This window comes from Sphingomonas sp., from assembly GCF_041661825.1.
Taxonomy (GTDB): Bacteria; Pseudomonadota; Alphaproteobacteria; order Sphingomonadales; family Sphingomonadaceae; genus Sphingomonas.
In genome coordinates this window covers 1,301,965-1,359,040 of the sequence record NZ_JBAZTU010000001.1, presented here as the reverse complement: position 1 = coordinate 1,359,040, position 57,076 = coordinate 1,301,965, and the positions used below count along the sequence as shown (strand labels likewise).

53 protein-coding genes (2 of these 53 running past the window's edge) are annotated in these 57,076 nt (G+C 65.0%); 19 read left to right on the top strand and 34 right to left on the bottom strand.

The features are described from left to right. Positions 1–748: the 5' portion of an aldose epimerase family protein gene (locus tag WC729_RS06280; protein ID WP_372850637.1), read on the bottom strand. 401 nt of this gene lie to the left of the window's left edge; only the first 748 of its 1,149 coding nucleotides appear in the window; its start codon is at positions 746–748; its stop codon lies beyond the left edge, outside the window. A gap of 199 nt (positions 749–947) precedes the next feature. Here WC729_RS06280 and WC729_RS06275 point away from each other — a divergent pair, with 199 nt between their 5' ends. From WC729_RS06275 to WC729_RS06260, 4 genes are read left to right on the top strand one after another with little or no spacing between them, the layout of a single operon-like run. Continuing rightward, complete coding sequence (locus tag WC729_RS06275) at positions 948–1,490, top strand: response regulator transcription factor (RefSeq protein ID WP_372850635.1); 543 nt, start codon at positions 948–950, stop codon at positions 1,488–1,490. 50 nt (positions 1,491–1,540) lie between these two features. Continuing rightward, positions 1,541–1,897, top strand: coding sequence for a hypothetical protein (locus tag WC729_RS06270; protein WP_372850633.1), 357 nt, complete (start codon positions 1,541–1,543; stop codon positions 1,895–1,897). Positions 1,898–1,939: 42 nt separating this feature from the next. Further along, positions 1,940–2,395, top strand: a complete 456-nt coding sequence (locus tag WC729_RS06265) for a hypothetical protein (protein WP_372850631.1) — start codon at positions 1,940–1,942, stop codon at positions 2,393–2,395. Then, positions 2,326–2,955 carry a RadC family protein gene (locus WC729_RS06260; RefSeq protein WP_372850629.1) on the top strand — a complete coding sequence of 210 codons (630 nt, stop codon included), beginning with the start codon at positions 2,326–2,328 and terminating at the stop codon, positions 2,953–2,955. Before WC729_RS06265 ends, WC729_RS06260 begins: the two co-directional genes overlap by 70 nt. 67 nt (positions 2,956–3,022) lie before the next feature. Here the strand turns inward: WC729_RS06260 and WC729_RS06255 are convergent, their stop codons facing one another. Then, positions 3,023–4,108 (bottom strand): acyltransferase family protein, encoded by a 1,086-nt coding sequence (locus WC729_RS06255; RefSeq protein ID WP_372850627.1) that lies wholly within the window; start codon positions 4,106–4,108, stop codon positions 3,023–3,025. A 296-nt stretch (positions 4,109–4,404) separates the two neighbouring features. Between WC729_RS06255 and WC729_RS06250 the strand changes: the two genes are divergently transcribed. Beyond that, positions 4,405–5,481, top strand: coding sequence for an acyltransferase family protein (locus tag WC729_RS06250; RefSeq protein ID WP_372850625.1), 1,077 nt, complete (start codon positions 4,405–4,407; stop codon positions 5,479–5,481). Between the two features lie 7 nt (positions 5,482–5,488). Here WC729_RS06250 and WC729_RS06245 read toward each other — a convergent pair whose 3' ends face one another. From WC729_RS06245 to WC729_RS06200, 10 genes are all read right to left on the bottom strand, one after another. Then, a complete protein-coding gene (locus WC729_RS06245; protein WP_372850623.1) occupies positions 5,489–6,193 on the bottom strand; it encodes a methyltransferase domain-containing protein in 705 nt (234 codons plus the stop codon). A 40-nt stretch (positions 6,194–6,233) separates the two neighbouring features. Further along, positions 6,234–7,040: an FkbM family methyltransferase gene (locus tag WC729_RS06240; RefSeq protein WP_372850621.1), complete on the bottom strand. Its 807-nt coding sequence runs from the start codon at positions 7,038–7,040 to the stop codon at positions 6,234–6,236. Positions 7,041–7,098: 58 nt separating this feature from the next. Further along, positions 7,099–7,293: a hypothetical protein gene (locus WC729_RS06235; protein ID WP_372850619.1), complete on the bottom strand. Its 195-nt coding sequence runs from the start codon at positions 7,291–7,293 to the stop codon at positions 7,099–7,101. A 28-nt stretch (positions 7,294–7,321) separates the two neighbouring features. Then, a complete protein-coding gene (locus WC729_RS06230; protein WP_372850617.1) occupies positions 7,322–7,687 on the bottom strand; it encodes a hypothetical protein in 366 nt (121 codons plus the stop codon). Further along, the gene (locus tag WC729_RS06225) at positions 7,684–7,965 is read right to left on the bottom strand and encodes a hypothetical protein (protein WP_372850615.1); all 282 of its coding nucleotides are present in this window, start codon (positions 7,963–7,965) and stop codon (positions 7,684–7,686) included. The genes WC729_RS06230 and WC729_RS06225 overlap by 4 nt, the downstream gene beginning before the upstream one ends. Further along, positions 7,965–8,270: a hypothetical protein gene (locus WC729_RS06220; RefSeq protein WP_372850613.1), complete on the bottom strand. Its 306-nt coding sequence runs from the start codon at positions 8,268–8,270 to the stop codon at positions 7,965–7,967. Before WC729_RS06220 ends, WC729_RS06225 begins: the two co-directional genes overlap by 1 nt. Before the next feature lie 49 nt (positions 8,271–8,319). Then, the gene (locus WC729_RS06215; protein ID WP_372850611.1) at positions 8,320–9,372 is read right to left on the bottom strand and encodes an acyltransferase family protein; all 1,053 of its coding nucleotides are present in this window, start codon (positions 9,370–9,372) and stop codon (positions 8,320–8,322) included. Between the two features lie 250 nt (positions 9,373–9,622). Beyond that, complete coding sequence (locus tag WC729_RS06210) at positions 9,623–12,712, bottom strand: hypothetical protein (protein ID WP_372850609.1); 3,090 nt, start codon at positions 12,710–12,712, stop codon at positions 9,623–9,625. 407 nt (positions 12,713–13,119) lie between these two features. After that, a complete protein-coding gene (locus WC729_RS06205; protein WP_372850607.1) occupies positions 13,120–13,635 on the bottom strand; it encodes a hypothetical protein in 516 nt (171 codons plus the stop codon). A gap of 68 nt (positions 13,636–13,703) precedes the next feature. Continuing rightward, positions 13,704–16,064, bottom strand: coding sequence for a peptidoglycan recognition family protein (locus WC729_RS06200; protein WP_372850605.1), 2,361 nt, complete (start codon positions 16,062–16,064; stop codon positions 13,704–13,706). A 277-nt stretch (positions 16,065–16,341) separates the two neighbouring features. Between WC729_RS06200 and WC729_RS06195 the strand changes: the two genes are divergently transcribed. Genes WC729_RS06195 through WC729_RS06180 form a run of 4 tightly spaced genes read left to right on the top strand, consistent with a single transcriptional unit; the run spans position 16,342 to position 21,771 of the window. After that, complete coding sequence (locus WC729_RS06195; RefSeq protein WP_372850603.1) at positions 16,342–17,979, top strand: hypothetical protein; 1,638 nt, start codon at positions 16,342–16,344, stop codon at positions 17,977–17,979. After that, the gene (locus tag WC729_RS06190; RefSeq protein WP_372850601.1) at positions 17,961–19,565 is read left to right on the top strand and encodes a Dyp-type peroxidase; all 1,605 of its coding nucleotides are present in this window, start codon (positions 17,961–17,963) and stop codon (positions 19,563–19,565) included. The genes WC729_RS06195 and WC729_RS06190 overlap by 19 nt, the downstream gene beginning before the upstream one ends. Continuing rightward, positions 19,562–20,791, top strand: coding sequence for a cytochrome P450 (locus WC729_RS06185; RefSeq protein ID WP_372850599.1), 1,230 nt, complete (start codon positions 19,562–19,564; stop codon positions 20,789–20,791). Before WC729_RS06190 ends, WC729_RS06185 begins: the two co-directional genes overlap by 4 nt. Before the next feature lie 41 nt (positions 20,792–20,832). Further along, positions 20,833–21,771, top strand: coding sequence for a glutaminase (locus WC729_RS06180; protein WP_372850597.1), 939 nt, complete (start codon positions 20,833–20,835; stop codon positions 21,769–21,771). 24 nt (positions 21,772–21,795) lie between these two features. Here the strand turns inward: WC729_RS06180 and WC729_RS06175 are convergent, their stop codons facing one another. From WC729_RS06175 to WC729_RS06155, 5 genes are read right to left on the bottom strand one after another with little or no spacing between them, the layout of a single operon-like run. After that, positions 21,796–22,314 carry a hypothetical protein gene (locus tag WC729_RS06175; protein ID WP_372850595.1) on the bottom strand — a complete coding sequence of 173 codons (519 nt, stop codon included), beginning with the start codon at positions 22,312–22,314 and terminating at the stop codon, positions 21,796–21,798. Further along, a complete protein-coding gene (locus tag WC729_RS06170; protein ID WP_372850593.1) occupies positions 22,307–22,711 on the bottom strand; it encodes a hypothetical protein in 405 nt (134 codons plus the stop codon). The genes WC729_RS06175 and WC729_RS06170 overlap by 8 nt, the downstream gene beginning before the upstream one ends. Before the next feature lie 55 nt (positions 22,712–22,766). Continuing rightward, positions 22,767–24,539 (bottom strand): hypothetical protein, encoded by a 1,773-nt coding sequence (locus WC729_RS06165; protein ID WP_372850591.1) that lies wholly within the window; start codon positions 24,537–24,539, stop codon positions 22,767–22,769. Beyond that, complete coding sequence (locus WC729_RS06160; protein ID WP_372850589.1) at positions 24,536–25,516, bottom strand: hypothetical protein; 981 nt, start codon at positions 25,514–25,516, stop codon at positions 24,536–24,538. The genes WC729_RS06165 and WC729_RS06160 overlap by 4 nt, the downstream gene beginning before the upstream one ends. Then, positions 25,516–26,160 (bottom strand): hypothetical protein, encoded by a 645-nt coding sequence (locus WC729_RS06155; RefSeq protein WP_372850587.1) that lies wholly within the window; start codon positions 26,158–26,160, stop codon positions 25,516–25,518. Before WC729_RS06155 ends, WC729_RS06160 begins: the two co-directional genes overlap by 1 nt. 150 nt (positions 26,161–26,310) lie before the next feature. Between WC729_RS06155 and WC729_RS06150 the strand changes: the two genes are divergently transcribed. The 3 genes from WC729_RS06150 to WC729_RS06140 all read left to right on the top strand — a co-directional run bounded on the left by WC729_RS06150 (position 26,311) and on the right by WC729_RS06140 (position 29,107). Beyond that, positions 26,311–27,057, top strand: a complete 747-nt coding sequence (locus WC729_RS06150) for a multiprotein-bridging factor 1 family protein (protein ID WP_372850585.1) — start codon at positions 26,311–26,313, stop codon at positions 27,055–27,057. A gap of 498 nt (positions 27,058–27,555) precedes the next feature. Beyond that, positions 27,556–27,909 (top strand): tetratricopeptide repeat protein, encoded by a 354-nt coding sequence (locus WC729_RS06145; protein WP_372850583.1) that lies wholly within the window; start codon positions 27,556–27,558, stop codon positions 27,907–27,909. A gap of 4 nt (positions 27,910–27,913) precedes the next feature. Then, positions 27,914–29,107 (top strand): FecR domain-containing protein, encoded by a 1,194-nt coding sequence (locus tag WC729_RS06140; protein WP_372850581.1) that lies wholly within the window; start codon positions 27,914–27,916, stop codon positions 29,105–29,107. A 26-nt stretch (positions 29,108–29,133) separates the two neighbouring features. Here the strand turns inward: WC729_RS06140 and WC729_RS06135 are convergent, their stop codons facing one another. From WC729_RS06135 to WC729_RS06120, 4 genes are read right to left on the bottom strand one after another with little or no spacing between them, the layout of a single operon-like run. Next, positions 29,134–30,222, bottom strand: a complete 1,089-nt coding sequence (locus WC729_RS06135; RefSeq protein WP_372850580.1) for a S41 family peptidase — start codon at positions 30,220–30,222, stop codon at positions 29,134–29,136. Between the two features lie 44 nt (positions 30,223–30,266). Continuing rightward, complete coding sequence (locus WC729_RS06130) at positions 30,267–31,766, bottom strand: M56 family metallopeptidase (protein WP_372850579.1); 1,500 nt, start codon at positions 31,764–31,766, stop codon at positions 30,267–30,269. Then, positions 31,763–32,155 carry a BlaI/MecI/CopY family transcriptional regulator gene (locus WC729_RS06125; RefSeq protein WP_372850578.1) on the bottom strand — a complete coding sequence of 131 codons (393 nt, stop codon included), beginning with the start codon at positions 32,153–32,155 and terminating at the stop codon, positions 31,763–31,765. Before WC729_RS06125 ends, WC729_RS06130 begins: the two co-directional genes overlap by 4 nt. A 49-nt stretch (positions 32,156–32,204) precedes the next feature. After that, on the bottom strand, positions 32,205–33,776 hold the full coding sequence (locus tag WC729_RS06120; protein ID WP_372850577.1) for a winged helix-turn-helix domain-containing protein: 1,572 nt from the start codon (positions 33,774–33,776) through the stop codon (positions 32,205–32,207). Positions 33,777–33,933: 157 nt separating this feature from the next. Between WC729_RS06120 and WC729_RS06115 the strand changes: the two genes are divergently transcribed. Beyond that, positions 33,934–34,239, top strand: a complete 306-nt coding sequence (locus WC729_RS06115; RefSeq protein WP_372850576.1) for a UrcA family protein — start codon at positions 33,934–33,936, stop codon at positions 34,237–34,239. Between the two features lie 44 nt (positions 34,240–34,283). Here WC729_RS06115 and WC729_RS06110 read toward each other — a convergent pair whose 3' ends face one another. From WC729_RS06110 to WC729_RS06095, 4 genes are all read right to left on the bottom strand, one after another. After that, the gene (locus WC729_RS06110) at positions 34,284–35,633 is read right to left on the bottom strand and encodes an alginate export family protein (protein WP_372850575.1); all 1,350 of its coding nucleotides are present in this window, start codon (positions 35,631–35,633) and stop codon (positions 34,284–34,286) included. Further along, complete coding sequence (gene chrA, locus WC729_RS06105; protein WP_372850574.1) at positions 35,630–37,021, bottom strand: chromate efflux transporter; 1,392 nt, start codon at positions 37,019–37,021, stop codon at positions 35,630–35,632. Before chrA ends, WC729_RS06110 begins: the two co-directional genes overlap by 4 nt. Then, entirely contained in the window at positions 37,018–37,857 is an 840-nt protein-coding gene (locus tag WC729_RS06100) for a chromate resistance protein ChrB domain-containing protein (RefSeq protein ID WP_372850573.1), read from the bottom strand. Before WC729_RS06100 ends, chrA begins: the two co-directional genes overlap by 4 nt. Before the next feature lie 115 nt (positions 37,858–37,972). After that, entirely contained in the window at positions 37,973–38,425 is a 453-nt protein-coding gene (locus tag WC729_RS06095) for a nuclear transport factor 2 family protein (RefSeq protein ID WP_372850571.1), read from the bottom strand. A 183-nt stretch (positions 38,426–38,608) separates the two neighbouring features. On the opposite strand from WC729_RS06095, the gene WC729_RS06090 reads away from it, so the two are divergent. Next, the gene (locus WC729_RS06090; protein WP_372851023.1) at positions 38,609–39,595 is read left to right on the top strand and encodes an aldo/keto reductase; all 987 of its coding nucleotides are present in this window, start codon (positions 38,609–38,611) and stop codon (positions 39,593–39,595) included. 78 nt (positions 39,596–39,673) lie between these two features. Here the strand turns inward: WC729_RS06090 and WC729_RS06085 are convergent, their stop codons facing one another. The 6 genes from WC729_RS06085 to WC729_RS06060 form a co-directional block, all read right to left on the bottom strand. Continuing rightward, a complete protein-coding gene (locus tag WC729_RS06085; RefSeq protein WP_372850569.1) occupies positions 39,674–39,829 on the bottom strand; it encodes a hypothetical protein in 156 nt (51 codons plus the stop codon). A 64-nt stretch (positions 39,830–39,893) separates the two neighbouring features. Beyond that, positions 39,894–40,313, bottom strand: a complete 420-nt coding sequence (locus WC729_RS06080) for a hypothetical protein (protein WP_372850567.1) — start codon at positions 40,311–40,313, stop codon at positions 39,894–39,896. Between the two features lie 91 nt (positions 40,314–40,404). Next, a complete protein-coding gene (locus tag WC729_RS06075; RefSeq protein ID WP_372850565.1) occupies positions 40,405–41,016 on the bottom strand; it encodes a peptidylprolyl isomerase in 612 nt (203 codons plus the stop codon). Between the two features lie 100 nt (positions 41,017–41,116). Beyond that, on the bottom strand, positions 41,117–44,131 hold the full coding sequence (locus tag WC729_RS06070) for a TonB-dependent receptor (protein ID WP_372850563.1): 3,015 nt from the start codon (positions 44,129–44,131) through the stop codon (positions 41,117–41,119). Positions 44,132–44,246: 115 nt separating this feature from the next. Beyond that, positions 44,247–45,176 (bottom strand): FecR family protein, encoded by a 930-nt coding sequence (locus WC729_RS06065; RefSeq protein WP_372850561.1) that lies wholly within the window; start codon positions 45,174–45,176, stop codon positions 44,247–44,249. Beyond that, the gene (locus tag WC729_RS06060) at positions 45,173–45,706 is read right to left on the bottom strand and encodes an RNA polymerase sigma factor (RefSeq protein WP_372850559.1); all 534 of its coding nucleotides are present in this window, start codon (positions 45,704–45,706) and stop codon (positions 45,173–45,175) included. Before WC729_RS06060 ends, WC729_RS06065 begins: the two co-directional genes overlap by 4 nt. A gap of 206 nt (positions 45,707–45,912) precedes the next feature. Here WC729_RS06060 and WC729_RS06055 point away from each other — a divergent pair, with 206 nt between their 5' ends. From WC729_RS06055 to WC729_RS06045, 3 genes are all read left to right on the top strand, one after another. Continuing rightward, entirely contained in the window at positions 45,913–46,800 is an 888-nt protein-coding gene (locus WC729_RS06055) for a metallophosphoesterase (RefSeq protein ID WP_372850557.1), read from the top strand. A 66-nt stretch (positions 46,801–46,866) separates the two neighbouring features. After that, positions 46,867–48,333: a carotenoid oxygenase family protein gene (locus WC729_RS06050; protein ID WP_372850555.1), complete on the top strand. Its 1,467-nt coding sequence runs from the start codon at positions 46,867–46,869 to the stop codon at positions 48,331–48,333. Positions 48,334–48,351: 18 nt separating this feature from the next. Further along, a complete protein-coding gene (locus WC729_RS06045) occupies positions 48,352–48,996 on the top strand; it encodes a hypothetical protein (protein WP_372850553.1) in 645 nt (214 codons plus the stop codon). Here WC729_RS06045 and WC729_RS06040 read toward each other — a convergent pair. Both WC729_RS06040 and WC729_RS06035 read right to left on the bottom strand, forming a co-directional pair. Next, a complete protein-coding gene (locus tag WC729_RS06040) occupies positions 48,993–49,784 on the bottom strand; it encodes a DUF1295 domain-containing protein (RefSeq protein ID WP_372850551.1) in 792 nt (263 codons plus the stop codon). The two genes, WC729_RS06045 and WC729_RS06040, sit on opposite strands and share 4 nt — an antisense overlap. Next, on the bottom strand, positions 49,781–51,007 hold the full coding sequence (locus WC729_RS06035; protein WP_372850549.1) for an acetyl-CoA acetyltransferase: 1,227 nt from the start codon (positions 51,005–51,007) through the stop codon (positions 49,781–49,783). The genes WC729_RS06040 and WC729_RS06035 overlap by 4 nt, the downstream gene beginning before the upstream one ends. Before the next feature lie 211 nt (positions 51,008–51,218). Here WC729_RS06035 and WC729_RS06030 point away from each other — a divergent pair, with 211 nt between their 5' ends. Both WC729_RS06030 and WC729_RS06025 read left to right on the top strand, forming a co-directional pair. Continuing rightward, entirely contained in the window at positions 51,219–53,639 is a 2,421-nt protein-coding gene (locus WC729_RS06030; RefSeq protein WP_372850547.1) for a hypothetical protein, read from the top strand. A gap of 601 nt (positions 53,640–54,240) precedes the next feature. Next, positions 54,241–54,510, top strand: a complete 270-nt coding sequence (locus WC729_RS06025; RefSeq protein WP_372850545.1) for a hypothetical protein — start codon at positions 54,241–54,243, stop codon at positions 54,508–54,510. Here the strand turns inward: WC729_RS06025 and WC729_RS06020 are convergent. After that, positions 54,483–57,076: the 3' portion of a TonB-dependent receptor gene (locus WC729_RS06020; protein WP_372850543.1), read on the bottom strand. 85 nt of this gene lie beyond the right edge of the window; 2,594 of the gene's 2,679 nt are visible here — the last part of the coding sequence; the start codon falls outside the window, past its right edge; the stop codon is at positions 54,483–54,485. The two genes, WC729_RS06025 and WC729_RS06020, sit on opposite strands and share 28 nt — an antisense overlap.

Genomic DNA, 57,076 nt, shown 5'->3' with positions numbered 1-57,076 from the left:
ACGGCGTGCCGGCGACCGGCACGATCTTCCCGGTCGGGATCAGATCCTTGTCGACCGGCGTATAACCGTCGGCGAACACGGTCAGCCGGTTGTCCGATCCGTGCCCGGCATCCTCGCCCGCCATGGTGAAATAGCTGTGGTTGGTCATGGAAACGATCGTCGGTTTGTCGGTCGTCGCGCGGTACTCGATCTGCAGCCGGTCCTGCTCGTCGAGCGAGAAGGTCGCATGGACCGTCAGCGTGCCGGGGAAGCCCTGGTCGCCATCGGGGCTGACATGGCTGAAGGTCACGCTCGCGCTCGGGCCGTCCTTCACCGATTCCACCTGCCAGACGATCTTGTCGAAACCGCGCGTGCCGCCATGCAGGTTCGCGACGCGTCCATTGACGCTGGGCAGGGTGTAGGTGCGCCCGTCCAGCACGAATCTGCCCCCGGCGATCCGGTTCGCGAACCGGCCCACCGTCACCCCGAAAAAGCTGTTGTTCCGCTCATAGGAGGCCATGTCGGCATAGCCGAGCACCACATCGGCGAGCCTGCCCTTGCGGTCGGGCGCGAGCAGCGACTGAAGCGTCGCGCCCCAGGTCAAGATGGTCGCCTTCACGCCGTGCCTGTTGGTCAGCGTGATTGCCTCGATGGTCGTGCCGTCCTGCAAGGTGCCGAAGGCGCGGCGCTCGGCTTGCGCGGCGGCACCCGGACTCGCCGCGGCCAAAAGGGCGAGGAGCGCAATGGCGATGGTTGGGATGCGGGACACGATCGGCTCTCTCCTGCGGAACGACGGCTTGCTGGTTCCTGATATCCTATAGGATTTGTGGGGAGATGCCATCGCCTTCTCTCGGCAAAGAGTCCATGGCGACGTTACGGCAGGCTCGATTTCCGGCATTGTCACCGGAAGACACGTTTCGGGCATGCGAATGCTTTCCAAGCGCTTACCATAAAGTAGATTGCTCCAAATGGGACCGAATCGACTCGACGGCCTGACCGCCCGCCAGCTGCAATGTCTTCGCGGCAAATGGGATCGGAAGATGGACAAGGAGATCGCGTTCGAGCTCGGGATTTCCCAGCGCGCGGTGGAGGGTCATCTGCGCGGCGCGCGCGAGAAGCTCGGCGTCGCTTCCACCCGCGCCGCCGTGCTGATGGTCGCCGCGCGGGAGGGCTGGGAGGGTTCGGTCGAACCATACTATGGTCCATCCGATCTCCCCGATGCAGCCGATTCCGGTGCAATCCCGTTTCCGGACGAGGAGGGGCCGGTTCAAGCCTCCGCTTCGGTTCGCGACAGTTGGCCCCGACCGGGCGCGCGACTGGCGCCGATCGGACCGGAGGCGCGCTGGCCCATCCCAACACGGGAAGGGCAACGCAATGACCTGAGCACGATGCAACGCCTGGCCTGGCCGTTCGCGATCGCGACGTCCGTGATGGCCATCTTGTTTCTGGGGTTCGGCGTGGTCAACGGGGCCGGCAAGTTCATCGGCACCATCCTGAACCGCGCTTTCTGACATCATTTTGTTGAGCGCCCGCGCGCCGCGCCGGCGCTTCGGGGGAATTTATGCTCAACGATCGTCTTTCCGCGGCGCGCAAGGTCGCGCAGATCCTGATCCCGGCCGAGCGCAATCTCGATGCTTCGTTGCGGAGCAATGCCGAGCTGACCCTGGCCATGCTGGCGGCGCGCGAGGAAGCGCGGCTGCCATTGTCGATCGCCAGCGATGCGCTCCGCCACAATGCCGACGCCAATGTCGCGCTCGCCCAGGCCTGGTCGAGCATCGCGCTGGTGCACGGGGCTCTGCGTACCGTGCAGCGCGACATCGGGCTCGATGGCTTCAAGGCCTGGTTCGGCGATCAGATCCCCTGTGAGGATGCGCCGACCGGTGCGTCCGTGGTGGTGCCGATCGGCACGGCCGCCTGATCGCGGTTGACGAGAGGCCCGGTTGAATGCTCCGCTCCGGCCATGTTGCGCATCATCCTCTACGAGATGATTCTGATCCTGTGCTGCGTCTACGCGCTGGCACGGGGGGGTGCGCCGGAACGCGCCGCGGCCGCCATGATGCTGGCGGCCTCGGTCGCCAGCTTCGCAACGCAGGCGCAGCCCTTCGCCGGCTCCTTTCTCAAGGTGCAGGTCTGGGTGTTCGTGATCGATCTGCTGCTGCTGGTCGGCCTGTTCGTGCTGGCGCTCGTCTCCACGCGGTTCTGGCCTTTATGGCTTACCGGTTTGCAGCTTCTCGCCGTCATCGGGCACCTGGTCCGGGCGATCGACGCGAGCACGCTGCCCAGGGGGTACCAGTTCCTGGTCTCGTTCGAGGCGTATCCGATGTTGCTGCTGGTGGCGCTCGGCGCGTGGCGGCACCGGAAGCGTCTTCAGCTCTACGGTGCCGACAGGTCCTGGAGGGATTCCTTCAGCCCGTAGCGGGCGCGGGCGCCGCCGGCCTGTCGGCGCGGCTGGTCGAGGAATTCGGCTCGCTGCCCGGGGTGCTGGCGGCGAGCGGGCACGCGCGCTTGCGCGTATTGGAGAATCGACCCGATCTCGACGCCCTGATCGCCGGCCTCGACACCGCCCTGACCCACATCGCGACCCTGCGCTTTTCCCGTGGGCCCGTGTTCGATACCTGGCCCGCCCTGCTCGATTATCTGCGCCTGACCCATGCCTTCAGCCCGGTCGAAATCGCCCGCGTGCTGCATCTCGACGGGCGAGGCCGGCTGATCCTGGACGAAGTGATCTCCCGCGGCACGATCGACGAAGCCACGATCCATGTGCGCGAGGTGATCCGCCGCGCGGTGGAGCTTCACGCGGTATCTATCCTGCTGGTGCACAACCACCCCAGCGGCGACCCGACGCCGAGCCGCGCCGACGTGGACCTGACGCGACGCATCGCCCGCGCCGGCCAGCCGCTGGGCATCGCGGTGCACGACCATCTGATCATGTCGACCAGCGGGCATGCGAGCATGCGGGAGCTGGGGCTGCTTTAGGGGATGGGGTGAGGCCCGTGAGGGCTGACGAGGCGGATCATCGTCCCGGCGACGGCGCCAGGGATTTCTATAGTTTGCGAATGGCCTGGCTCGCGGGGTGCTCGATGTTCAAATAGGATAGCCTCGCGATGGCGATGACCAAGACCAGGTACAGCGCCAGGAACCATGCGGTCGTTACAACCGATCGATCGCCAACGACACCATCCAGCAGCATCAGGAGTGCAAGCTGGATCGGGATATGCCACAAATATACGCCGTAGGTATTGTTAGCGATGAGTTCGGTCCACTGGGACGAGCGAACCCATCCCGCGGCTTCAACACCGCAGGCGAGCAGGAACAGCGCGGGAAGAATGATCGGCATCAAATGTTCAAACTGAATGCGCAAGGCGGCAAGGCTCGCCATTGCAAGAGATAACAGGCCGGTGAGGAAGAATACCCACGGGCTGCCCCGGAGGGTTGAAAAGACAACGTAAATCGCTGACCCGATGAAAAAATAGAAGCCGCATTGCCAGAATACGGTGCCGTGAAGATTGAATATGGAGCCTGTTGTGAACAGACAGGCCAGAGCCAACGGCCCCAGTACGCCGAGGCGGTAGAGGGGTTTTAGTGTTATCCAGAACACAGCGTAGATCGCCACTTCTACTGACACTGACCAGACCGGACCATTGAACGAAAGGCCGCGTTCAAGCCCCCAGCTCGATGCGAAAAACAGATTCAATACGAAATGGTAGAGATCGTTGAACTGGAATATCTGGAAATTGCCCAACCACCCCAGCCGCCAGAACTGGAGTACGGCGACAATCAACAGGGTGAGCAAATGCAGGGGATAGAGCCGCGCGATGCGGGCCAGGACGAATTTCCGCGTGGATATTCCGGTGTCCACATAGACGGCGGCGAAGACGAAGCCCGAGATTAGCCAAAAGAGCTGCACTGCCCAGAGGCCATATCCATATGCGGGCCAAAAAATGCTGCCAAGCGGCTCCAGCTCACGGAAATTCGCGACCGCCTGGTCTTGGCCGGGTGGTATGAAGAAGTTCAGATAATGGAAAAGCACGACCGCCAACGCCGCTATCCCGCGCAACAGATCCACCGCGTGAAAATGTTCTCTGGTGGCACGAGGCATAGAAAACAGATGGCCTATCGCTTCGCGCATTGGCCCCAGCTAGCAGACGGGATAGCTCGCCGGCAAACGGAATTGCCGATGTGAAGGCATCGTTCGAGCCGTTGCGCTAGCTTTTAGGCCCTCCAGTAGGTCGGAAGTGGTCTGTGCAGAGGTAAAACGATACGCGAATGGGAGAGGCCCGATGGGAGAGGCCCGAGCTTTCGTGGCTGCTATCAACGGCCGATGCATTACGTCCGGTTGCCGGGTGTAAACCGCCGATCCACTGGGTCGCCTGCCTGTTTGCAAAGAGGCTTGCATACCTTGCGGTCAGCACGCAAAGGCACCTCATGACCGCGTCGAAGCGCACCTATGAAACCATGAATGGGCTGAGGGGGGTCGCGGCGTTCGCAGTCGCGATATTTCACACATTCTCTTTTTTTTGGTCGGCGACCGCTGCAAGCGGATATTTGGCCGTCGATTTCTTCTTCGTGCTCAGCGGCTTTGTCGTGGCTGGCGCTTATCAAACCAAGCTGGCTTCGGGATCGCTGACCGTAAGAAGCTTTGCAATGAAGCGCCTCGTTCGCTTCTACCCGCTCTATCTGGTGGGCTTGGGCTTGGGGGTTGCTCAGGCCGTTGCGGAGAACCTGCTACATCTTGGCAGTACGATTCCGCTGCATTCGATCGGCTGGGCATTCGTGTGTGCCCTCATTTTCATGCCGGCATTCGGGAATTACAGCTACTTCATAACACCCCTCAATGGTCCATCATGGTCTCTATTATTTGAGTATTGGGTGAACGTCGCATGGGCGCCGATCGCCAAGCGCGCGTCTGGTTGGGTTTACCTAGCCATCCTCATCGCGGCGGGCGTGGCGTTTGTGTGGTGCGCTGCAGTAAAGGGGGATGCTGGGTTGGGAGTAACATGGGATACGTTGCCGGGCGGTATCGCCAAGACGGTCTTCTCGTTCTTAGGGGGGGTGTTGATCTATCGATATAGGGACGGCGCGCATGGCCGTGAGACCGGATGGGCGATCATTCTAATGGCTGTTCTGATGGCATTGTTGTTTTTCAAGCCGACAGATGCCTTCAGGTTGGCTTACGACCTCGTTTTCGCGCTCGCCCTCTCGCCCCTCATTGTCTTTTTGGCATCAACGATGGAGCCCCCACCCGCCTTTCGCCGCGCATTTGCTTTGCTAGGCGAGCTCTCTTTTCCACTGTACGCCATTCATATGCCAGTGATTGCCGCAGGAATTGTCGTGACCCGGTATTTGCATATCCCGCCTTTCGCAGCCGGGGTGATCGTGCTGGCGGCTGCGCTCACTGCGGCGTGGGTGGCGGGCAAGGTCGATTTTAGGATCAGAGTATACCTAGCGCGATCCGTGGCGCCTCCATCACTGCGGCCGCATCCCGAGCCTCGCACTGGCTGACGATCAACTATTCCGACCGCCTGGCTTCCACATATTGCGACAACAGCGGATCATGGTTGAACCGGTCGGCATGGCTGTCGAGGAACCCCAGCTCCGATGCAGGGTCCTTGTATGTCGAGTGCCTCGCATCGCTGAAACCCGCCAATGCCAAGGCGCTCAGCATCTCGGCGCGGGAATAAATATATCGATGCCCGTGTTCGTAGAAGGTCGAATTCACGAGATCGCACGGGATGATTCCGGCGCTCACGCTGGCGCCCAGCCAATCGAGATCGGGGGTGGCGATACGCAGGGCGCCGCCGGGTTTCAGCACGCGGTGGCACTCCCGCAGCATGATCGCGGCATCCGCCTTACTGATATGCTCGATGAATTCTTCAGTGAAGATGAGGTCGATCGACGCATCGGCGAAAGGAAGCGTCCTTGCGAGATTCATATAGGTATCGGCGCGGGGATCGAGGTCGGCCGTGAGCGCGCCTTCGATGATGTTGCCGCCGCCGCCGAGGTTGAGCAGCTTCACGCCCTCTTTCCGCTTCCATCGCTCCCGATATCCGCGGGTGACGGCGGGGCCGATCACTGGCCAGATCCCCGGCACCTTCGTCGCGGCGAACCGCGCCAGCGCGTGGACCGTGCCGTAACGCTGGCGATAGCGCGCCAGCTTGCCGAAAAGGCCCGCCGGTGGTGGGGCGGCGAAGACGAAGTCGCTGCGTGCGTTCATGTCGGGCATGCCTAATCGCTGCTCCTTGGGGATGCAATTGTCACCGGCTCAGGGCCGCGCGGTCTTCGGTCAGGTCGGCGCGAACGGCGATCCAGTTCGACTGGATGAAATTGTCCGCCGCGAAGTCGTACTCCGCGAACTCGACCCGGTTGGGAAGCAGCCGACCGATCGCCATTCCCGGTGCGAGCATGTCGTAGAAGTCCTTCAGGAAGGTCCGCGAATAGATCGACATGTAATTATATTCGAACTGGATGACGTCGATGCGTCCTTCCGCGATCATGCGCGCAAAGCCCTGCAGCACCCCCAGGTCGTGTCCTTCGGTATCCACCTTCAGGAAGCGAATGCGATCGATGCCGAGGTCGCGGCAAAGATCGTCCCCGGTGCGGCGCTCGACCTCGACCGAGCTGACCGCGATCGCGGAATCGCCTTCCATGCTCACCAGCGAGGAGAGATGGGGGTTGTCGGGCGTATAGTTGATGGTCACGCTGCCTGCCTCGTTCGACAAGGCGTAGCTCAGCACTTCCGCCGAGGTCCCCGCGAGCGATTTTTTCAGCTTCTCCCGCACCGGGGGAACGGGCTCGAAGGCAAGGAGGCGCGCCTGGGGAAGGTGCGGCACGACCATGGCGCTCCAGTCCCCGATATTCGCGCCGACGTCGAATATCACGGGTGCTTCCGTCCGGCGGGCGAGGATTGTCCGGAGGACCCATCCCTCACCATTGGCGCCGAGATCGTTCTCGATGTTGCTCCACGCCATGATGTAGCGCCGGCTGAAGCGGTACAGCATGTCGCTAAGGGGAGCCCGGGTGCCGGCGTGCCACGACATCAGGCGCTGGAACGAATCTCTCAACGTGCTTACCCCCTGGGTGGATGGGGGCTCTTAACCGGACTGGGCCTCATACGACCACTCAGAAAATCCCCAACAAGCGTGGTCGCGTCTTTTTTACCGCCGCGGCATCTCGTGCCTCGCAGCGGCTGACGATACCGATCGCCGCGCCATAGCGATCATTCGCGGTTTCCAGCCGGCCCGTCTGCTCGACAAAGCCCGATTGCCATGGCCGCGCATCGTCATGCCCATCGGGCAGTTTGGCGCTTTCGGGCATCACCGTCGGGGGGACGCCGCTGAGCCAGCTAGTCGGCAACAGGGCCGAGCAGGGCGACGCATTTGCCTGAATGACGGTATGAGCGCAGCCGGCAAGCAGCGCGATCGGCAGCATCGTTGCTGTTGCCGCCAGGCGCCTGGTTGATCGCATCGGTTCCCTCCTTCACGGTCGTGTGAATGGCTTCCTCAGCCGTTTGAGTATTGCCCAGGGTCTGGACGGCGTCATGACCGCTTGCGATCGCGGCGCCCTGCTGACCGGCCGCGAGACGCGCCTCGGCGCCGGCCGTGCGCGCGCTGTTGCACGATCGCAGCGCGAACAAGCCGGCCAACAAGGCGATCAGAGCCGCGGCCAGCGCGATCCTTACCCATGTGGCGGTGGGGAGTCCGGGCATCATGCGACCCCCTTGATCTTCTCGGCGAATTTGAAGCCGTAGACCGTGCCCGCCCAGGCCAGCGACATGCCCGCCGCGGTGATGTCGAACCGGCCGAACATCAGCGGCTGAAGGATCATCGTCCAGGCGACCGTCGCATTGGTGATCCAGTCGAGCGTGGGCCGCGCCAGCCGCACGAAAATCTGATACCAGGCCCGCTCGCGGATCCAGTGGTCGGGCATGTTGATCGCGCTGATCGGTGCGGCCTTCGCGGCCTCTGTGCCGGAATCGATTCCGTTCATCACAGCCTGCCTTTCGACAATGCCCAGAGCGCCACACCACCCGCCGCCAGCCATGCGATCACCGGAGACCGGATGAGCCAGCTGCCCAATCCGATCGCGCCGTCCCGCTTGTTCTTGTCCGCCTCCAGCATCATGATCCGGTCCTCGAGTCCCTTGACCTTCGCGGGCAGGCCGGCGGCGCCGGCCACCCGTTCGGTGAGGCTGTCGATCTTGGCCGACATGGTGTTGAGGTTGTGGATGAGTTCGCGGAGCTGGCCCTTCATCTCGCCCAGCATCATTCCGGTGGTGTCGAGTTGGTCGGTCATGGGGCCACATCCCCGTGGTCGAGGACGCAGGATCCTAAATTGGGAAGTGTCAGGCCAGAGGGGGGCGTCGCGCCGTGATGGGCTTCAACCGCTTTTGCAGCCAGCCGTCGATTAGGCTTCCCAACCAAGCGGTTGCCAGCAGGGCGATCAGCAGGGAAGCGCCGCCCAGTTGAGGCATGACGTGGGTTTTCCGCACCACGAATATCCCCATCGCAATAAGGGGGGCGTGGATCGCGTAAAGCGGGAACGATATCGCGCCCAGCCAGGCAAAGAGCGGTCGAAACGCTTCCGAAGGCTCGACGCGCGACGCTGCGAACACGATCACGGGCGATAGCATCAGGGCTGTCACAACGTCGTACGCCACACGCTGCGACGGTGACGGTGCCGCAAAGAGCAAGATGAAGACGACCAGCAGCGCCAGCATCGACCATGGCGCGCTCGAGCGCCCCACGGCCGCCCTCGTACGGTAGATCAGGAGTCCCATCGTGAACGAGAAGATCGTCCGAGCGATGCCTCCGACAATGCCGTCCCAACTCGGCCCAAGATTCGCGTTGCCAGCGCTGATCGCGAAGCCCGCAAACACCGCGCCAGCGATCAGCGCCGTTACCAGCTGCGCTGGCGCCGTGAAGCGCCGCGAGATCGTCGCCCAGACGACGTTCACCCAGAATTCGTACAGCAACGACCAGGCTGGCACATTGAGCGGCGCGATGTTCGTGAGCGACGTTCCGACCGCCGGCAAGAAGAGGAGCGCCGACGCAATCGCGCCGGGCACACTGGCGATCGGTAGCGCGTTCTCGCTGCCTGTTCCCTGCTGCGCCAAGACCTTCACAATCCCAAGCGCCAGACCCGCCAGATATAGCGGGTAGAACCGGATGAGGCGCATCGTCGCAAACCGCGCCGTGGACAAGGACCCCTCGGCGAACTTTGCTCCGTACGCGTCCGCCAGCACGAAGCCGCTCAGCACGAAGAAGATATCCACCGCGAGATAGCCGCTCAGGGCCTGCTCCGGCCAGAATGATGCATGCATGTGGAAGATCACGACGCAGATCGCAGCGGCGCCGCGAATGCCATTCAGCGTTTCGTATGTCGTGCGTTTGGTCAATCCCGCCCCCGCTCCAAAGCGGCGCATAGCGGACGACACCCATCACTTCCACCCCGGTTTGGAATGCCACGGTTGTCATTTCAGGCTCTCCGGGCACGTCGATGAGGCAGTCATGCTGGACCTCGGGCGCGGGTGGGGCTATTGGGGGTGAGTGACTCGCATCGTCCAATCAATCTGGCGCTGGCTTTCCGGACCGTGCCCCGACTGCAAGCCGGGCCAGCAATGCGACGCCCATTTCTGGTTCTGATCATCAGAGCCACCCGCGCTGTCGGATCATCCGGAACATGCGCAGTGCCCATAGCTTGTTGAAATAACTGTTGCCGTGGAGCTGATCACCGCCAGGCGGATTGACGCCGGCTCCGCTTGAATAACCGCCGCTGCGCATGCCGCGCGGAATAAAGCCTTTCAGTGTTTGGCTGGTAAAGGCCGCGATGGGGCTGGCGTAGCTGATCGTGTAGGTGCCCGCCCCGCCGATCGTACCGCCGGTCTGGTTGACGATGACCGCGGTCACGCCGAACACGTCAGGGTCGAGATACTTGCCCACCGTGATTGTACCGCTCGCCACGGCCGAGACCGTTAGCACGCCACCCGTGGCGCTGCCGCTGATCACAGCATCCATGTCGTACGTATCATCCGAGGTCGGCGAAAAACCGATCGTCGCCATTTCCTCCACCGTCGGCGCTGAGGTCAGATCGACGAAATAGGCGCCGAAACGCTTCTTCGTCGTCTGGTTCATATCGACCATGATGACAGCGCCGGCCGATGACACCTGGTTGCCCGCGTTGCACGACCCGACCAGATATCGCCTGTCGACCGGCAACATGCGCGTAATTTGCCGGTCGATCATGTCAGCCACGTCGGTTGCCTGCGTTACGCCACTGCCGGCGATGTTGTTTTCGAGGATGCCGGCAAATATTTGGTAGCGATTCCGGCTCGTTTCCGCTTGCGTCGGAATGAATGGTGTGCACGGGTTGATCTTGACCGCAGTGCCGCCGGCGTTGCGGGTGAAGGTCAGACCGGTGACCGCCGTACCTGCGCCACCGGGCCGCACCGAGGTGAGAACACCCGCGACGCCGCCCAAACTCCCGGCAAGCGGATCCGTGCCATTCGTCGAGTTGCAGGCGATCGTGATCGGCGAGTTGGTCGCGTTGAAGTTGCGGATCGCCACGGCCGTGGTCGTTGCCGGGATTTCATCGCCGATTAGCGAAAGCAGCACCGGAGAGCCGCCAGCGCGCATGAAGATTTGGCCTGCGGTCTGCGTTGCGACACCGTTGTTGGTGACCGCCACGCCTAGCAGGGTCTGTAGTTCAGCCGATACGCTCCCCGCGGCATGGTTATAGTCGATGAGACTGTTGCCCCAGATGTCGACCAGATTGAGCGGCTGACCGAGCACCGTCCCGGTCGCCGCTGCCAGCGCGGCCGTGATCTGAGCGGCAACATCGCGGGTGATCACCACGGGAGTTTCCGCCATTGGTGGTATAAAATTCCCCCGCGCCACCGTGACGTTGTCGACCGTCACCGGGTTTGTCGTCGCATTGTAGATGTTGATGACGATGCCCGTAAAATCGTAGGGCGTCCCAGACACTGTAGCACCGCTGGCAGGGAAGGTCGCTTGGTAGACGCCGCTCCCGTCGGCGAGCGTGTGGATCAGCATGGGGCGCACGCCTGGCGCATCGAACGCCTGCGTAAACGAGCCGTTTGCAAGCGCCTTCAACAGATAGAAGGAGGTCGACAGATTGGTCGCCCGGAAACGAATCGTGTAATTCTCGCCCTGCACTATGGGAGCGAAATAGTTTCGGATCAGACCCGTGCCGGTCGCAATGACGGTCAATATATTTGGGCTTGGGATCGTGGACGTGAAGGTCACCGGGGCAACCCGATTCATCACGCTATCCACATAGCCATTTGTCGATCGGGTGTCCTCGGTATTGTTGATCAGCGCCGGGATACCGCGCGCATATTCAGGGAAATGCACGCCAGTCATCGCGCCCCCGGCGCTATTGGCGGCCTTGATCTCGGTTTTGAAATTGTCGGTTGTCGCCTGCAGCACGACGTCCCGCTTGAAATAATTCGTGCCCTCAAGCGTCAGGTCATGCGTCGCCAGAACTGTGTTGCTGGCGTCCCGCTCCTGATATCGAACATAGGTGGGGAGGACCGAAGGAAGACCCGTCAGACGGGTGATGAGCGTGAAAGTGCCGCCCGCATCTCGCCGAGCGAGGTCGGCCGGGTTGAGGCGGACAACGGTTTGTGCGCTGCCATTTTGCGCGATCGAACCCGTGCCGGCCGTTGTCAGCGACGTATAAGCTAACAGTCCGTCCAAGCTATCGATGCGCATCCGCATCGGCGCAAACCGGTCATTGAAAATTGGCTGCACGGCAGCGACCGCAGCAGGCGCGGCAATGATAGCCGCAATATTCGTCGCGCAGGTGTTGACCGACGCGATGTTCGTTGCAACCGTTCCGACATTCGCGATGGCACTAGCGACCGTGTTGATGTTGGCTGCATTCCCCGCGACCAAGGTCACATTCGCGGCAATGCCGGCGACAGTGGTCACGTTGGCGGTGATACCCGCAACCGAGGTCACGTTCGCCGCAATGCCCGCCACGGTCGAGACGCTGGCCGAAACCCCCGCAACCGTCGTAACATTACCGCTGATGCCGGCCACGGTCGCGATATTCGCCGCTACGGGCGCGAGCGTGCTGACATTGGCCGCGATGCCCGCAACAGTCGCCACATTCGCCGAGATGCCGGACACCGTCGAAACCGCTGCCGCGACACCCGAGACCGTCGAGACCGCCGCATGAATGCCCGCGACGGTGTTGACGTTGGCGATCGACCCCGCGACCAGCCCGATATTCGTCAGCGCCCCTGCCACGCTCGGAATGTCGCTTCCGGCAATCAGGCTGTCGCCCACCGCAACGATCGAGGGGACGTCCGACAGCGGAATCTCCGGCCCCTCCGCGTCCTCGCCGCGCGGCACTTTCAGCGCGCGCGTGCCGAGATCATGGTTCACCAGCTCGCGGATCGCCGCGCGGCGGTTGATCGTGTTGACCGTCGAGAGGTTGTAGGCGCCCTGATCGGCGAACTCGCTCGCCTGGAGGTAATCCGGCTCGGAGATGAGCAGGATCACCGCCGCATTGGCCGGCGCCGAGGTGAAGGTCACCGTGCCGGAGACGTCGCCGAAGGTGACACTATAGTCGGCTGGGTGGGCCTTGCGGATCCCGTCGACATAGACGCCGATGTCCGTCGCGGCGACGATCGAGAAATTGAAGGCGAAATCGGTTTTCGAGCCGGTGCCCAGCTGGGGTTCGCTCGAAACGTTCGGACTGATTGCGGCCACGCGGCACCTCCTGTGATGAAGGTGGGATACGCGGTGGCGGGAAAGGTTTGAATCGATCGGCCGGCCCGGGAGATCGACCGCTGCGGTACTTTCGATTCCCTATTTCGTCACCCCGCGGGAGGTCGCGCGAGAACCTGACAGCGCAACGACGCCGGAAAGCTCAGACCGGTATCGAGCTGTAATTACGGTGCCACGTGCAACAATCCCTAAACTCCGTTCGACTTTTGTCTCTTCAAAGCGAAAAAACGATGCGGGGAAGTCCGGCGTTACACTTACACCAGAAACCCCGCCTCACGGAGTAAAGGGGTAATTGCACGTGTCACCGTTATTTCAGATCCACCAAGCACAGCAGCCCGAAATTCGATGCTCCGGCCTCGGAGTTCGCGCCGTCCGCCAACCTCGACCGTCTACTTGACTTTTTCTCGCTCACTCATTCCTGGTGGAGCTGGAACGCGCTGAAGATGAGGGGCAAGCGCCGGGATGGAAGCAAGATTTTCGTAAACCAGATCAAACACGGTGGGTTCGGCATCCCGAACCCAATACATGCCATTATATATGCAGCTTCGTAGTACGCCTGAATCCTTCTTGTACATGCCGGCCATTTTGAGGAACAGAGGCCTGTCATTTTTCCGAATGATAATCAGGCAAGCTGTATTATGAATTGGTTCTTCGTATCCACCATATGTATCATTGCGGATAAACGGTATAATCTTACTATAGTCATATTCATATGAATCGGATGATTCATAAAGATCATCTTTAATGGCATCCAGCGCAGTGCTTAGGCGAAACCTGCATCCTCGACATTCCGTATCGAGATTCGAAAAAACAGAGTCGAAATAGCGCGTCCTTACACTGCTGGGTGCGAGTTCGATAAATTTCCTGTTCCAGCTCGGACTCGCCTCGAAGACGACGACGTACATGAACGCTGCGCTCAGGAGCGAGACAACGGCAACAATGACATGACATGTGACACGGCGAGCATTGCCAATCATGGCGTGCGTACTCGTTTTGTTCGACCGGCTGTCGGTCTAGTGGGCTTCCGAGCAATAGGCAAGCTCCAGGTTTTCAGCGCGTCGGTTTGACGCTTCGCTCCTATGAGCTCCGCATCACGCTTATGATGGCCCTTGGCTGATACCGCGAGATCAGTGTGAGTGAAGATATAGGGCTTTCCCTTCGCGTTTCCGCCGACATTATAAGCTTTGTTGAGCTCCATGATCAGGAACTTCGCCGAGTTGAATTGTGCCTTACTCAGTTCGCGATCGGAATAATTACCGAGAAAAGCAATTCCGATATTGCGCGCATTCTGGCCGGATACGTGGGCACCCATATATTTCAGGGAGCGCCCCTCATAGATCGTTCCATCTTCGTCGATAAAGAAATGATAAGCGACGTCGCCCATCGTGTCGTAGGGCTCAGGCGGCCCCAAATTCCGGGCATATCGGGCCGCATAGTGCCAAGCGGTTTCCCGGCCTCGATGAAGATCGTCCACAGCCTGCGGCGTATTCAGCGACCCCGTGTGATGAAGCGTAATTCTATCATAAGCGCCATCGTCTGCAGCAAGGTCTACCTCCTTTTCGATATCGGGATTCTGCTTCCAGGCTGGCGCTGGAACAAATTTGGGCAATGCCGCGCCCTTTTTACGCTCCGCTTCCCAGAAAGCGGGAAATCCGGTGTAATCGAGGCCGGCCGAATTGCTTGGCCGCTTCCTCTCCAGCTCTTCGACAGAACGCTGCCGTCCGGCCGGCGCAGGCGGCGGGAATAGGGGAGACAGCACAGTTTCCAGCACCGACTTGCCGTCCGTTCCAACCGTGGGGCGGCCGTTCGAGTCGAAGGTGATCCGCTTGTCCGCGCCGGCGGAAGCGTTCCTCAGAACGCCACCCCCCCGAATCTGGGTAGCAAGGCCGAAATACGGCCCGATGACGTCAGCGACACGCCGCTGCAGGGCCGCAACGCCTGAGGGTGTTTCCTGGCCGAGGCCGCGCTGCAAGCGCTGAAACTTGCCATATTCCTCCTGCGTCACCTTGCCGCGTATTAGTCGCAGATCCTCCTTCGCGAACGCGGCCGGGTTCTCCGACGCGATGATGTTCATCATCAATGACATCTCGCCGCCTGGGGCGATTGGCGTCGGGTCGAGATTGGCCTGCGCCAGGCTCCGCAACGCCCGATCGGTTTCCTCGTCGAGATCGCGGCGCACAGCGGCGGGGATCTGCGTGATCGACGTGAAGCCCGACCCGATCTGTTCGGCAGTGGCGAACCCGCTGTCCCGGGCTGCGTCCTCCGCCTGTTTGCGCGAACGCTCATGCATCGAGCCGCGCTCCGCCAAGTCGTCCAGCGCATAACGCTTGCGCGCTTCGTTCCACGGCTCTGCTTCGATCGCCGCTTGAGCAGCGGCGCGAGCCTCGGGGCTGAGGGGAGAAGGGGGCTGCCCCCGTTCCCGTGGGGGCAGGAAGCGATCGACATCGTTCGCCGCCTGCGCGTGGATCAGTGGTTCGTACAGTCCCTTCTCAACCGCGAGCTGGTCATCCGGCGTCATGCTTTCCCGCACCGCTCCGTACCGGAAGGCCGTCGCCATCGGGTCCTTTTCGGTCATCTCCTCCAGGACCCGGCGGTTGATGCCCGATCGATAGGCCCTGATGGCGCCGTCGATCGTTGCCGGGTCGTCGCCCCGCAAGGCGCCCTGGGTCGCGATCGACCCCGCGCCGGTTTCGACATGCCGGTCGAACATGTCGGGATTGTCGGCATGGCGCACCGCGTCGTCCGCGGCATTCTGCTGGGCGAGAAGGCTCTGGCGGTCCTGTTCGACCGCGCTCTGCGCAGCGCCAAAAGCCTGCAGCCCCGCGACTTCCATCGGCAGGCGCGCACCGACCGACCCTTCATAGACCGGATGCAGTTCGGCCGGCAGCATGCCCAGGCCGCGCTTGTACTCGGCATTGAGCGCCTCGATCGCCGGTTCGACCGACAGGACGGCACCGAAGCCCTTCTGCCCCTCCAGCTCCGCCCACACACCGCGGCACACCGAGGAGAATTGATTCCAGCCGATCTTGCAGATCGCGTCGTCGCGGATTTCCTCCGGGGAGGGATGCGGCATCGACGCGTGCAGCGCCTCGTGGCTGGTCGTGTCGATCGCCTGCGCCACGGTGCCTGGCACGACCGGCTGCCGGGCGGCATCGGCCGCTATTTTCCGCGCCCTGACCATGGTCTCGGCGCTTTCAGCGCCCGCGGCGCCAAGCGTTCGCATCCCGGCGCCAAGCGCCTGCAGGCCCGTGCCGGAATAATCGCCAGCCTGGAGCCTGGCGTCGGTCAGGCCGGCAATGCCGACCCGGTTCTGCTCTGTGGGGACCGTCGGCATCTCAGTGTGCCGATCGCGTGTTGGGGGAAATGGCGGCCATGGGCTCCTCCTTGGTTTGAAGGAGGGCTTAGGACGGCGAGAACATATCTTGAATCGACCGGCACGGCCGGAGATAGATCCAGAATGCGACCTATTATGGCGTTTGTCTGTGCGTCCTTGAAAGCTGTGACATAGTAATCCTTCCGAATCGGGGGGCGAAACGTTCGGGCGGGAACGGCTCCTTGAAGGCTTATATCGTCCATGCGAGGACGGTGGCGCGAAGATGGGGAGCGGCCGGATGCGACAAACTACTTTGTCCGTGGCGCTGGAGGTCAAGCCGGAGAGCCATGACAAGCTGTCCGCGCTGATCGACCGGCTGCACGACAGCGGCTCGACCGGCAGCGCGGCCGCCGGCGACTATGCCGGTTTCATGGCCGGTGTGCCCTCCGTCCACTTCCTGTCGATGAGCGTGTTTCCCGGCGAGGATTACGATCCGCTGTTCGTGCTGGAGGCCAATTTCGACGGCAGGCCGAGCGTGTTCTGGGGCCAGCTCGAGGCGGCGATCGGGGACGATCTGCGTGGCATGCTGCGGTGCTGCAAGCGCCCGCTCGATCCGGACGGTCCGCTTTACGATGCGGTGACCGCACCCGATTCCCGCGCGCCCATCGCGCCCTATTTCGAGGCCCGCTCGATCGAGCCGAGCGTCTATCACCACGGCAATCGCGGCATGACCCGCGACCGCATCCTGACCGAGGGCGCGCTGTTCCGCGCGACCCGCACCGAGATCGCGACCGCCAACGGCGCAGGTCCGAGCCCCTATCGCGGCGAGGTGACCCCGGCCGATATCCATCGCCATCTCCGCGCCGCGCTGCTGCCGGCTTTCCCCTGGCTCGCCGAGCGCGCGCCAGCGCGCGTCCCGTTCCTCACCCGCTGCGGCGATTATCTGAAGGTCGCGGTCTTTGCCCTCTTCGTCTTCCTGGCCTTGGCGTTACCGGGGCTGATCCTCGCGCCGATGATGCCGGACAACCGCTTCTACCTGCTGCTCGCCTTCGGCATCATCTATTGCGGCATCCGCCTCTACATGATCCGCGAGCCGCTGCCGGGCACCGACACGGCGGGCAAGTTCAACCTGATCAGCGCTCTGTTCAAGCCGCAGACCCTCATCCTGATCCTGGTGGGCGGGGCGCTTTACGCCGTGCTCGCCCCGCTGATCACCATCGCCATCTCGCTGATGACCGGCCTGCCGCTCGCCCAGGCGCAGGCCCATGCGCCGCGCATCACCCTGTTCGGCGTGCTCAGCGTGCCCTTCTCGGTGCTGCTGATCCTGTGCTGGCTGCGCTATCTCGAACGGCGCGATTCCTCGCAGGATGCTCCGCCGATCGACGAGGAGACGGTGCGCCAGATGGCGCAGCGCGAGGACTGGATCCCGCAGAACCATATGGGCTCGGTCGTGCTGATCAAGCCGGGCGTGCTGCGCACCCTCATCGTCCGCGCCGGCCATCACGGGCTCGGCCTGGTGCTCCGCGCAATGCCGAACAGCGGCGTGCGCGGCTATCTCGGCAGCATGCGCACGGTGCATTTCGCGCATTGGGCGTTCGTCAACAATGGCAGCCGGCTGATGTTCTTCAGCAATTTCGACCAGAGCTGGGAAAGCTATCTCGACGATTTCATCGAGAAGGCACATGCCGGCCTGACCCTCGCCTGGGGCTGCGGCGTCGGTTTCCCGCCGACTCGTTTCCTGATTCAGGACGGCGCCAGCCATGGCCGCAAGTTCAAGGCCTGGGCGCGCCATTCCATGGCGGTCAGCCGCTTCTGGTACAGCGCCTATAGCGACCTGACCGTCGACCAGGTCGAACGCAACAACCGCATCGCCAACGGCCTGCGCAAGCCGTCGCTCAGCACGAAGGAGGCGTCCGCGTGGATCAACGACCTGTGAGCGGGACGCCGCGGAAGAAGCCGCCAAGCTGGCAGTTGAAGGCGCCGCATTGCACATTGACCCAGGGCCTGGCCGTTAGCGGCTTTGCCTCGCTGCCGATGGGGCGGGCGCTGTTCCTCGAATTCACCTGGAAGGGGAAGGGCGGCGGCGCCTGGCTCAAGACGGTGGAGGAGCTTGCGCCGGTCACCGATGCCGATGGGCGCGATGCGCGGGCGACGGCGATCGCCTTCGCCTATGCGGGCCTCGAAAAGATGAACCTGCCCAAATCGGCGCTGGAATCTTTTGCCGCCCCGTTCCGCGAGGGCATGTTCCAGGAAGACCGGCTTCGTCGCCTCGGCGATCGGCGCAAGGGCGAATGGCTCGGCACGGTGATCGAGGGCGGACCGAAATGGAGCTCGAACGCGCGGCAGCGCGCCGCCCTCACCACGGTCGAGGAAACCCAGTCGAGCGCCAAGACCTCGACCGGGCACCGCGAGGAACAGATCGTCACGCCGATTACCGTCCACGCCCTGCTGCTGCTCTACGACAAGGATGAGGACAGCGCCGAAGCCTGGGCCGGGCAGGTCGAGGCTGCGCTGAAGCCGCACGACGTGCAGGTCGTCCACCGCCTGCCGCTCGATCTGCGCCCCGACGAAAAGGGTGTCGCGCGCGAGCATTTCGGCTTTGCGGACGGCATCTCGCAACCAGTCCCGTTCGACGACGACGCGGTGGTGCTCAGCACCGGCGCGCCCGCGGTGCGCGATTACTGGAACGGCGTTCCGCTCGGGGAAATCCTGTTCGGCCATACCAACGGCCATCACGAAAAGGCGCCGGGCCCGGTCGTGCCGGACGACGCCAATGGCCAGGCCGCCGGCCTGCCCGCGCATCCGCTGGCGGAGGGCTTTCTCGATTTTGGGCTCGACGGCAGCTATATGGTCGTGCGCGAGCTGAAACAGGATGTCGTCGCCTTCTGGCAATCGATGCGCGCGAACGCTGCGCATATTCGCGAACGCGATCCGACTGGCTCGGCGCATGTCACCACCACGTGGCTCGCCGAGCGCGTGGTCGGCCGCAACACCAAGGGCGACCTGCTCTGCCCCGCCGGCTATCTGCCGCCCGACGCTTATGACATGCCGGAGAATGATTTCGGCTTTTATGACCGCGACCTGCACGGTGTCGGCTGCCCGGCGGGATCGCATGTCCGCCGCTCCAACCCGCGCGACGGCCTTGCGCCGACGCCGGCGGAAAAACAGACCCTGCTCGACGCGGCGAACAACCACCGCATCCTACGCCGCGGCCGCAAATACGGCGCGACGATCAGCGTGCCGCCCAAGGAGGACGGAGTCGATCGCGGTCTGCTCTTCATCTGCCTCAACACGGATATAGCCCGTCAGTTCGAGTTCGTGCAGCAGACCTGGCTGCTCAACCCGAACTTCGCGACCTTGTTCGACGAGACGGATCCTCTGGTCGGCCCCAAGGGCAAGATGACGATCCACGAAAAGCCGCTACGCCGGATCGTCGATGTCGAAACCTTCATCCGCATGGCGGGCGGCGACTATTTCTTCCTGCCGAGCATCCCGGCCCTCCAATATCTGGCGCTGCTATGAGCATCCTGTCCTCCACTCAGGTCCTGCGGCCGGGGCCCACGGGTCTCAAGCGCTGGCTCATGACGAAGGTGATGGCGGCGATGCCGTTCGCCTTCAGGCTACTCCGCTGGCTGAAACCGATCCCGCATTTCGGCAAGACCTACGCGGTAACCCGCTATGATGACGTGCGGGAGGTGTTCGCGACCGATCCGGCGTTCGGCGTGACATACAAGGACAAGCTCGACGTCATCATGGGCGGCGAGCCCTTCTTCCTCGGCATGGCGAACACCCCACAATATCAGGCGGATACCGCCGCGATGCGCAAGGTCGTCCGCCGTGAGGACCTCGCGCACCTGGCCGCTGATGTCGAGGCACGCGCCGAGGCGATCGTGGCGGGTGCCGGCGGCAGGATCGAGGTGGTCGACACGCTGGTGCGGCGCGTCACCTTCGATTTCCTCGCCGACTATCTCGGCGTGCCGGAACCGCCCGGTGGCGACCTGCGCGTGTGGGGAACGCGCCTGTTCGAATATCAGTTCGTGGCCAGCGATGCGCCGCTGGTGGCGGAGGTCGAGGTGATCGCCCCGGCGCTCCGCGCGCATATCCAGAACCAGATCGAAAAGCGTCGCGCCAAGCCCGGCACCGACGATGTGCTCGGCCGCTGCCTGACGCTGCAAAAGGCGGGCGAGGCCGGGTATAGCGACGCGCAGATCCGTACTGCGTTGATGGGGTTCATCGTCGGCGGGCCGCCCCAGCCGCCGATGGTCGTACCGCAGGCGATGGAGCAATTACTGCGCCGGCCCGATGCGCTAGGCGGTGCCCAGGCGGCGGCGCGCGCAGACGACGATGCGCTGCTGGCCGGCTATGTGCGCGAGGCGATGCGCTTCGATCCGCTGGCGCCGGGCCTGCCGCGGATCACGCTGCAGGACTGGACGATCGCGAAGGGCACGAAGCACGAGAAGCTGGTCCCCGCCGGCTCGACAGTGCTCGCCGCCTTCGCCTCGGGGATGCGCGACGGGCGCCGCGTGCCCGATCCGGAGCGGTTCGACCCGCGCCGCCTGCCGCACGAATATATTCACTTCGGCTATGACCTGCACCAGTGCTTCGGCATCCACATCAACAACGCGACCTTGCACCTGATGCTGAAGCCGCTGTTGAAGCGCCAGAATCTGCGCCGCGCGCCGGGCGCGGCGGGCAAGCTGCGCAAGAGCGGTGCCTTTGCTGAATCGCTGACGGTCGAGTTCGACTGAAGCTGCGTGATTATGCGAGCCGGGCTCGCTAACGACGCCTGATGGCTTCCCTCGAAATGATCGTCGCCGATATCGCGGCCGAGATGGCGGATGCGCCCGACCGCGGCACCGTGGCGGACTATATCCCCGGCCTTGCCGAAATCGATTCGGGCAGGTTCGGCATCGCCGTGATCGAAGCGGACGGCACCTGCCACAAGGCGGGTGATGCCGATGAACCCTTCTCGATCCAGAGCATCTCCAAGGTGTTCAGCCTGACCCTCGCGCTGGGCGCGATCGGTGACCGGCTATGGGACAGGGTCGGGCGCGAGCCATCGGGCAGCGCGTTCAATTCGATCGTCCAGCTCGAGACCGAATCCGGCATCCCGCGCAACCCGTTCATCAATGCGGGTGCCATCGTCGTCGCCGACATGATCCTCGGCGCGCACGAACCGATCGAGGCGATCGGCGAGATATTGCGCTTCGTGCGGTCGCTGGCGGACGACGACAGCATCTTCATCGACGAACGCATCGCCCGGGCGGAACAGGAGACCGGATTCCGCAACATCGCGCTGGCCAACTATATGCGCGCCTTCGGCAATCTCCGGCAGCCGGTGGAGCGGACCCTGGGCGTCTATTTCCACCAATGCGCGCTGGCGATGAGCTGCCACCAGCTTGCCCGTGCCGGCGGTTACCTCATGGCTGGCGGCATCAACCCGGCGACCGGTCATTCGATCGTGTCGACTCAGCGTGCACGGCGCATCAACGCGCTGATGATGACATGCGGCCATTATGACGGGTCGGGCGAATTCGCCTTCCGCGTCGGCCTGCCGGGCAAGTCCGGCGTCGGCGGCGGCATCCTGGCGATCGCGCCGGGCAAGGCGTCGATCGCAGTTTGGTCTCCGGGACTCAACCCGCGTGGCACCTCACAGCTTGGCGCACTGGCGTTGGAACGGCTGGTGCAGCGGACTGGCTGGTCGGTATTCGAGCCGTCGGGCGGCTGACACCGAGTTCATTCCGAAGCGCCGTCAGCTCTGCTTGTTCAGCGCCTTTATCTGAGCGTTCATAAAGCCCGCCTGGGATGCGCCGCCCAGTGCCGTTGAAAATCCGTCGAAGATTCCCTTCACCAGCGCGCCGCTCGCCTGCGCACGGTTCGCCGCCGCCTGTGACTTGTAATTGAAGGCATTGATGTCGAAGCCGCGGGTCCGCTCGTTACCGCCCTTGTAGATCTGGGCGATGTCCTCGGCACCGATCATCGCGGTGTCCTTCTGGATGTCGACCGGCGATCCGAAATTCAGGTCGACACCGTTCGCAGCCATCGCCGCGAGTTGGGCGCCCTTGGTCTGAGCGATCTGCCGGGAGCGTTGTCGTGCTTCGAGGTTCGTATTCTCGATCGAATCGCGCGCCTGGTCATTGGCCAGCCTGGCGTTCTGATCGGCGATCTGCGCCTGATAGCGATATTGCTGGGCCTGGCCGATGCCGGAGGTGATGGCGCCGGCGGTCGAGACGACGGTCGCGGCGATGCCGAGCGTGACGGGATCACACATCAGCGCGCTCCTGCGTAAAGGGGATAAAGCGGGTGCCGGCGATCATGATCACCTCCTTTCCGATGGTGAAGCCGATCCGCTTCAGGAAGCGGACGGCGCGGTGATTGTCCTCCGCTACTAGGTTCTCCAGCATCGGAGTTGAATCGAACATCGTCGACAAGATGTGCGGCCCCCAGCGCAGCATCGTGCGCGGGTGCCGGTAGATCGCGTCAGAGCCGAGCATCCAGGGCGATCCCTCGCCAAACAGGGCATTGGTCACCACCAGCCCGAACATCGCCTCGGGCCGTCCATCGACTGTCGCGGTCAGGCACAGTGAGGAGGACAGCAGCCCCGCCCGGAGTGCCTGTCTCGGCGAATGCCCCATCGCCGCGCACTCGACCCTGTCCGCCGCGCGCATCCGCGACGCGATCGGACCGACATGGACCGGCGTGGCGCCGATCAGCGCGATCCGCTTATTCGGAGACGGAGGGGTCGAGATAGATCGCACTCACGGTCATCGGCAGTGGGTCGTCGGATCGCACCACCATGCGCGCGCCGCCATTGATGTCGGCGCGCAGATAGGTCTCGTACAGGCCGGTCATCAGCGCGGGCGGCTGGCCAGGCAACTCGTTGATGCGCGATCGCAGCTGCTCGAGCTTTGCCTCGGTCGGCCCCGCTTTCACCCCGCGGCTGTCGATCAGCCGGATGACGGCCTTGGCCTGGGTCTGCGGCTTGGCGATCGTCCAGCCGGCCTGGCCCTGATACGCCAGCGGTAGCGTCTCGATCAGGGCCGTGTAGGGCAGGCCGATCGTCACCGTCATGGCGGCGGTTTGCAGCTCGACCGTGCCATCAGTCACAACAAGGCCAGTGATGACCCCTCCATCCGCGAGCGCCGACACGGTCATGCCCTCGAGATGACCGAGATTGCGCAGCACCGTCTGCGGCTCCTCGAACTGATAGGTCACTGCGCTGTCGAGGAAGCAACTATTCTCGACGGCGTCCCATCGGGTGGCGGCCATGCGCTCGATCAACAGCTTCTCGCCGCGGCGAACCGTCAGGTAAAGCCGGTCCTCCGCCCCTTCCGACACCACGCACACGCTCTCGACGATCCCGGCTGTCTCGCACAGCGTCCAGCCCCAGACCTGCTGCTCCTGCTCCCAGGTGAAGCACAGCAGCTTGCCGTCGTTGCGGACCGCCCAGATCACCGATCGCGGCTCCTGCGCATAGGCCCAGGCCTTGATGTCAAAGCCCCGGAACAGGTGCGGGGAGAAGATCGTGACGTCGTTCGAATTGATGCTGTCGGTCGAGAATTCATAACCGAGCGTCCGCACGCTGTTCCCGACGCTGGTCTGGTAGAAAACAACGCTGTCGATCACCAGCGGCGAGAGCCGCGACGAGCCGCGCCCGTTCTGGCGGCGCGTGACGAAATCCGTCGCGGTCAGATAGCCCGTCTGCCCGCCCTCGATCTTGAAGATGGAATCGGACGTGAGCGCCAGAAGGCTGGTCGTGGAGACCAGCTGGTTGACGGCATTCACCCGGCCGGAGACCAGCGCGAAGGACAGCGCGTCGCTTGCCTTCAGGGGACGCGAGATATCCATATTCTCGAAGCTGCCCGAGCGGGAGCCCCATATCGCATTCGGGCGGTTGTTGGTCCGCCCCCAAAGCAGCCGCTGCTCGAAGAAGGTCACGGTCGAAGGGTAGTCATCGCTGCCGGGGAAAGGGTTGTTCCCGACCGGCGGGCCGTCCGAATAATCCGGGCCGATATTGTCGTCCGTGAAGCTCGCGGAGGTCGTAACGCCGATATAGCCATATTCCTGCGTGTTGTCGGCCTTGTAGACGCGGTACCGGCTGGCGCCGGCCACGGCCGACCAGCCGAGGAAGTTGTAGTTCTTCTTCAGCGTCAGGTCGTTGGTGGCCGTCTGGGTTGCCGATGCCCGGCTCTCCTGGCCGGATACGTCGTCGACCGCAGTGACGACGTAGTTCGCGCTCTGCGGAAAATAGGAGTCGCCGCTGGTCACCGAGTTGCCGACAATGGGTGTGACCCCGAGCCCGGTCGGTGCCGCCAGCGTCGGCGTGAAATCGATCGATGAAAAGGTCCAGTCGACATGATCGGCCCGCACCAGCTTGGTCGGCGCGTGATTCAGGTGCGCGAAATACATCGTGTCTGCCGACTGTTCGAAGTCGACCTCCTGGAGTTCGGCACCGTTGAAGGGCGAACCGACGCGGTAGAGGCGGGCGACGCTCATAGGTCCGGCTCCGCTACCTTGTTGTGCGAAAGCACGCCGGCAGAAACGTAAGTGCTGGCGTCATCCACCGTGATGCGCGCCACCCAAGCTTCACCATCCGGTTCGCCGATCGCGTCCATGCGAATCCACGCGCCGTTGATCCAGAAACGGTGGTCGCCTGTCGCGCGCGGATAACCGTCCGCCTTGAAGACACGGCGCCAGATCAGCGTGATGGCGGCGACCGGATAGTCGCCCCATTCCATCGTGTCGCGGTGCTGGGTGTGGATCAGGATGCCGGGCTTGAGCAAGCGAGCCTCGCGTTCGATCCCGCCGGCCATGAGGACGGGCGTATCGTCCACCACGCAGCCGCCGCCCCCGCCGCCATAGCCGCCGCCACCGGTATCGGGTGGCGGCGGCGGCGGCGGCGGCGGCGGGACAGGGGGAGGCGGCGGTGGCGGAGGAGGCGCCGCAACCCGCGTGATTCCGCCGGTATCCCCGCTGAAGGCGGTGAAGCCCGTCGAATTGATATCGACCGTGAAGTGCGCGCTATCCCCGACGGCGGTCACGCGACCGATCATGCCATTGAGTTCAGTCGTTCCCTCGACGCCCTGGAAATAGACCTGATCGCCAACAGCATATTCGTGATAGGCGGCCTGGATCGTCGTTGCGGTGCCGAGCGTGATGCCCGCAATCGTCAGCTTCTCCTCCAGCACCATGCCGCCGAGCGCAGCCGGACGCATATAGCCCTGGCCCATTTCGAGCGCGTAGGTCTGGGTGAGCGAGAACTGGAACGGCATCAACCGGACGGGTGCGGAATCGTCAAAGACCTCGGCCACCAACCGGGTGCCCGGCCGCTTGGTCACGCCGCCATATTTGAGGATCATGACATTGCGCGCGCGCCTGAGACCCGTCGCATAGGCAGCGACATCGACGCGGGAGATCAGGTCCTCGGCAAGCTCGCCCTTGGAGAAATTCGGCTGTCCGGTGCGCAGCGGCATCAGTTCGCTCCAATACCACCGCCGTTCCCGGCGCCGCGCACGGCCGCCACTTCGTCGGGCGTTCGCGCATCGCGATGGGGCTGGCGGTTGATGTCGTCGGCAATGGCGCGTTGCGCGGCCACCTCGGCCTGCTGCAGCAATTGCCCCTTGGTCTCCCGACTGTCGCGCAACGGCACGGCAAGCCGGGCGGCGAGCGCATAGGCAAGCGCATCGCTGAACAGGCCGGGCATCTCAGCCTCGGCCACGTCCCGGGTGGTATATTCGAGGATCGCGCCGCGCATCTGGCTGAACAGCACGCCATCCTCGATGATGAAGGCCTGGGCCAGCACCGGCACGGCGGGCAGGCTCGCCGCCCCGCCCGGCCAGCCGCCAACGGGTGGCACGAGGCGCTGTGCCGTCGCCATATTCGCTGGCAGGGCGTAGGCGTGCGCCCATTCGCTCGCCCGCGGATTGACGCTGAGTTCGGCAAGCGTCGCGACCCTGGTGGCGAAGCTCCAGTCGAAGCGTTCGAGCAGCAGCTTGAGGCAATGCGCGTAATAGCGCCGGCACTCGGCCGCCTCGGTGGTGGGTTCGTCGATATCGGCGATGGGCGGTGCGCGAAGCTCGCCAAGGGCGAGGTTGCAGACGGTGATGCTGATGGCCATGCAGCGGGATTAGGCCAGCCGGATCGGAGTTTGAATCAACCGCCCCGACTCGGGAAAAATCCCTGCGTTTTGGTGCGTTGGCATGGCACAGGGCAGTTGACGAAACGCCCGGAAACGTGCGGATAATCGCGCATCGAAAAAGGGGAGAGAATGCAGGACCGTGATCTTCTGGAAGGCGAGACGCGCGAGGTAGGCCGGCGTGTGCGCGAGCAGATCGCGCGTCGCCGCATCTCGCGCCAGGCGCTTGCGGATATGGCGAAAATCAGCTTGTCGACCCTGGAAAAGGCATTGTCCGGCGGCCGCCCCTTCACGCTCGCGACGACGATCCGGCTGGAGGAAGCGCTGGGCGTCACGCTCCGCCCCGTCGCGCCGCTGCCACCCGCCCCGTCCCATGATCTCGCGCCCGAAACCATGGGCGCCTATGCCCGTGCCGCAGTGCGCTGGATTGAAGGCCGCTATCTGACGCTCAGGCCCAGCTTCGGCAGCCCTGGCGACATCTTCGCTTATGTCACCACGATCCGCTGGATCGACGAGGCAGGGCATCTCGGCTTTGCGGAATCGCAGCGCATGGACGCGCGGTTCGAACAGGCCGGGCATGTCTCGATGCCGAACCTGTCGGGCCATATCTATCTCGTCACCAACGTCGCCGGGCAGCACCGCATGGCGATCCTCGGCCGCCCGACGATCGAGGGCGCGCTGTACGGCGTGCTGACCACGCTCCAGGTCGGCACCGGCTCGCAGCTCGTGCCGGTCGCCTGCCCGATCGCGCTGGCCAAGCTCAGTGGCGAGGCCGATCCCGTCATCGGACGTATTGCGCCGGGCGCGGCGGAGCATCGCGACTATCGCGAGCGGCTGGACGTCGCGACACAGGGCGATTTCGTGCGCTTCTATCGATAGTCGATGATGGTGGGAGGGTGTGGTTACGCTCCACTCCCCGAAGGACGGGTTTTACAGACCCGCTGCCGGAACTACCGGCTTTACCCTCCCGGAAAACATACTGGACGGGCAGCGCGAGATCGCGGCCGGGTCACGGTTTTCCGAAGGGAGTTGAAGCCGATGCTTCGCCAATCCAGATCGTCCCGCTTCCCGGGACGCATGATCACGCCCCGTCAGTCGACGCGGTAATATCGATAGCTGGTGTGGCTCTGGACGTTCATGGTGCGCGGCGCCTGCCACAGCTTGCCGGGCCGGTCAATCGACGGCGTCGAAAGGGGCTTGCATCCGTATCGCCGTTGGGGACGTATAGTCAGCATAACATGGTCGCATCCGTCAGCCCGTGCCGCTTCGCGCCATGGGCAAAGAATGATAGGATCCACGCGCTGCCCCGATCGCGGGCGGCGATTGCGGGGCGAGACCATGGCTGTCCGGAACTGCATTCTACCGATCTGCATCGCAATGGCGTGTGCTCTTGGCACCGCTGCGCCCATCGCCGCCCAGACCGATCCCACCGCCGAGCTCGACATGTTGTCGCGGGACTCGGTCCAGACCGGGCCGGGCATCGCGCTCGCGCGCCGGCAGATCGGTGAGGGGGATCTCATGGCCGCGGTCGCCACGCTCGAACGCGTGCTGATGGCCCATGGCGATGCGGACGCCGCCTTGCTGCTTCACGCGACCCTGCTCTGCCGCCTCGATGATCGCGACGGCGCCCGCGCCGAGCTGGCCGCGCTCGACCGGCCGGTGCCGGGTCCGGCCTGGGCCGAGATGATAGCGGCCTGCGGCCCGATGCCGCGACCCGAAACGGGAGGTTGATGCCATGAATCGCTTCGTGCCCCGCAGCGCGACCGCGCGCACGCTCCTCGCCGCCACGGCGCTCACCCTTGCCGGCGGTTCGTTCGCCGCGGGCGCGCCGGAGGTGATCGGCATCAATGCGGCCGTCCTCAACAATGTCAGGATCCGTCCCGCCGGCACGGCGGTCGCGCGGACTGCGGTGGTGCGGCAGCGCGTGGCGCTCGCCGACGAGGTGCAGACCGGCGGCAAGAGCCAGCTCCAGGTGCTGCTGCTCGACAAATCCACCTTCACCGTCGGCGCGAACGCGCGGCTGACGATCGATCGCTTCGTCTACGATCCCGCGCGCGGTGCCCGGTCGGTCGGCGCCTCGGTGGTCAAGGGCGCCTTCCGCTTCATGTCGGGCCGGCCCGATGCGAAGGCGAGTTCCTCGATTCGTACGCCGGTCGCCACGATCGGCATCCGCGGTACGATCGTCGACGGCGTGGTCGGTGAGGATGCGGTGCGCATCGCCGCCGGGGAGCGGGGCGTCGGCCCTAACGTCCGCAGCGATCCCGCCACCGCCTCGCTGATCATCCTGCGCGGGCCCGGGCGTGGTGCACAGGGCAGGGTGCAGCCGGGCATCATCGACGTCATGTCGGGCGGACGAACAGTGACGGTCGACCGGCCGATGCGTGCCGTCTATGTGCCGCGTCCCGGCGCTGCGCCGATCGGCCCTTTCATCATCTCGCCCGAGGGACTCCGCGAGGTCCAGGCGCTGATCTTCCCCTCGCTGGCGCCGCGCTTCGGCCTCGCGCCGGAAATGGCCGGCCAGCCCTATTATCCGGTCGAGGACCGCTCGCGCCCGCTCCCGCCCTTCGTGCCAGGGCGCGGGCCCGCCGGTTATCCCGGCGGGTATCCGGGTGACTATCCAGGCGGCTCGACTCCCGGGCCGCAGGGGCCGGGCAGCTATATCCCGTCCTTGCCGCAAGGGGGTTTCGAGCGGACCCGCAGGCCGCAACCGCAGACTCAGTCGGGGCCGATGACCGTACAGCAAAGCCCGACACCGACGCCAGGAGCCGGCCCGAACAGCATCCAGGCGCCGACTCCGACGCCCACGCCAACGCCGACCTATACGCCGACGCCCAGCCCGACTCCCACACCGGTACCCAGTCCCACTCCGACGCCGTCACCCAATTATCCGCCCGGGCAGAATCCGAACAACCCGAACGGCCCGCCATGATGTGACGGGCCGCCGGGCGAGCCGCCTCAGCGGCGGGGCGTATAGACCGGAAGCTGGATCTCGTCCTTCTCGACGCTCGCCAGAGTCGCGGCCAGCCCCTGGCGGTCGCGCGGATCGGTCGCCTTGGCGGCCAGGTCCTTGAGGATCGTGGTATAGGCCGTCTTCATCGCGCTTGCGGCCGGTACCGCAACGTCGGGCTTCACGCCGACATGCTCCCAATTGGTCCCTGTCACGGGATTGATCGCGCGGCCAGTCGGAATGAAGGCGACGAACCCTTGGCCCAGCGGCACATAATCGCCCGGATTGGCGCCGCCGCCGGTCGTCTCGCCGACCAACACGCCGCGCTTCTGCGTCTGCAGGTCATAGGCGCATTCCTCCCCGCCCGAGAACGTGTCGTGGGACGTCAGCACATAGATCGGCCGGGTATAACGCACGCTCGCCACCGGGCTGGTCCAATAGGCACGGGTCTTGTCGTCGGGGCGATTGTAGATATCGTTCAGGTGTCGGGCATCCCCTTCTGCGAAGAAATGGCTGAGCAGCCACGCGACGCTTTCGGGCTCGCCGCCGCCATTCTGGCGCAGGTCGATGATCAGCGCATCGGTGCCCGACAACAGGGTGATCGCCGCAGTATACGCTTCCGCCACGAACGCCGTCGGGCCGAAGCCGCGGATATCGAGATAGCCGACATTGCCCGGCAGGCGCTGCACGCGGTTGATCCCGAAGGCGCGCTGCGCCACCTCCTGCCGGCTCCGCGCGATCTCCTCGGCGGTCATCGGCTTGTCCTCGGCCGGGCCCGGCCTGAATTCCGGCTCGAAACGCACCCGGAAATGCCCGTCCTTGCCGATCTCGCGCAGGTCGTTGCTCAACGCCTCGCCAAAGGCTGCGTTGCTCGCGGCAGCCTCATAGTCGCCGTGCCGCAGCTTCGCCGACAAGGCGGCGGCGACCTTGGCCGCGGTGTCGGGAAAGACATATTGGCGCTTGAGCTCGCGGCCCAGCGTCTCGACCACGGCGGCCCGGGTGGCGGCCGTGACCGGCGCGTCAGGCGGTGTCTGGGCCGGCGCGGCAGCTCCCGCGGTGACGCTCAACACGGACAAAAGAGTAAGGGACAGGCGCATTGTATCTCCTAATCGATTAGTAGTTTTGAGCAAAAAAGGGGGGCTCAGCGCGGCGTGGCAAGGTCGAAACCGACGCCGGTTTCCGGACGCACTTCGAGCTGCTGGAATTCCCAGGCATCGCCCTTGCGGGTGCCGACGGCATGCAGGCGCGCCTCGCCCTTCGGGCCCCACAGGGCGATCGTCATGTCGGCGCGGTTGTCGTCGAGATAGCTTGGGCCTTTCGTGCCGAGCACGCTGACCGGCTGGCCGATCGCCTTGATCAGGCGCGGATCGCTGCTGACTGCGGTGGCTGCGGCCTGATAGGCGGCGGTCTCGATGAACGGGGGCGGGGGCAGCGGGGGTTCGGGCGGCAACGGCGGCGGGGGGACGATCTGCGCGTCGTGGACCCAGCGGCGCACGCCTGCATCGATCGGCGCCGGGCGGCCATCGACCTCATAGCTTTCGTAGGTGCGCCCATGGATATCGGTGGAGCGCTTGTACAGGCGCTGCCGGCCATCGACGGTATCGTGGATCTCCATGGTGTTGCCGACCAGCCGGCCCCAGAAGGACATGCCGTCCCTGGCGCGGGCGCCGGCGGGCCCTGCCTGGCCGGCGAGCACCACGCCGGTGCCGACCAGCGCGATCAGGCCAAGGGGCACGCCCCAGCGCAGCGTGGGCGGCGCCTCCGGTGACAACAGGCGTTTGATGCGATTCATGAGAAGACCTCCATTGGCAGGCAAAGCGAAGCGGAAACCGGGCATGCGCAACCGCTCGAGCCTGCTCAGCGCCTCGGCGAGCACGATCGGATCGCCGCACGCCGCGACGGCAAGATCATCACACGCATTCTCGCGCTCGGCCCGGATGCGGCGGCTGAGCCACCAGACGGCAGGATGATAGAAGAGCAAGGTCTCGACCGCGCATTGCAGGCCGTTCCAGATCCAGTCGAGCCGGCGGATATGCGCCAGCTCGTGCGCGATCAGCGCCTCGATCTGTTCGGGCGACAATCGGGTCAGGATCGATACCGGCAGCCAGATCACCGGCCGCAGCGCGCGCGCAGTGCAGGGCAGGACGCTGTCGTGCAGCAGCCGGATCGCGACCTGCCGGCGAATGCCGAGAGTCCGGCGCAGCGAGTCGGCACGCGCCTGCCAGGCTGGCGGCAACGATTCGAACGCCCTGGTGTCGAGCCGGCGAAGCATCGCCCAGCCGCCCGCCAGTCTTGCCGCCATCAGCGCGACGCCGGCGATCCACAGCCACCCCAGCCAGAGCGGCACGCCCACCGCGGTCGTTCCCGACAGAATGGCGAGTGGCGGGAGCGGCACACCGGCCGGCCTGATTGCCAGGTCCCCGGCAACCCTATCGCTTGGCGCACCGATCATCGTCACGAAGGTCAGCAATGGTGCTACTGCCATCGCCACCAGCACGACCATGCCGAGCGCATGGCGCAGTGCGGCGCTGCGGCGGGCGAGCAGCGCGAACAGTGCAGCGGCAATCAGGCCGAGTGCCGCGCCCTGCCACAGCGACTGCAGCAAGGCGGAAGCGAGGGCTGCCTCGATCGCCTGGCTCATGATGCCGGCCGCTCGCGGCGCGATTTCGCCTCGGCGATCATTGCTTCGATCGCGTCGAGATCCTCATGGCTGGCGGCGTCGGTGGCGAGCGCGCTCTGCACCAGCTGCACGGCCGATCCGGAAAAGGCCCGCGCCATCAGGTCCTTGAGCAGCGCCGATTGCACCGCCGGCTCGGGATGGGCCGCGGCATAAAGGTGCGTCCGCTCGCGTTCGTCGCGGCTGACCAGGCCCTTTTCGGACATGATCGTCATCATTTTCAGCACCGTCGTATAAGCGGTGTCCTTGGTGCGGGAGAGCGCCTCGTGAACCTCACGCACGGTGCTGGGGCCGCGATGCGCCCACAACACCCGCAATATCGCCAGCTCGCCTTCGGTAGGATGTGGATTCACGCGTCGCTCCTCGGGTACGACGCTTATAGTACTAACACATTAGTAGATGTCAACCGCGTGCCTGATAGTCGGGTTTACTGCCCGATTCACGCCAATATCGCGTCAACCCCAGCTCTTCGGCGAGGCGGTCAAAGCGCGGGTCCTCCCGCATCGCTGCAGTCGAGGGGAGGAAGATCGTCCGCGAATGCCGGCGCCCGGTGCGGCTGTAGATGCGCTGCTCGGGCGAGTAGCGCAGCATGCCGACATTGAAACCTCGGTTGAAGAAATAGGCGTCGGCAATCGCGAAGGCGGTGTCCGGCCGGCCGAGCGCGGCAGCGAACTGCATCGAATTCTCGGCATAGCCGACGCCCCGGTGCGCGGCTTCCAGCGCGAGGGCGATCGCCGCATCGATGTCGACCGTCGCCCGTGATCGCATCGCGCGCGCGACCTGCAGCAGCATCGCGAAATCCCAGTCGGGAATGCCGATCGGCCGCCCTTCGACATTGGCGCCGAAGCCGATCGCCTCGCCCGCCCGTCCCGTATAAAGCAGCAGGTAGAAGCGGGTGAACCACACCGCGAAATGGGTCGGGAACAGGTCGAACGCCTCGTCCATCGCGCGATCGGCTTCATCGAGCCGGTTCGCTGCCCAATATGCCACGACACGGGCATAGGCGGTGCCGGGTGTCGGCACGCTGAGCGGCCAGAGCTTGTCGACCAACACCGCGGATTCGCGGCAGCGGCCGACATCGCTGAACAGGCCGGCAAGTGCGCTGAGCAGCATCGGCTGGTCGGGCCGTGCGGCGAGCCCAGCGTGGAGCTGCTTCTCGATTTTCCCCCAATGACCCATCGCCGGGCTGAGCAGCCCGAGTGCCGCCCCCGCATAGACATTGGTCGGTTCGACCGCGAAGGCGCGCCTGGCGGCGGCGACTGCCCGTGCCCGTAGATCGGCCTCGAACTGCGGTGCGCGGGCAATCGAAGCGCCGGCATAGGCAAGCCCGAGCATGCCCCAGCCATCGGCATAATCGGGCGCGCCCTCGGTCACGCGGCGCAACAGGCCGATCGCCTGGCTATTGCCCTCCATCGTCCCCTGGCCCAGCGCCATCACTGCCTGTTCATAGAGCAGACCGACCTTGGCGGGCAGTCGCTTGCGGCCAGTCAGGCGCGGCAACAGCAGCGCCCCGCTCGCTGCCGCGGCGGCGGTGGCGGCGACGCCGATGACGATATTGCGACGGCTCGGGGGGATCATTTCCGCCTTAGCGTCAGGGGGCAGTCGCGGGGACGTCGGGACATCCACCGTCAGGCGATAGCCAACCTTGGTAACCGTCTCGACCGCAAAGGTCCCGCGCCCGATCCCGTCCGCCAGCCTGCGCAACCGGGAGATCACGCGGTTGATCGCATCCTCGCCGACGATCCGGCCCTCCCAGCAGCATCGGATCAGGTCGTCGCGGCTGACCACCGCGCCGTCCGCGAGGGCGAGCGCCACCAGCACCTGCATCACGCGCGGTTCGACCACCTCGTGCGTGCCGTCTTCGGCGGTCACCTGGCGGAGATCGGGCCGGACCTCCATCGCACCGATCCGAAACGATGCCGCGTGCGCAAGATCGATCCGGTCGGTCACCCCATCGCCCTTTCCATCACGCATCGGCCGCGTCGAGCCTGTAAACTGCCATATCGGCTCTTGATCGGCATTTCATCGGCCAATCATCAGGTCCTCATCCTCTCGGGCGAGCGCGGCGCGGGGCAATGTCTGCCTTGTCCGGCGCGACGGTTCGGCCCGGCTCTTGTGGAGGATAAGGATGATGAAGACCTTGACGATCGCCGCCGCCGCGATCGCGATGTGTGCCGCGACGCCGGCCGCCGCCGATCCGCTCGTGGTGCGCCATGCGGATCTCGACCTGGCGAGCTCCGCCGGTCGCGTCGAGTTAGATCGCCGGATCGCGCGCGCTGTCGAGGCTGCCTGTGGTTCCTATTTCCAGACCTCGACGGAGGAGCAGTGGGATATCGCCGCATGCCGTGCCGGCGCCTTCGCACATGTGCGGCCGATCAAGGACGCCCTGGTTGCCCGTGCGACCGGTAGCGGCTCGGCAAAGGTCGCGTCGCGCTGACGTCACGGCGCTCGACGGACTCGCGTCAGGTCGAGCGGTCGCGATCAGAAGCTCACGGTCAGGTTGGTCGACAGGTATTTGGTGTCACCGGACTTTGGCGCGTTCGGGGCGTCGCGCAGGAATCGGCCCTTGGCCAGCCACACCCCATCAATCTCGGCGCGCAGCCGATCCTGGATCAACCAGTATCGCACCCGCGCATCGACCTGATGGCCGGCGAAACTGCCGGATCGCCCCGTCACATCGCGCACGCCGGTGGTGGAAAAACTATCGGTGCGATCGGCCAGCCACATCGGCCGGTAAGTCACGAACCAGTCGATCGCCTTGTTCGGTACCGCCTCCAGGCGGATGCCCGGCGTCAGGATGTTGGCGCGGCCGACTGCATTGTACAGGCCGGCCGGGGCGAGATCGGCGCGGCGCATGCCGAACAGCGTGTCGAACCGGCCATAGGTCCGTCCCGGCCCGTCGCCGCTGGCCCGGTCGAATTCGATCGAGACGTGCGGCTTCCATCCCTGGGCGAAGGTGTAACCGATCTCGGCATGGACGAAGGAGGCGCTCACGTCGAGCATGGCGGCCGCCGACGCCAGGCCACTTCGGATATGGCCGAGCTGGTAGATCGCTTCCGCCTCATAGTCGAACGCGCCGGCTTTGGGGTCCCGTACGATGCGGGCGCCCACCGTGTTCAACGATCGGTCGCGGCTGGGTCGCCCCGGCGCATCACGCTCGCCGAGATGGTAGAAGGACAGTTCCGCCAGCGCCGGGCCGATCGTCTTCGCGCGGGAGATGGTGCCGCCCCACAGGATCTGGTCGAAGCTCTCCCGATCGACCTTCAACCGGTTGTCGAGGAGGGACGTCAGGTCGTCCGGCAGCCGAACCTGCGGCAGGACATAGATGAAGGTACCGCGCACCCCGCCGCGGGCGGCGATGTCGGCGCGCAGGCCGGTATAGCTATTGGTCGTGTTGCGATAATCGTCGGCTGCGACCAGCCGGCGCGAGCCGATGTTGAGCAGGAAGCGCCCGCCCTGCAGCGAAAGGGCGGTACCGGCACCAAAGGCATTGGGGGCGTCGACCGCGACATAGGCCTGCACCAGCTCGGCCGCATTCACCTCGCCGGTGGTGACGGGCGTGCCGCGATCGGCCAGATAGGCCCGGCTGTCGTACAGCTCGGCCGCGATCCGCACCGGTCCGTGGCGATATTGCGCGGTCAGGATCGTGCGCAGGTTGATCAACTCGTCGCTGCTATTGAACCCCGTACGTGCCTGACCGTCGATCGTTTCATAGCGCAGGCGGATGCTGCCGCTCAGATCGAACCCTTCGTCCGGCTTTCCGGGCCCGGCCTGGCCGAAGGCGGGCGTGGCGGCGAACAGGAGGCAGGCGACCGTCACGGCGCCCCTCATGCGGTCACCCCGGCCAGATAGAGCGCGATGCCCGCCGCCGAGGTCGCTGTGAGCGTCGGGATCGTGCCGGTCTTGAAGCGCAACACCGCGACGACTGCCGCAGCCGACAGCAGCAACGCCCATGGATCGACGCTCGACAGCATCGGCAGGTCGAACCGCAATGGGCCGGTCTCGAACGGCCGCACTGTGCGGAACAATGTGTGGACCGCGAACCAGATGGCGAGGTTCAGGATCACCCCGACCACTGCTGCCGTGATCGCGGACAGCGCACCGGCGATCGCCGCATTGCCGCGCAGCCGCTCGATGAATGGCGCCCCCAGGAAGATCCACAGGAAGCACGGGATGAAGGTGACCCAGGTCGCGAGCAGCCCGCCCAGCGTGCCGGCGAGCAGTGGCGGCAGCATTCCCGGATCGCGATAGGCCCCCATGAAGCCGACGAACTGGAGCACCATGATCAGCGGCCCCGGCGTCGTCTCCGCCATGCCCAGTCCGTCGAGCATCTCGCCCGGCTGAAGCCAGCGATAGGATTGCACGGCTTCCTGCGCGACATAGGCGAGGACGGCATAGGCGCCGCCGAAAGTGACCATCGCCATCGCCGAGAAGAAGGTCGCGATCTGGCTGAAGACATCGTCAGGCCCAAGCCACAGCAGCAAGATTGCGACAGGCGTAAGCCAGAGCGCCAGCCAGATCGCGGCGATCCGAAGCGCCTCGCCCTTGCCCATGCGCGCATGGGCAGGCAGATCCTCGCCGAGCAGCGTGTCGCGGTCCTCGACGATCGCCCCCTTCGACGCGCCGTGCCCGCCGCCAACCTGGAACACGCCAAGCCCCGCACGACCGCCGGCATAGCCGATTGCACCCGCCGCCAGGATGATCAGCGGGAAGGGAACACGCGCGAAGAAGATCAGCAGGAACGCGACGCCCGCGATGGCGAGCATGACGCGGTTCTTCAGCGCTCGCGACGCGATCCGCACCACCGCTTGCAGCACGATCGCCAGCACCGCTGCCTTCAGCCCGAAGAACAGCGCCGTGACGATGCCCAGCTTGCCGTAGATCGCGTAGATCCAGCTCAGCGCCATGATCGATATCACGCCGGGCAGGATGAACAGCCCGCCGGCAATGATGCCGCCCTTCGTGCGATGCATCAGCCAGCCGATATAGGTGGCGAGCTGCTGCGCCTCGGGGCCGGGCAGGACCATGCAATAGTTGAGCGCATGCAGGAACCGGTGCTCGCCGATCCAGCGTTTCTCCTCGACCAGCACGCGGTGCATCATCGCGATCTGGCCGGCCGGTCCGCCGAAGGAGAGGGCGGCGATGCGCAGCCACACCCGGAAGGCCTCGCCGATCGAGACGTGCTCCGCCGCCGCCGGCGCCGTTGCGGCGGCGGTCATTTCGGGCTCCGCGTTTTCGCCGGCTTGTGGGATGTCCAGTCATGCGTCTCGCCGGTCGCATCCCGGCACCAGCGATACAGCGCATCATAGACCGGCATGCCCGCATCGAGCTGCGCCAGATCGTCGGCAAACATCCGCGACAATCCGAGCGATATCGCCAGCAGCCCGGCCGCTTCGGGGACGAGGTCGGGGCGCGCCGTGTCCGCGCCGCGCACGATCGTGGCGAGGTGGGCGAGCGCCTCGATCCCGCCCAGGCCAAAGCCTTCGACCATCACATCGAAGGTGCAAAGCTCGCCACGATGCGTCCAGCGTACGCCGTCACCCTCCACATCGAACGGCGTCGCGCCCATGCGCACGGCTACGCCGGCGACCTCGGGCGCAGGTACGAACAGGAATTGCGCGGCGGGATCGACGAAGCGGCGGATCAGCCAGGGGCAGGCGATCCGGTCGACCTTGGGCCGCGCGCGGGTGGCCCAGAGCGTGCGGCCGGCGCCGTCGCGCGGCGGCACCGCCGCCTGGTCGACCATCGCAAAGCTGGCGGCCGCCCAGCCGGGAACACCATCCTCCAGGGCATCGGCATCGACGCCGGCCTGGCGCAACAGGGCGGCGACGCCGTGGCTAACGGTGTCGCTCTCGGCGACGACGATGACCGCCTGTCCGGCATGAGCCAGGGCCCAGTCGGCAGCACTGGCGAAAGAACGGCGCACCGCGCCGGGAATCAGGCGCGGCTCGGCGGCGAATTCGGCTTCGCTGCGGATATCGACGATCGTCGGGCAACCGGGGGTGCCGATCAGCTTGATGAGCTTGTCGGCGGCAATGGCATTGATCGCGGGCATGATGCGTCCTCAAACGATAAGGGACGCGATACTTCAGCCTGTCGCCTCATGGGGAGATCGCGGTCCCCATGAGCCTAAAAGGCAACGTAGCGGCGTTTCTGTCAAGCCTTGGCGATCAGGGCTTGGCGGTATCCAGCACGATATCCTGCACCACGATCTTGTCATGGCGGACTACGAACACGTCGACGCCCGACACCTGTTGCGGCGTGCCGCGGAACTGCATCCAGCGCAGCAGGGCGACGTCGCCACCCAGCGGCTCGACCACCGTCTCCATCGCGCGGATGCCGTCGATGCTGCCCTTGCCGGTCAGCACGACGAACACTTTCCGCGCGTTCGTTTTGCCCGAATAGACGCCCGGGGCATTTGCAGGGGTCTGACCGGGAACCAGGCCGGGCGGCGTGATGACGACGGTATCGTCGGCATAATCGTTCATCACCTTGTCGACGTCCGCGGTCTTCATCGAGACCACGTGATCCTTCACGACCTGTTCGGGCGTGCGATCGGCGGCATAGGCAGGCACCGCTGCGAACAGCGAGAGCGCTGCGGCCAGTTTCACGATCTTCGACATCTCTATCTCCCCGGATTGCGCCTGTTTTCGTTCCGCGGGACTGTTGTCCAATATGATATAGGATTCAAGCATCATTGCCGATGCTCGCGGGCAAAAATCAGCGCCCCGAGGCGCTCGTGTGGTTTTCTTGCGCGGTGGCGTCTCCCATATCCGCTGCACACCCATGATCGGAGACAGAAGATGCTGAAGCGACGCGCCCTTGGGAGTCAGGGTCTTGAGGTTTCCGAACTGGGCCTGGGCTGCATGGGGATGAGCCAGTCCTATGGCAGCTTCGACGATGCGGAATCGATCGCCACGATTCACCGCGCGATCGACCTGGGTGTGACGTTGTTCGACACGGCCGAAGTCTATGGCCCTTACACGAACGAGGAACTGCTCGGTCGCGCCCTCCAGGGCAAACGCGACAAGGTGATGATTGCGACCAAGTTCGGCTTCGACCTGCAGCATGAGAACCGCACCGGCGCCGTGAACAGTCGGCCCGAGCACATCCGCGAGGTTGCCGAAGCCTCGCTCAGGCGGCTCGGCACTGACCATATCGACCTGCTCTATCAGCACCGCGTCGATCCCGCCGTGCCGATCGAGGATGTCGCCGGCACCGTCGGCGCGCTGATCCGCGAGGGCAAGGTGCGCTATTTCGGCCTGTCCGAGGCGGGCGTGACCAATATCCGCCGCGCGCACGCGGTGCAGCCGGTCACGGCATTGCAGAGCGAATATTCCCTGTGGGAACGCGGGCTCGAGGCGGAGATCCTACCCGTGTTGCGCGAGCTCGGCATCGGGCTGGTGCCATTCAGCCCGCTTGGCCGCGGCTTCCTGACCGGCACGGCGATGCGGGCGGAGGATTATCCCGAGGGCGATTTCCGCCACGGCGATCCGCGCTTTCAAGGTGAGAATTTCACCGCGAACATGCGCGCCGCCGATGCGGTGCGCGCGCTGGCCGAGGCGAAAAGCGCGAAGCCGGGTCAGATCGCGCTCGCCTGGTTGCTCCATCAGGGCGATGATCTGGTGCCGATCCCCGGCACCAAGCGGCGTACCTATCTGGAGGAGAATGTCGCCGCAGCCGATATTGCGCTGAGCGAAGCGGAGCTGGCCGGGCTCGACGAAGCGCTGCGCCCCGGCGTCGTCGCGGGCGAACGGTACGGTAAGACCGGGATGGCGATGCTCGACCGTTAGGGCAGATCGACATTCACACAGACCGCCTCCTCCCACTGGAGAGGAATAAGACGGCTGAATGGTCGATCCGCCCCAGTTTCAGGGCTTGTCGGTGAAGCGCTTGACCTTCACCGGCAGGTCCTTGCCCTTGGTCCGCCGCGACGGGATCTGCACCGGATGCTTCTTCTTCCATGCGGCGAAGGTCATCGGCCCGTCCGGCGTGTCGATGATCAGGTCGTCGGTCGAATCGGTCACGCAGCGGGCTCCGGAATGGGCGGCGGCGTCACCGGTGCGAGACCGGAGACGCCGCCGGATGCGATCAGCCCTTTACGGCCTTCGGCTTGGCATAGGGCACGAACTCGCCCAGGCCGACAAAGCCGGTCTGGAAACGCGCTGCCCGGTCGACCAGCTTGATCGTGTCGAGGCTGCACAGCTGCGACCCGAAGGTCTTGCTGACCAGGATGTCGTCGCTGTCGAGCGACGTCTGCCCGACACGCGGACGGTTCACGTACAGCGTGCTGCCGATGCGATAGACGATCGCGGTGCCGTCATAGACCGTCGACGAGGTGATGTTGTGCTGGCTGATGCAGCTCACCGGCTTGCCGGCGACGCGGCCTTCGAGCGCCTTGGCGAGCTGAGCCTCGGCCTTGCTGTTTTCGCGGTGGTCGCGTGCCGTGGCCGGTGCCGTGGCGCCCATGCCGATCAGCGCGGCGCCCAGTAGCATTGAGGAGATACGCATAGGGACCCTCGTTCGTTTGAGTGTTGGCGAGGGTCATACCATATCGTTGCTGAACCGGCGATGAGTCACGGAGCCGATTCGGCCCCTCTGGTCAGGGTACGCGGCGGGCGGTAATGATCCGGATCGTCGGCGCGAGCATCTGCCCCTTCATCACGCCCTCGCCCTCGGTGGGGGAGGTGGGGGCCGTGCCGATGCGGCGCACCACGTCCATCCCCTCGATCACATGCCCGAACGCCGCGAAGCCAAGATTGTCGCCGGGCTGGTCGGGCTTAGCATCAAGCGAAGAGAGGTCGCCGATCGCGATGAAGAAGTCGGCGGTCGCGCTGCCCGGCTTGTCCCGCGCCATGGAGATCACGCCGTCCTTGTTGGTCAGGCCCGTCTGGGTGGTCGGCTCGTGCGGCACCGGCGGGAACAGTTTGCGCGGGTCGTTGCGCAGGCCGCCCTGGATCAGGCCAAGCTCGGGCTGGAGCTTCATCGCGCGGTAGAAGGTGATTCCGTCGAAGCGCTTGGTGTCGACATAATGCAGGAAGTTCGCGGTCGTCTTCGGCGCGCGGTCCTTCTCCAGCTCGAGCGTGATCGGGCCTTCACTGGTGGTCAGCACCACGCGGACGGTAGCGGGTGGCGCTGCGGGCGTGGCGGTCTGCGCGGTGGCAGTGCCGATACCCAGCAGCAGGGCGGCGAGCGTGGCGAATCGTTTGAACATGGCTCCAGCCTAGAGCGTCGCCGCGCGCTCTGCCAAGCCGCCGAATGCCAAACCCCGGATGGCTGCCCCCGCGCGCATCGGCCGCGCGGGGGCATGCGCATCAGAACTCGGCGCTCACACCGAAGGTGAAGGTCCGGCCGCTGGTCGTGTAGACCTCGCTACGGTCGGCATTGATGTCGGCGAACTGACGGATCGCCTCATTGGTCAGGTTGATGCCTTCGGCCACCAGCCGGATCTTCGGCGTGATGTTGAAATGCGCCTGGAAGTCGATGTTGTTGGTGCCCTTGATGCCGTCGCCGGTGTTGGCGGTATTGCCGGTATTGGTCAGATACTGGCTGCGATAGGCGTCCGACACGCGCACGCCCCAGTCCTTGTCCTCATAATAGAGCGTGATGTTCGCCGCCCATTTGGACAGGTTGAGCAGCGGCAGGGTCTCGATCCTGGTAATGTCCCCCACCTTGTAGATCGCCTTCTGGTGCCCGTCGAACCAGGTGCCGTTGGCGACCATGCCGAGATGGTCGAATGGCGCCGGCAGGAAGGTGAAGTCGTGTTGGACCGCCACTTCGATGCCCTTGATATCCGCGCCCGGCCCATTGACGGGCCGGCTCACATCATAGGGCGTGGCGCCGGTCTGATCCTGGATCAGCAGCGACAGCGGCAGACCCGTCTCGCTGTACGGGATCGTCGTGCTGCTCGTCGTGATGAAGCTGTCCATATGCTTGTAGAAGAAGCCCACCGAAGCGAAGCCTGTGCGATCCATATAATATTCGATCGAACCCTCGATCGAGGTCGCCTTGTACGGCTTCAGGAAGGGATTGCCGAAGCTGGCGCTCCCGCCGTTCGGCCGGGTAGTGAGCGTGCCGGCCGCCGCCAGGTCGCCCAGCGCCGGGCGGTTGACGTTGCGGCTCGCGCTCAGGCGCACCACCACATCCTTGGCGACGTCGAGCGCGAAATTGGCGGCGGGCAGCCAGCCATGGCTGTTGGTCCCGATCTCCACCGGTACCAGCGTATTCATCCCGTTCACCGGCGCAGTGAGATGGCCCGAAGAGGTCAGGTCGGTCGAATAATAGCGCAGGCCCGCATTGCCGCGCAGGCGCATGCCGCCGACCTGGGTGTCGAGATCAACCTGGGCAAAGCCGCTCCAGGTCTTCTCGTCGACCAGATAGTCGCTGCCGGCTTGCAGAAACTTCGCCGACAGATCCCGTGGATCGCCGACATAGGCATACACGCCGTCCACATTGCCGACGATATAGGGCAGCAGCGAATCCCGCCCGATCACGTCCTTCAGATTGTTCGGAATCGCCAGGTTCGCCGGGACGTTGTGGAACACCTTGTTGACGTAGATATAGCCGCTGTTGCTGAAGTGTTTGAACTCGCCGCCGGCCTTGAAGGTCAGTGCGTCGGTCGCCGCAAAGGCAGCGCTCAGCTTGCCATTGGCATATTTGCTGGTGATCCCGTTCTCCTGCACGTCCAGGCGCTGCAGCGTCCAGTTGTTGGGGTCCGTCAGGTCCTTGCCATAGGTGTTGACCGGGATGGTCGGCCGGGTGTCGAAGCTGAAGGCCATGTTCTTGGCCTCCATGAACACCTTGTCGAACACCGGCTGGCTGAAATCGGATTCTTCGTATCCACCCAGCGCGTTGATCGTCAGCCGGTCGGTCACCTTCCAGCTCGCATTGGCCACGCCTTGGTAGAAATCGGTGTGGTTCTTGACGATGTGGTGCTCGGAACGCTGGTCGATGCCGGTATAGCTCGCCGCGCGCAGCGTGTTGCCGTCGATCACCGCCGACTGGATGATCTGGCTGCCACTGACCGCGGAACCGGTCAGCGCGTTGCTGCCGGCGCTGGCGATGGCGTAGTCGTCGCGGTAATCCCACAACCGGCCATAGAGGAAGTCGACGTCGAGCGTGAACCGGTCGCCGGGATGATATTGCAACGAGGAGGTGACGCCCAGCCGCTTGCGGTCGGTGTACCAGGTCGAAGGTGATTCAGCCTGGGGTGCCACGATGTTGCCCGATTGCAGCAGTTGCGAGGTCGCGGCGTCGATATTGGGGCCGATATTGCCGGGCGCATATTTTACGGTGCCCCAGCCCCAGTTGCGATAGCCGTACTCGTTGCTCTTGATCTGGCTGTACGCGACCGAGACGAGCGCCCCGAAATCGCCCCAGCGCCCCGAGGCGAGGCCGACGACGCGCGGGGTGATGCCGCTGGTGTTGGTGTTGGTCTGGCCCTTGGCCGAGACGACGATCTTCGAGCCGCTGTAATCGAACGGCTTGGCGGTGTTCAGTCCGACCGTGCCGGCGATGCCGCCTTCGTCCTGCTCGGCCGCATAGGATTTCTGGATCGAGACGCGGTTGAACAGCTCGGACGCGAACAGGCTGTAATCGAACGAGCGCGACCGGCTGACGCCGCCGCGATTGTCCATGCCCGATGCGGTGTTGCCCAGCACTTCCATGCCGTTGAGCTGGGTGCGGGTGAACTCGGCGCCGAGGCCGCGCAGCGCGATCTGGCGGCCTTCGCCCGAATCGCGCGTGATGGTGATGCCGGCGACGCGCTGGAGCGATTCAGCCAGGTTCAGGTCCGGAAAGGCGGCGATATCCTGCGCCAGGATATCGTCCTCCGATCCGACGGCGGCGCGCTTCAGTTCCTGCGCGCGGGTGAGGCTCTGGCGATAGCCCGACACGACGATGTCGCTCTCGCTGATGGCTTCCTGCTCAGGCGCGGCGCCCGCAGTCTCGACCTGCGCGATCTCGCGCACGGCATGGGTGGGGCGGCGCAGGGCGGCGGGTGCGGCCGCAATCGGCTTCAGCACTGCGACGCCGTCGCTGATCGATGCCGACAGGTTGGTGCCGCGCAGCATCAGGTCGAGCGCTTCGCGGACGCTGTGCGCGCCGCGCACGCCGGCGGTGCGGCGCTTCGCCACGACGTCGGGCGCCACGATCACCTGCACGCCCGTCGCGCGCGAGAATTGCGAGATGGCGGTGCGCAGGTCCGACGCGCCGATGTCGAAGCGCATCTGCCGTGCCAGCGTACCCTCGACAGGCTTGGCCTGCGCCATGGCAGGCGCGGCAAGCGCCGCTGCCAGCGCGATCAATGAAAGTCCCTTTGTGCGATCCATGATATTCCTCCGCTCAGGCGTCTGTTCGCCTCGGACGGAGGACGGGGTTGGGCACCCGGTCCGGACAAAAGAATTTTGTTGCAGTGCAATGACATTGGCGTGACGAAAGCGGTACTCACTCCGCCGCCGGCTCGAGCCGCAGCTTGTCGCCTTCGTCCACCACTTCGAAGCCATAGGCGCCGCCGATCGCACCAAGCAATTGCCGTGGTTTATCAAGCTTGAAGCGGCCGGACAGGGCGATCTTGCCCAAGGCTGGCGACGGCTCCAGGATCATCGGCCCGCCGCGCCGGTTGAGCGCATCCACCAGGTCGGCGAGCCGCATATTATCGGTGTCGAGCCAGTCCTGCCGCCAATCCTGCTGCGTCGCATCAAAGCGCGTCGGCGCCTGCGCGACCCCGCCCTCGAAGCGCGAGCGCCAGCCCGCCGGTACCTCGACGCTCCGTGCGCCGGCCCCGACGCCGCCGAACCGCACGCGCCCGCGATACACCGCGAGCTTCACCTCGCCGCGCGCCATGTCGACATCGAAGGCAGTGCCGAGCACCTGCGTAGACGAGGCACCGGCCTGGACGATGAACGGACGGGTCTTTTCGTGCGCGACGTCGAAATAGGCCTCGCCCCGGTTGAGCGCGACGTGCCGCTTTTTGTCGTCGATCGTCACGTCGAGGCTGGTCGCGCCGTTGAGATGAAGCGTCGATCCATCGGCAAGCGTCACGTCGCTCTGCTGTCCGCGCGCGGTTTCGTAATGCGCGACGATCGGGGCCGGAGCGCCGAGGAACCACCCGCTCGACCAGCCGCCGACGCCCACCGCGGCGACCAGCACCGCCGTCCCGAGCGTCGCAATCCCCCGACGGCGTGCCGCGCGCATCGCCAGGATGTCGCCATCGGAAAGCCGGCCGAACCCCGCCGACTGCTCCAGCGCTTCCGCCAGGGCCGGATCGTCGAGCGTCGCCTGAACCGCACCGGCGAGCGGCGGCGGCGTGGCGGGTGCCTCGTCTTCGGTCAGCGCCCAGCGGGCGGCATCGCGCAGGGCGCTGCGGCGGCTCATGCGCGTGCTCCCGCGGGAAGGCCGCGCCGTTCGAGCGCGGCGCGCAGATCGGCCAGCGCTCGGCTGCAATGTTTCTCGATCGCCGAAATGCTGAGCTGCAGGTCGTTCGCGATCACCGCCGCCGGAATCCCGTCGAGCCGTCGGCGCAGGAACACTTCGCGGCGCAGCGGCGGCATCACCTTCAGCGCCCGCACCAGGATATCGACGCGCTGCCGATAATCGAGGATTTCCTCGGCGCGAGGCTGGGGGCAGGCAATGTCTTCGGCCAGCTCGGCGGTCTGGGGCTGGGCCTGGCGGCGGCGCAGATGGTCGAACACCAGGTTGCGCGCCACGGCGAAGCAGAAGGCACCGACATCCACCACGGGCCGGGTGCGGCGATAGCTGTAGAGCCGGACATAGGTTTCCTGGACGATATCCTCGCCGTCATTGCGATCGCGCAGCCGCCCTTCGACGAAGCGCTGCAGCGCGTGGCGCAGGTCGATCTCGTCCCGCGCGAGCCCGCGCGCGGCGATGGGCGACAGCTCGTTCATCGGCTGCACCCGACAAGGGCGGGCAGGGCGCGGCGGTGCGGCATGCCGGTCATTGGTCGCTCCCGTCCCTGGATCTACACGAGTCCCGTCCCTCTAGGCGCGCTCCATGACCCATAAGTGACAGTCGCGCGGATGAAGCGCAGGCCCGTCGCTTTACTGTAACGCGCCGCCCTTAAGGCCCCGCCCTTTGGTGACAGGAGTGGATCATGCGCAGGGCGATGCTGATGGCGACGATGGCAGCGCTCGCTTTGGCCGGCTCGGCCCCCGCCCAACAGGCGGAACGGCCGCTGTTCAGCATCGGCGCGATCGCCGATGCGCAATATGCGGTCGAGCCCGATAGCGGCCAGCGTCTCTACCACACCACTCCGGCAAAGCTCGCCGCCGCGGTCGCCGATCTCAGCCGGCGGCGGCTGGCCTTCGTCGTCCATCTCGGCGATTTCATCGACCGCGACTGGGCGAGTTACGATCTGATCCTGCCGGTCGCCCGCAAGCTGAAACACCCCTGGCAGTTCGTGCTGGGCAATCACGAATTCGCGATCGACGACGCGCACAAGCCGCTGGTCCCGGCCAAGCTCGGCATGAAGGCGCGCTATCACAGCTTCGTGCAGCATGGCTGGATGTTCATCGTCACGGACGGCAACGACCTCAGCAGCTATGCCTGGCCCGAGGGCAGCGCCGAGCTGAAAACCAGCATGGACAAACATGCCGCGCTCTATGCCGACAAGCCGTTATGGGACGGCGGCATCGGCGATGCCCAGCTCCACTGGATCGACGCGCAACTCGCCGAGGCCGACAAGCGCGGGCTGAAGGCAATGCTGTTCAACCATTTCCCGCTCTATCCCGAGAACCCGCATAATCTGTGGAATGCCTCGACGGTGATGGCGCTGCTCGAACGCCACCCCTCCGCGAAGATCTGGCTCGACGGCCACAACCATGACGGCAATTACGGCGCCCGCGCCGGCATCCACTATGTCAACCTGAAGGCGATGCTCGACACGGAGGAGACCTCCTATGCCCGGCTCGATTTCTTCGCCGACAAGGTCGTGGTGCACGGCACGGGGCGGCAACAGGACATGACGCTCCCGCTGCGGTGACGCTCTGGCCGATCCCGATTTCCATGCCTAGACTGACTGAGTCAGGTGCCGTGGAGAGGAACCGCCATGCAGATCGTCGACCGCGCGCCCGTGCAGGGCTCGTTGCGCCCGAGCAACCACCCTTATCTCAACGGGGCCTGGACGCCGCTGCATGAGGAAGTGACGGCGATCGACCTCGAAGTGATCGAGGGCGTGATTCCGGACGACATCGACGGCGTCTATCTGCGCAATACCGAGAACCAGCTCCACCAGCCGCTCGGCCGCTATCACCCGTTCGACGGCGACGGAATGATCCACCAGATCGATTTCCGGAACGGCACGGCTTCCTATCGCAACCGCTTCGTGCGCACCCGCTGCTTCCAGGCCGAGCAGGAAGCGGGCGGGTCGCTCTGGGGCGGGCTGGCCGATCGAGCCGGCACCTCGCTTCGCCCCGGCTTTGGCGCGCATGGGTCGCTCAAGGACAGCAGCAGCACCGACATCATCGTCCATGCCGGCAAGGCGATTTCGACCTTCTACCAGTGCGGCGAAGGCTATGTGCTCGATCCCGAGACGCTCGAGCAGCACGGCATAGCGCCCTGGGTCCCGCTCGACGGCATCTCGGCGCATCCCAAGGTGGACGACCGCACCGGCGAGCTGATGTTCTTCAACTACTCGAAGCACGCGCCCTTCATGCACTATGGCGTGGTCGATCGGGACGAACGGCTGACGCACTATATCCCCGTGCCGCTCCCGGGCCCGCGCCTGCCGCACGACATGACCTTCAGCGAGAACTGGTCGATTATGAACGACCTGCCGGTGTTCTGGGATGCCGACCTGCTCAAGCGCGATATCCACGCCGCCCGCCTGCACGAGGGCGTGCCCGCCCGCTTCGCACTGATCCCGCGCCATGGCGGTCCCGACGAAATCCGCTGGTTCGAGGCCGAGCCCACCTATGTCCTCCATTTCCTCAACGCCTATGAGGAAGGCGACGAGGTGGTGATGGACGGCTATTTCCAGGAGGATCCGACGCCCGCGCCGCTCGAGAATGCCGATGGGTATGGGCATCTCATGGCCTATGTCGACGAGCACAGCTTCCGCCCGAAGCTGCACCGCTGGCGCTTCAACCTGGCCGACGGCACGACCCGCGAGGAGCGGCTGGACGAGCGCATCCTCGAATTCGGCATGATCAACCAGCGTGTCGCCGGGCGGAAGCATCGTTACATCTATTCGACCACCTCGAAGCCGGGCTGGTTCCTGTTCAACGGCTTCGTCAAGCACGACCTGGAGACGGGCGACTCCTGGGAGCTGATGCTGGAAGACGGCCGCTACGCCAGCGAAGCCCCCTTCGCACCGCGCACCGGCGCAATCGACGAGGATGACGGCTATCTCGTCAGTTTCATCATCGACGAGAACCGCGGCACCTCCGAATGCGTGCTGATCGACTGCAAGCGATTCGAGGACGGCCCGGTTTGCCGCATCGCGCTGCCGCACAAGATTTGCAGCGGCACGCATGCGCATTGGGCGGAACGGGCTGTGCTGCGAGCGGCGCGATAAGGCTCGCGCGACGGTCCTGTGCCCTACAACGCCGATCTGGATGCTCTCGCGGCAATAGCGGACGCGCCCGACACTAAAGATGTGTCGAGCGCGTTCGCCGACTATTGCCGGTTGCGTGCGAGCGGGCGACGACGGGAGGCGCTCGAGCAGCTCGATCGGTTCATTGTATCGACGGAAGAAGGGCACTTCGATCATCGGCGCGCTTTTGTCCGCTGGGTAACGGCGCCCAATGGGTTGGTGGATTCGCGACTATTGACGCCGCAGCCGGTGATCGCGCGGATCATCGTCCCAACCGTGGATGAGTGGCGCGATCGAGAACCCGACGACGCCGAGGCATATTTCCTCAAAGGCCGGTACGGCGATTGGACGGTATCGGAGAACGAGCCAGGTCCGCTCGACTGGTTCCGCCGAGCGATCGAACTCGCGCCGGATCATCAAGGCGCTCGCCGGGCCTTTATTGATTGGGTGGTGGGGCATGTCGAAAATGCCCAGCATGAATTGCCGTTGGGATATCTGGGCTCGCCGGAGGGGGATCTCGCCGAGGTGGAGGAGGCGCTTCGTCTTCTCGACGGCGTGGAGCAACCGCACTGGCGCGTGGGGGTAGGTGCGAAACTGACTCACCTGCGCGACACGACAGAAGCGTGGGTTGGCGCGGTGGGCTAGGCCTTCGGCCACCACGGCACGAACCCCGATGTGCGCCGCACATAATCCTGATAGCCCGCCCGCTTGCGCTTCAGCCGCCCCTCGATCGTCGGCACGCCCGACCATCGAATCAAGGTCCAGGTCAGCAGCGCCGGCCCGGGCAGCGCCCAGATCCCCGACCCGCTCTCGGCGGCGATCAGGTACAGGCCCCACCAGGTGAGCGCATCGCCGAAATAATTGGGGTGCCGCGTGTAGCGCCACAGCCCCGTCGCCAGCACCTTGCTCGCATTGGCCGGATCGCGGCGGAACTGCACCAGCTGCCAGTCGCCCACGCTTTCGAACAGGATGCCGGCGATTGCGACGCCCGCGCCAACCAGGCCCAACAGACCGACCGGCGGCCCGGCATCGATCTGGCCGAGCTGCACCGGCAGGCAGACGATGAACAGCAACGGCGCCTGAGTCGCGAAGACCAGCAGCAGCGAGGCCCGGGCGAAACCCCAGCCCTTGGCTTCCTCCACCATGGCGAACATCTTGCCATAGCGCCGGTCCGGCCCCTGGGTGCGCCAGCGCCAGAGGAGATAAAAGCCGAGCCGCACCCCCCACACCGCGCACAAGCCTAGCAGCAAGGCCTTGCGCGTCGGGTCGCCGCCGGTGTGGAGGAAGCTCGCCGCGCCGAGGAACACCATGCCCAGCGCCCAGACGCTGTCGATCGGCGTCACGTCGCGCGTCTTCAGGCAGATCAGCCATAGCAGGACGAACAGCGCGACCAGCAACGCTGCGTTGGTGGCGAGCAGGATGACCGCGGTCATGCCGCCGTGCGCTCGACGATGAAGCTGACGGTCGTGGTGGTCGATCCGCCGATATTGAGCGTCTGCACGCGACGTGCCCCTTCGACCTGATAATCGCCCGCTCTTTCGGTCACCTGCTTCGCCGCGTCGAGCAGCATTCTCACCCCTGTCGCCCCGACCGGATGGCCAAGCCCGATCAGCCCGCCCGACGGGTTGACCGGCATCCGCCCGCCGATCTCGATCGATCCGTCCTCGATTGCCCGCCAGGACTCGCCAGGTCCGGTCAGGCCGAGATGGTCGATCGCCATATATTCGGTCGCCGTGAAGCAGTCATGCGTCTCGACCGCGTCTACGCCCGCGATATCCACCCCGGCCCGCGTTCGCGCGTCGAGGATCGCGCGGCGGACCTGCGGGAAGACATAGGGCTCGCCCTCGCTCGCCCGCACCTTCGCCGCATAAGGGATGGGCGCGGAGCGATGCCCCCAGCCGCTGATCCGTGCCAGGCTCTCCAGCGGTACGCCGCGCTTGCGGGCGTATTCGGCGGCGCGCTCGGGCGAAGCGAGGAACACCATGGCTGCGCCGTCGGTCACCTGTCCGCAATCCATCTTGCGCGTCCGTCCTTCGACAACCGGATTGGCCTCGTCGTCGGCGGTGAAATGCGCCGGCGTGAAGCTGTGGCCGCGCGTCTGGGCGTTGGGGTTGCGTTTGGCATTGCCGAAATTGATCTCGGCGATGCGCATCAGGTGCTCGTATTTCAGGCCGTGCCGGCGGTCATATTCCTCGGCGAGATCGGAAAAGGCGCGCGGCCAGACGAACTCGGCATCGCCATATTCGTGCCCGTTCCACGCCGCCGCCCCCAGATGCTGTGCGGCCACCCGCCCGGGCACGTTACGCATCTGCTCGATCCCGACGACGCAGGCGAGGTCGTATCGCCCCGCCTCGATCTCCGCCGTCGCCGCGAGCAGCGCGACGCTGCCCGAGGCGCAGGCGGCCTCGTGCCGCGCGGTCGGCAGCCCATCCCACACCGGATCGACCAGCCCGAAGAACCCGCCGAGCAAGCCCTGCCCAGCGAACAGCTCAGCGGTGAAGTTGCCGACATGGCCAGTTTCCACCTCGTCGGCATCGAGCGCGGTCGCGTCGAGGCCGTGCCGTACCGTCTCGACAAAGGCATCGGCGATATCGATCCCCTCGCGGCTCCAGGTGCGCGCGAAGTCGCTCTGCCATCCGCCCAGGATATAGACCAAACCCGCTCTCCCCTTCTCGCGACCGCTTTCCATCGGCCTTTCACTGAGTGTCGCGCGTTTGGCGGCGCTTGGCAATTTGCGCCGGGTTCCCGCCAAAGCGGCTTCATCTCCTGTGGCGGCGCGCGGATAGCGGCATATCCTCGCGGTTGGGACAGGTGCGCACGCGGCCGTGGGGGAAACGGGCTCGTGCGCGATCGGAAGGGGGGAGCCGATGATCCGCGGGACAGGTTCGGTTGTCGTTATCGTCGCGGGGATCCTGGCGATCGCCGCCTCTTCGACGCGCGGTACCAGCCAGGAAGCGCCGCTGCCGGCGCCGGTCGTCGCGCTGGCCCCGCCGGCGACGGACATATCGGACGGACCCTATATCGCTGACCCATCAGTGGTGACCCTGCTCGACCGCACCGATCCGGGGGGAGACTGCGCGAAATCCGGGCCACTCGTCTTCGGCTGCCTGATCCAGGCGCTCTCGACGGCGGAGCGGCACGAGGCGCCGGTCGGCGCCTTCGCCAATCCGTTCAACCTCAATGTGGCGCAGGATATCCGCCAGACGATCGAACAGGACCTGACCGGCTATCAGAACAGCGGCGGGATCGAGCCGAGCCAACAGATCAACCCCGGCTTCCTCAGCAATAACGGGTCGCGCATGGAACTGGTCGGCATCGTCAACCGCATCGACCGCCAGTTCATCCATGATGTCGTGCCCGGCGACGAGGATCATCGCCGCTGCGGCGAGATCAGCCTGGTCTATCGTTTCTCCTATTCGCTGCGCCAGGGCGCGATCTCCTCGCGTCTGCCGGTGACGATGAACGTGGTGCTGCCCGCCATCCCGCGCGACGACCGCTCGGGCATCACCAATTGCCGCGAGGTGGCGGAGCGCTGGGTCGCCGAAATGCGTCGCCCGCGCGGACGCTCGCCGGAACAGGTCGTCGCCGACCTTACCGATCCGAAGACCGGCATCGTCGCCCCGCTCAGCGGGCGCGATATCGAGCGGGTCGAGCTCAATATCCAGGCCTATCGCATCAGCGCGGGCGCTGACGTCACCGATCTCGGCAGCACCGCCGAATATGTCATCCGCGTGTTCCGCTGGAATCCGGACCGCAAGATGTTCACCGCAAGCTTCCTTACCAACCAGATCGATCGTGCGCGGCTGATGGGCAATCCGCGCGGCGACGCCAATTCCTGCGATCCGGGCATCAACCGGCCGATGTCGCGCAACCGCTTCCTGTCCTTCCTGCTCTCGCCGGTGGTGCTGTCGGATGTCGACAATGGCACGCTCAACATCCCGCAGGAATTCCTCGCCTGCCGCGCGACATCGGTATCGCCGGGCGGCGCGGCCCGATCCGGCAACGCGCTCTACTGGGATGCGACGACCCCGCAGGAGCAGTTGGTGACGGACAATCTGATCGCCGCTGCGCTCCGGCGGGCATCGACGCGGCAACGGCAATTCAGCTTCATGCGCTCGCCCGAGGATGTGCGGATGCGGCTGAACGAGCTGAGCTGCAGCGGCTGCCACCAGGCGCGAGCGATCGCCGGCTTCCACTTTCCCGGCGCAGACCGGGCGGGAACGCCAGTCTCCAACGCCGTCTATCTCCCGGGCTCGCCGCATTTCTACGGCGATCAACTACGGCGCAAGCTGATCCTTGATGAGCTGGCCGCCGGCCAGGCGCTCAGCCGCTACCAGCTCGCGCAAAGCTATGCCTCGCGGCCGCTGAACAAGTTCAAGCCGCAGCTTGCCGGCACGCAGTTGATCGGCGGCTGGGGCGGCAATTGCCTGATGCCCGCGCAGCGATCGAACAGCCAGCGGCAATGGGATTGCCAGACGGGCTATAGTTGCACCGCTTTGTTCGAATCTCGCAACGCGCCGGGCATGGGCGTGTGCGTGCCGGAAGGGCGGCGCGAGATCGGTGACGCGCTGCAGATCGGCACGGTGACGAGCAGCGGCTATCGCAAGGACAGCTATCTGCGCAGCACGCCGGCGCCCGTCGGCAACTGGAACGACCGCGCCAATCGCGACACGCTGATTCCGGCGGCGATGCTCCCGGCCAATCCGCCGGCCGGCAACAGCTATTTCGGCGCGCATCAGGAATTCTACAAAGGCGTATCGCCGCCCGACCCGAGCCTGCCGCCCCAGGAGCAGTTCCGGATCAAGCGGGATTCGCTGACCGGCGGCTTCCCCAGCGGCATGCTGCGCCTGTCGGAATGCCTCGGTCTGCCGCCGGAATCGACCTGCGGCCTGACCGCGTCGACTGGCTTCAACGTCTGCCTGGACGAGGTGAAGGCGGGCACGAAGACGCTCAACCAGTGCTTCGCGCAGCGCACTTCCTATGCCGGCATGCGCGCCTGCGACGTCGCGACCCCGTGCCGTGACGATTATATCTGCCTAAGGCCGATGGGCTATGATGCCGCCAATGGCGACGCCAATTTCGCGGCACGGCAGAAAATCGTCTCCGGCATCTACGATCCGAAGGATTTCGGACAGCAAAAGCCCGACCAGGCCTGGCTGTCGCGCAACGCCGGCAAGGGCGATCAGCGCGGCATCTGCATCCCGCCCTATTTCGTCTTCCAGTTCCGCTCCGACGGCCATCCCGCCCCGATGACCAGCGCGATGCGATCCATGGCCCCGGCGCGCTAGGGCAAGCGAACGACGGGTATCCGGCTTGCCACGACATTGCGCGTCTGGCGGTCGAGCGACCAGAGGGTGCGCGGCGCGGAACGGTCCCAGGCGATCGCCTGGGACCGGTCGGCAACGGGATGGTCGCGACATGCTCGAGCACCGTGCCAGCCTCGGGCAGGCGGAGCGCATAAAGCTCGGGCCGGTCGTGGCCAGTGACATAGAGCAGCCCGTCATCGCCCCATGATCCACCCGAGCAGCTCATCGGGGCCAAGCGCGCGAGCACGCTGTCCGGGAAATGCCATGACGCGGTCGGGCGGAATTCGGCGTCGAGCCGCACAAGCAACGTCCAGCGATGGTCGTGCCCGACTTCGCCGCCATGGTCGGCGGGGTAGTTGGCGAGGCCGGCATACCAGTCCTTGCCGCGCCGCTCGATCCAGGTGAGCGAGCCGGCCAACGGGGGCAGGGCGATGCTGCGGACATGCTTGAGGGTCGCTGTATCGAAAATCTCGATCGCGCTCGACATCGGCACGGCAGGGTAGTTGGAGGCAGCGCAGATCAGCTGCGTGCCGTCGACCACACATGAATTCATGTGCGGATAGAGCGCGCGCGGGCCTTCCCATTGGGCGACGCGCTTGCCGGTCTTCTTGTCGTATTTGCCGATGCGGTTGTTGGTCATCGGATAGAAGAAACGGGCATCGGCCGCGACGCCCTGCCGCGCTTCCTCAGCGGTCCAGCGCGCGACCGGTTCGGCCGCACGCAGCTCGGGCGCCGCCGCCAGCGCCGGGGCCGCGACCTCCTGCGCACCACCAGCCGAAGCGGTGATCATTGCCATGGCGGCGGCGAGCAGGAGGAGCGTGCGCATCAGAACTTGGCCGATACGCCAGCGTAGAAGGTCCGGCCATAGCGTTCGTTCTGGATCAGCCAGTCAGGATTGCCCGCCTGATATTGCCGGGTCGCCTCGTCGGTCAGGTTCTGCGCCTCGGCGAAGATACGGACGCCCTCGAACACGCCGACGCTGATCTTGGCGTCGAGCCGGCGAAGATCGTCATTATACTGGTCGTTATAGGAAGGCCTGCCGATCGCGAGCAGCGCCTTGCCGGTATTGTGATAGGCGATCGATGCCTCGACCGGGCCCTTCTGATAGAAGATCTCGGCGCCATAGAGATATTTGGACTGGTTCGGGAAGGTCGAGCTGCGGCCGTCCATCGACGTCGGCGTCGAGTTGGGTACGGTCAGCGTCGAGCTGGTCAGGGTCCCCGTGAGCTGGACGCCGAGGCCCGAGAGCAGGCCCGGCAGGAACGTGAATTGCTGCTGATACTGCGCCTCGATGCCAATGATGTCGCCATCGGTGGCGTTGAACGGCTGGGTGATGGTCAAGTTCGAATAAGCGACGCCGTTATAGGTCGTGTTGGTCAGCACCGTTGCCCGGGAGAAGATCGGGTTGCGGATGAACTTGGCGAACACGCCCACGCTCAGCAGGCCGCCTTTGGCGAAATACCATTCGCCCGTCGCATCGAGGTTCTGGGCGCGATACGGCTTCAGGTCCGGATTGCCGAGCGACACCTGGGCATTGACCGTGTCGATCGATCCGCCCGGCGAGAGCGTGCTGTATTCGGGCCGCCCAAGGCTGGTCGAATAGGCCAGGCGGAACACCGTGTTGCTGCTCGGCTTGATCCGCACCACCAGCGAGGGCAGGAAATCGTCATAGCTGCTGTTACGGGCGGCAGGCGTGATCGTCGTGCCGTTCTGGAGCTGGAAGCCCATGATATCGAGCGCGGTATGCTCGTACCGGAGGCCCGGCGTCACCGTGATGTCGCCGAAGTTCAGGTTCGCCATGGCATAAACCGCCGCGACCTTCTCGGTCAGCTGGAAGTCGGACAGCGTGTTGTTGGCGAGTGTCGCGACCGGATCGAGCGGCATCAGGGCATCGCCCAGATGCGCATCGGTGAATTGCTGCAGCGCCGGAATGTTGAAGGTCGGGTTGTTGCTATAGCATTGGTCGGTATCCGCACTGTTCGGATAGACGCAGACCGCGGGGCCGCCGAGATTATATTGGCCGAGCGTCCAGCGGTTCGGGGCCGATCCGCGAACCCAGGTCGGGTTGTCCTGGTCGAAATCGCGGTCGGTCGCGCGGTATTTCGCACCGGCCTTCAGGAAGCTGCCCTCGCCCACGCCGTCCAGCTGATAGGTGGCATCGAACCGGCCTTGCCAGATCTTCTCGGTGTTGAGCTGATGCTGTTTGGTGAACTGGCGGAACTGCATCTGGTTCGCGGTGCATTCGGTCGCCGGCGTCGCCGCATAGACCTTTTGCGTGAAGTCGAAATCGACCCGACCCGGGTTGCAGCGGAACTGCCAGATCGGGAATTTGTCGAGCGTCTCGTTGCGGCTGTACGCGCCTTCATAGTCGAGCTTGAGCGCGCCGAGATCGGTCGAGCCGCCGATCATGCCGGTCGCCAGCCACTTCGCCTTATAGTCGAGCCGCAGATCCTCGCGGCGTTCCGGCGCGGTGCAGGCGACGGGCTTGCCGCACAGCGGATCGGTGTCGGTCACATAACCGGTCAGGCCGTCCGGATTGAGGTGGACGTTCGGCGCCTTGATGGTCGGACTTGTATCCGTAACGCCCAGCCCCCCTGCGGTCGCGAAGTCCAGGCGATAGCGCGGCCGGACCTCGTCTTCGATGAACTTCGAATAGACGCCGCGGATATAGAAAGTCTGGTGGTCGTTCGGGTGCCAGTCGAACGCGCCGGTCGCGCCGATGCGGTGGCGGTCGAGCGAATATTCGGTATATTTGATATTGTCGGGAATGCCGCCGCGCGCCGCGCCCGCGACCGGTTTCCAGTTATCCGGATAAAAGCCTTCGCTGACGAAATCGCGGTTCGAATAGCTGGCGCCGAGCACCAGGCCGAACTGTTCGTCTGCGCCGAACCGGGTGGCAAGGCTCAGATCGGCCTGCACCGGCACCTTGTGGTTGAGCTCCTGATACCCGGCCTTGGCGCTGCCCGCGATGGTGAACTTGTCCTTGAAGTCGAACGCGGTCTGCGTGACCAGGTTGATCGTACCGCCGATGCCCTGGCCGTCCATGTCGGCGGTCTTGACCTTCGCCACCTCGACCCGGTTGAGTAGCTGGCCGGAGATGATGTCGAGCGGCAGCGAGCGGGTGGTGCCGTCGGGATTGCCGACCTCGATGCCGTTCAGCGTATAGTTGTTGAGGTTGGACGGCACGCCGCGGATCGAGACGTAACGACCCTCGCCCTGGTCATAGGTGACGCCGACGCCGGGCAGATGCTCCACTACTTCGGAGACGTTGCGGTCGGGCAGGCGGCCGATCTCGTCGGCGCTCGCGATATCGGTCACGCCGATCGCGTCGCGCTTCAATTCGATCGCGCGCTGCAGGCTGCCGCGCTGGCCGGTGACGACGATGTCGCCCGACGTGTCGGCGCTCTCGTCGATCGAGG

What these genes read in the sequence shown, in the direction of transcription:
- WC729_RS06275 (WP_372850635.1), top strand. Translation starts at nt 948, where the DNA reads ATGGGACCGAATCGACTCGACGGCCTGACCGCCCGCCAGCTGCAATGT.
- WC729_RS06270 (WP_372850633.1), top strand. Translation starts at nt 1,541, where the DNA reads ATGCTCAACGATCGTCTTTCCGCGGCGCGCAAGGTCGCGCAGATCCTG.
- WC729_RS06265 (WP_372850631.1), top strand. Translation starts at nt 1,940, where the DNA reads ATGTTGCGCATCATCCTCTACGAGATGATTCTGATCCTGTGCTGCGTC.
- WC729_RS06255 (WP_372850627.1), bottom strand. Translation starts at nt 4,108, where the DNA reads ATGCGCGAAGCGATAGGCCATCTGTTTTCTATGCCTCGTGCCACCAGA.
- WC729_RS06250 (WP_372850625.1), top strand. Translation starts at nt 4,405, where the DNA reads ATGACCGCGTCGAAGCGCACCTATGAAACCATGAATGGGCTGAGGGGG.
- WC729_RS06245 (WP_372850623.1), bottom strand. Translation starts at nt 6,193, where the DNA reads ATGAACGCACGCAGCGACTTCGTCTTCGCCGCCCCACCACCGGCGGGC.
- WC729_RS06235 (WP_372850619.1), bottom strand. Translation starts at nt 7,293, where the DNA reads ATGCCCGAAAGCGCCAAACTGCCCGATGGGCATGACGATGCGCGGCCA.
- WC729_RS06230 (WP_372850617.1), bottom strand. Translation starts at nt 7,687, where the DNA reads ATGATGCCCGGACTCCCCACCGCCACATGGGTAAGGATCGCGCTGGCC.
- WC729_RS06225 (WP_372850615.1), bottom strand. Translation starts at nt 7,965, where the DNA reads ATGAACGGAATCGATTCCGGCACAGAGGCCGCGAAGGCCGCACCGATC.
- WC729_RS06220 (WP_372850613.1), bottom strand. Translation starts at nt 8,270, where the DNA reads ATGACCGACCAACTCGACACCACCGGAATGATGCTGGGCGAGATGAAG.
- WC729_RS06205 (WP_372850607.1), bottom strand. Translation starts at nt 13,635, where the DNA reads ATGTACGTCGTCGTCTTCGAGGCGAGTCCGAGCTGGAACAGGAAATTT.
- WC729_RS06200 (WP_372850605.1), bottom strand. Translation starts at nt 16,064, where the DNA reads ATGCCGACGGTCCCCACAGAGCAGAACCGGGTCGGCATTGCCGGCCTG.
- WC729_RS06195 (WP_372850603.1), top strand. Translation starts at nt 16,342, where the DNA reads ATGCGACAAACTACTTTGTCCGTGGCGCTGGAGGTCAAGCCGGAGAGC.
- WC729_RS06185 (WP_372850599.1), top strand. Translation starts at nt 19,562, where the DNA reads ATGAGCATCCTGTCCTCCACTCAGGTCCTGCGGCCGGGGCCCACGGGT.
- WC729_RS06180 (WP_372850597.1), top strand. Translation starts at nt 20,833, where the DNA reads ATGGCTTCCCTCGAAATGATCGTCGCCGATATCGCGGCCGAGATGGCG.
- WC729_RS06175 (WP_372850595.1), bottom strand. Translation starts at nt 22,314, where the DNA reads ATGTGTGATCCCGTCACGCTCGGCATCGCCGCGACCGTCGTCTCGACC.
- WC729_RS06170 (WP_372850593.1), bottom strand. Translation starts at nt 22,711, where the DNA reads ATGCGCGCGGCGGACAGGGTCGAGTGCGCGGCGATGGGGCATTCGCCG.
- WC729_RS06165 (WP_372850591.1), bottom strand. Translation starts at nt 24,539, where the DNA reads ATGAGCGTCGCCCGCCTCTACCGCGTCGGTTCGCCCTTCAACGGTGCC.
- WC729_RS06160 (WP_372850589.1), bottom strand. Translation starts at nt 25,516, where the DNA reads ATGCCGCTGCGCACCGGACAGCCGAATTTCTCCAAGGGCGAGCTTGCC.
- WC729_RS06155 (WP_372850587.1), bottom strand. Translation starts at nt 26,160, where the DNA reads ATGGCCATCAGCATCACCGTCTGCAACCTCGCCCTTGGCGAGCTTCGC.
- WC729_RS06150 (WP_372850585.1), top strand. Translation starts at nt 26,311, where the DNA reads ATGCAGGACCGTGATCTTCTGGAAGGCGAGACGCGCGAGGTAGGCCGG.
- WC729_RS06145 (WP_372850583.1), top strand. Translation starts at nt 27,556, where the DNA reads ATGGCGTGTGCTCTTGGCACCGCTGCGCCCATCGCCGCCCAGACCGAT.
- WC729_RS06140 (WP_372850581.1), top strand. Translation starts at nt 27,914, where the DNA reads ATGAATCGCTTCGTGCCCCGCAGCGCGACCGCGCGCACGCTCCTCGCC.
- WC729_RS06135 (WP_372850580.1), bottom strand. Translation starts at nt 30,222, where the DNA reads ATGCGCCTGTCCCTTACTCTTTTGTCCGTGTTGAGCGTCACCGCGGGA.
- WC729_RS06130 (WP_372850579.1), bottom strand. Translation starts at nt 31,766, where the DNA reads ATGAGCCAGGCGATCGAGGCAGCCCTCGCTTCCGCCTTGCTGCAGTCG.
- WC729_RS06120 (WP_372850577.1), bottom strand. Translation starts at nt 33,776, where the DNA reads ATGCGTGATGGAAAGGGCGATGGGGTGACCGACCGGATCGATCTTGCG.
- WC729_RS06115 (WP_372850576.1), top strand. Translation starts at nt 33,934, where the DNA reads ATGAAGACCTTGACGATCGCCGCCGCCGCGATCGCGATGTGTGCCGCG.
- WC729_RS06110 (WP_372850575.1), bottom strand. Translation starts at nt 35,633, where the DNA reads ATGAGGGGCGCCGTGACGGTCGCCTGCCTCCTGTTCGCCGCCACGCCC.
- chrA (WP_372850574.1), bottom strand. Translation starts at nt 37,021, where the DNA reads ATGACCGCCGCCGCAACGGCGCCGGCGGCGGCGGAGCACGTCTCGATC.
- WC729_RS06100 (WP_372850573.1), bottom strand. Translation starts at nt 37,857, where the DNA reads ATGCCCGCGATCAATGCCATTGCCGCCGACAAGCTCATCAAGCTGATC.
- WC729_RS06095 (WP_372850571.1), bottom strand. Translation starts at nt 38,425, where the DNA reads ATGTCGAAGATCGTGAAACTGGCCGCAGCGCTCTCGCTGTTCGCAGCG.
- WC729_RS06080 (WP_372850567.1), bottom strand. Translation starts at nt 40,313, where the DNA reads ATGCGTATCTCCTCAATGCTACTGGGCGCCGCGCTGATCGGCATGGGC.
- WC729_RS06075 (WP_372850565.1), bottom strand. Translation starts at nt 41,016, where the DNA reads ATGTTCAAACGATTCGCCACGCTCGCCGCCCTGCTGCTGGGTATCGGC.
- WC729_RS06070 (WP_372850563.1), bottom strand. Translation starts at nt 44,131, where the DNA reads ATGGATCGCACAAAGGGACTTTCATTGATCGCGCTGGCAGCGGCGCTT.
- WC729_RS06065 (WP_372850561.1), bottom strand. Translation starts at nt 45,176, where the DNA reads ATGAGCCGCCGCAGCGCCCTGCGCGATGCCGCCCGCTGGGCGCTGACC.
- WC729_RS06060 (WP_372850559.1), bottom strand. Translation starts at nt 45,706, where the DNA reads ATGAACGAGCTGTCGCCCATCGCCGCGCGCGGGCTCGCGCGGGACGAG.
- WC729_RS06055 (WP_372850557.1), top strand. Translation starts at nt 45,913, where the DNA reads ATGCGCAGGGCGATGCTGATGGCGACGATGGCAGCGCTCGCTTTGGCC.
- WC729_RS06050 (WP_372850555.1), top strand. Translation starts at nt 46,867, where the DNA reads ATGCAGATCGTCGACCGCGCGCCCGTGCAGGGCTCGTTGCGCCCGAGC.
- WC729_RS06040 (WP_372850551.1), bottom strand. Translation starts at nt 49,784, where the DNA reads ATGACCGCGGTCATCCTGCTCGCCACCAACGCAGCGTTGCTGGTCGCG.
- WC729_RS06030 (WP_372850547.1), top strand. Translation starts at nt 51,219, where the DNA reads ATGATCCGCGGGACAGGTTCGGTTGTCGTTATCGTCGCGGGGATCCTG.